63 protein-coding genes and 1 pseudogene (1 of these 64 only partly in view) are annotated in these 53,949 nt (G+C 67.0%); 31 read left to right on the forward strand and 33 right to left on the reverse strand.

Translation table 11 applies throughout. The features are described from left to right. Positions 1-1,593, forward strand: a 1,593-nt coding sequence (selD, locus tag KQ305_RS01285; protein WP_259723648.1) for a selenide, water dikinase SelD, incomplete at its 5' end; no start/stop codon positions are given. On the opposite strand, the gene mnmH is transcribed toward selD, so the two are convergent. Further along, on the reverse strand, positions 1,550-2,590 hold the full coding sequence (gene mnmH / locus KQ305_RS01290; RefSeq protein ID WP_259723649.1) for a tRNA 2-selenouridine(34) synthase MnmH: 1,041 nt from the start codon (positions 2,588-2,590) through the stop codon (positions 1,550-1,552). The two genes, selD and mnmH, sit on opposite strands and share 44 nt — an antisense overlap. A gap of 92 nt (positions 2,591-2,682) precedes the next feature. Between mnmH and KQ305_RS01295 the strand changes: the two genes are divergently transcribed. From KQ305_RS01295 to KQ305_RS15335, 4 genes are all read left to right on the forward strand, one after another. Further along, positions 2,683-3,621, forward strand: coding sequence for a putative selenate ABC transporter substrate-binding protein (locus tag KQ305_RS01295; protein ID WP_259723650.1), 939 nt, complete (start codon positions 2,683-2,685; stop codon positions 3,619-3,621). 38 nt (positions 3,622-3,659) lie between these two features. Beyond that, positions 3,660-4,805, forward strand: a complete 1,146-nt coding sequence (locus KQ305_RS01300; RefSeq protein ID WP_259723651.1) for a ChaN family lipoprotein — start codon at positions 3,660-3,662, stop codon at positions 4,803-4,805. 160 nt (positions 4,806-4,965) lie between these two features. Further along, on the forward strand, positions 4,966-6,132 hold the full coding sequence (locus KQ305_RS01305) for a DUF1611 domain-containing protein (protein WP_259723652.1): 1,167 nt from the start codon (positions 4,966-4,968) through the stop codon (positions 6,130-6,132). Then, complete coding sequence (locus tag KQ305_RS15335; protein WP_311134303.1) at positions 6,129-7,196, forward strand: alanine/ornithine racemase family PLP-dependent enzyme; 1,068 nt, start codon at positions 6,129-6,131, stop codon at positions 7,194-7,196. The genes KQ305_RS01305 and KQ305_RS15335 overlap by 4 nt, the downstream gene beginning before the upstream one ends. A 12-nt stretch (positions 7,197-7,208) precedes the next feature. Here the strand turns inward: KQ305_RS15335 and KQ305_RS01320 are convergent, their stop codons facing one another. The 4 genes from KQ305_RS01320 to KQ305_RS01335 form a co-directional block, all read right to left on the reverse strand. Beyond that, positions 7,209-7,352, reverse strand: a complete 144-nt coding sequence (locus KQ305_RS01320) for a hypothetical protein (RefSeq protein WP_311134304.1) — start codon at positions 7,350-7,352, stop codon at positions 7,209-7,211. Positions 7,353-7,451: 99 nt separating this feature from the next. After that, positions 7,452-8,321, reverse strand: coding sequence for a hypothetical protein (locus KQ305_RS01325; protein WP_259723653.1), 870 nt, complete (start codon positions 8,319-8,321; stop codon positions 7,452-7,454). A gap of 98 nt (positions 8,322-8,419) precedes the next feature. Next, complete coding sequence (locus KQ305_RS01330) at positions 8,420-8,593, reverse strand: 4a-hydroxytetrahydrobiopterin dehydratase (RefSeq protein ID WP_259723654.1); 174 nt, start codon at positions 8,591-8,593, stop codon at positions 8,420-8,422. Positions 8,594-8,603: 10 nt separating this feature from the next. Beyond that, on the reverse strand, positions 8,604-8,783 hold the full coding sequence (locus KQ305_RS01335) for a hypothetical protein (protein WP_259723655.1): 180 nt from the start codon (positions 8,781-8,783) through the stop codon (positions 8,604-8,606). Between the two features lie 544 nt (positions 8,784-9,327). Here KQ305_RS01335 and KQ305_RS01340 point away from each other — a divergent pair. Continuing rightward, positions 9,328-10,257, forward strand: coding sequence for an ion channel (locus KQ305_RS01340; protein WP_259723656.1), 930 nt, complete (start codon positions 9,328-9,330; stop codon positions 10,255-10,257). A gap of 61 nt (positions 10,258-10,318) precedes the next feature. Here the strand turns inward: KQ305_RS01340 and KQ305_RS01345 are convergent, their stop codons facing one another. From KQ305_RS01345 to KQ305_RS01365, 5 genes are all read right to left on the reverse strand, one after another. Beyond that, a complete protein-coding gene (locus KQ305_RS01345) occupies positions 10,319-10,777 on the reverse strand; it encodes a 4a-hydroxytetrahydrobiopterin dehydratase (RefSeq protein ID WP_259723657.1) in 459 nt (152 codons plus the stop codon). 123 nt (positions 10,778-10,900) lie between these two features. Next, the gene (locus tag KQ305_RS01350) at positions 10,901-11,080 is read right to left on the reverse strand and encodes a hypothetical protein (RefSeq protein ID WP_259723658.1); all 180 of its coding nucleotides are present in this window, start codon (positions 11,078-11,080) and stop codon (positions 10,901-10,903) included. Between the two features lie 264 nt (positions 11,081-11,344). Further along, the gene (locus KQ305_RS01355) at positions 11,345-12,010 is read right to left on the reverse strand and encodes an SDR family oxidoreductase (RefSeq protein ID WP_259723659.1); all 666 of its coding nucleotides are present in this window, start codon (positions 12,008-12,010) and stop codon (positions 11,345-11,347) included. A 37-nt stretch (positions 12,011-12,047) separates the two neighbouring features. Continuing rightward, on the reverse strand, positions 12,048-12,956 hold the full coding sequence (locus KQ305_RS01360) for a cation diffusion facilitator family transporter (RefSeq protein WP_259723660.1): 909 nt from the start codon (positions 12,954-12,956) through the stop codon (positions 12,048-12,050). A gap of 73 nt (positions 12,957-13,029) precedes the next feature. Continuing rightward, on the reverse strand, positions 13,030-13,404 hold the full coding sequence (locus tag KQ305_RS01365; RefSeq protein ID WP_259723661.1) for a DoxX family protein: 375 nt from the start codon (positions 13,402-13,404) through the stop codon (positions 13,030-13,032). 114 nt (positions 13,405-13,518) lie between these two features. Here KQ305_RS01365 and KQ305_RS01370 point away from each other — a divergent pair, with 114 nt between their 5' ends. Genes KQ305_RS01370 through KQ305_RS01380 form a run of 3 tightly spaced genes read left to right on the forward strand, consistent with a single transcriptional unit; the run spans position 13,519 to position 16,530 of the window. Next, the gene (locus tag KQ305_RS01370) at positions 13,519-14,289 is read left to right on the forward strand and encodes an ATP-binding cassette domain-containing protein (RefSeq protein WP_259723662.1); all 771 of its coding nucleotides are present in this window, start codon (positions 13,519-13,521) and stop codon (positions 14,287-14,289) included. Then, positions 14,286-15,830, forward strand: coding sequence for an ABC transporter permease (locus KQ305_RS01375; RefSeq protein WP_259723663.1), 1,545 nt, complete (start codon positions 14,286-14,288; stop codon positions 15,828-15,830). Before KQ305_RS01370 ends, KQ305_RS01375 begins: the two co-directional genes overlap by 4 nt. Before the next feature lie 34 nt (positions 15,831-15,864). After that, positions 15,865-16,530: a hypothetical protein gene (locus KQ305_RS01380; protein ID WP_259723664.1), complete on the forward strand. Its 666-nt coding sequence runs from the start codon at positions 15,865-15,867 to the stop codon at positions 16,528-16,530. Between the two features lie 30 nt (positions 16,531-16,560). On the opposite strand, the gene KQ305_RS01385 is transcribed toward KQ305_RS01380, so the two are convergent. After that, a complete protein-coding gene (locus KQ305_RS01385; protein WP_259723665.1) occupies positions 16,561-17,040 on the reverse strand; it encodes a nucleoside deaminase in 480 nt (159 codons plus the stop codon). A 63-nt stretch (positions 17,041-17,103) separates the two neighbouring features. On the opposite strand from KQ305_RS01385, the gene KQ305_RS01390 reads away from it, so the two are divergent. After that, positions 17,104-17,520 carry a DUF6970 domain-containing protein gene (locus KQ305_RS01390; protein ID WP_259723666.1) on the forward strand — a complete coding sequence of 139 codons (417 nt, stop codon included), beginning with the start codon at positions 17,104-17,106 and terminating at the stop codon, positions 17,518-17,520. Here the strand turns inward: KQ305_RS01390 and KQ305_RS01395 are convergent, their stop codons facing one another. Genes KQ305_RS01395 through KQ305_RS01415 form a run of 5 tightly spaced genes read right to left on the reverse strand, consistent with a single transcriptional unit; the run spans position 17,521 to position 23,501 of the window. Continuing rightward, the gene (locus KQ305_RS01395) at positions 17,521-19,254 is read right to left on the reverse strand and encodes a mechanosensitive ion channel family protein (protein WP_259723667.1); all 1,734 of its coding nucleotides are present in this window, start codon (positions 19,252-19,254) and stop codon (positions 17,521-17,523) included. After that, positions 19,251-19,766: a molybdenum cofactor biosynthesis protein B gene (gene moaB, locus KQ305_RS01400; protein WP_259723668.1), complete on the reverse strand. Its 516-nt coding sequence runs from the start codon at positions 19,764-19,766 to the stop codon at positions 19,251-19,253. Before moaB ends, KQ305_RS01395 begins: the two co-directional genes overlap by 4 nt. 31 nt (positions 19,767-19,797) lie before the next feature. Beyond that, positions 19,798-20,583, reverse strand: a complete 786-nt coding sequence (locus KQ305_RS01405; RefSeq protein WP_259723669.1) for an acetylserotonin O-methyltransferase — start codon at positions 20,581-20,583, stop codon at positions 19,798-19,800. A 27-nt stretch (positions 20,584-20,610) separates the two neighbouring features. Then, positions 20,611-22,158 (reverse strand): metallophosphoesterase, encoded by a 1,548-nt coding sequence (locus KQ305_RS01410; protein ID WP_259723670.1) that lies wholly within the window; start codon positions 22,156-22,158, stop codon positions 20,611-20,613. Positions 22,159-22,196: 38 nt separating this feature from the next. Then, entirely contained in the window at positions 22,197-23,501 is a 1,305-nt protein-coding gene (locus tag KQ305_RS01415) for a diacylglycerol kinase family protein (protein WP_259723671.1), read from the reverse strand. Positions 23,502-23,660: 159 nt separating this feature from the next. On the opposite strand from KQ305_RS01415, the gene KQ305_RS01420 reads away from it, so the two are divergent. From KQ305_RS01420 to KQ305_RS01475, 12 genes and pseudogenes are all read left to right on the forward strand, one after another. Further along, positions 23,661-24,533 (forward strand): integron integrase, encoded by an 873-nt coding sequence (locus KQ305_RS01420; RefSeq protein WP_259723672.1) that lies wholly within the window; start codon positions 23,661-23,663, stop codon positions 24,531-24,533. Between the two features lie 355 nt (positions 24,534-24,888). Continuing rightward, a pseudogene (locus KQ305_RS01425) lies at positions 24,889-25,233 on the forward strand (nuclear transport factor 2 family protein); the annotation flags it as partial. Positions 25,234-25,403: 170 nt separating this feature from the next. Continuing rightward, on the forward strand, positions 25,404-25,694 hold the full coding sequence (locus KQ305_RS01430) for a type II toxin-antitoxin system RelE/ParE family toxin (RefSeq protein ID WP_259723673.1): 291 nt from the start codon (positions 25,404-25,406) through the stop codon (positions 25,692-25,694). A gap of 9 nt (positions 25,695-25,703) precedes the next feature. Continuing rightward, a complete protein-coding gene (locus KQ305_RS01435; RefSeq protein WP_259723674.1) occupies positions 25,704-26,012 on the forward strand; it encodes an addiction module antidote protein in 309 nt (102 codons plus the stop codon). A 320-nt stretch (positions 26,013-26,332) separates the two neighbouring features. Then, the gene (locus KQ305_RS01440; RefSeq protein ID WP_259723675.1) at positions 26,333-27,028 is read left to right on the forward strand and encodes a hypothetical protein; all 696 of its coding nucleotides are present in this window, start codon (positions 26,333-26,335) and stop codon (positions 27,026-27,028) included. Between the two features lie 450 nt (positions 27,029-27,478). Next, positions 27,479-28,192 (forward strand): endonuclease/exonuclease/phosphatase family protein, encoded by a 714-nt coding sequence (locus tag KQ305_RS01445; RefSeq protein WP_399230221.1) that lies wholly within the window; start codon positions 27,479-27,481, stop codon positions 28,190-28,192. 661 nt (positions 28,193-28,853) lie between these two features. Continuing rightward, positions 28,854-29,468 carry an ATP-binding protein gene (locus KQ305_RS01450; protein WP_259723677.1) on the forward strand — a complete coding sequence of 205 codons (615 nt, stop codon included), beginning with the start codon at positions 28,854-28,856 and terminating at the stop codon, positions 29,466-29,468. A gap of 297 nt (positions 29,469-29,765) precedes the next feature. Next, entirely contained in the window at positions 29,766-29,966 is a 201-nt protein-coding gene (locus KQ305_RS15380) for an alpha/beta hydrolase fold domain-containing protein (protein ID WP_399230241.1), read from the forward strand. A gap of 494 nt (positions 29,967-30,460) precedes the next feature. Then, complete coding sequence (locus KQ305_RS01460) at positions 30,461-31,042, forward strand: hypothetical protein (RefSeq protein WP_259723679.1); 582 nt, start codon at positions 30,461-30,463, stop codon at positions 31,040-31,042. Positions 31,043-31,473: 431 nt separating this feature from the next. After that, positions 31,474-32,046, forward strand: coding sequence for a dihydrofolate reductase family protein (locus KQ305_RS01465; RefSeq protein WP_259723680.1), 573 nt, complete (start codon positions 31,474-31,476; stop codon positions 32,044-32,046). A gap of 827 nt (positions 32,047-32,873) precedes the next feature. Further along, entirely contained in the window at positions 32,874-33,155 is a 282-nt protein-coding gene (locus KQ305_RS01470) for an antibiotic biosynthesis monooxygenase (protein ID WP_259723681.1), read from the forward strand. Positions 33,156-33,174: 19 nt separating this feature from the next. Beyond that, entirely contained in the window at positions 33,175-33,684 is a 510-nt protein-coding gene (locus KQ305_RS01475; RefSeq protein ID WP_259723682.1) for a DUF4188 domain-containing protein, read from the forward strand. Positions 33,685-33,796: 112 nt separating this feature from the next. Here KQ305_RS01475 and KQ305_RS01480 read toward each other — a convergent pair whose 3' ends face one another. Genes KQ305_RS01480 through KQ305_RS01500 form a run of 5 tightly spaced genes read right to left on the reverse strand, consistent with a single transcriptional unit; the run spans position 33,797 to position 37,222 of the window. Then, positions 33,797-34,282, reverse strand: a complete 486-nt coding sequence (locus tag KQ305_RS01480) for a GNAT family N-acetyltransferase (protein WP_259723683.1) — start codon at positions 34,280-34,282, stop codon at positions 33,797-33,799. Continuing rightward, entirely contained in the window at positions 34,279-34,716 is a 438-nt protein-coding gene (locus KQ305_RS01485) for a hypothetical protein (RefSeq protein ID WP_259723684.1), read from the reverse strand. Before KQ305_RS01485 ends, KQ305_RS01480 begins: the two co-directional genes overlap by 4 nt. Beyond that, a complete protein-coding gene (locus tag KQ305_RS01490) occupies positions 34,713-35,525 on the reverse strand; it encodes a sulfite exporter TauE/SafE family protein (RefSeq protein ID WP_311134305.1) in 813 nt (270 codons plus the stop codon). Before KQ305_RS01490 ends, KQ305_RS01485 begins: the two co-directional genes overlap by 4 nt. Next, the gene (locus KQ305_RS01495) at positions 35,522-36,049 is read right to left on the reverse strand and encodes a rhodanese-like domain-containing protein (RefSeq protein ID WP_259723685.1); all 528 of its coding nucleotides are present in this window, start codon (positions 36,047-36,049) and stop codon (positions 35,522-35,524) included. Before KQ305_RS01495 ends, KQ305_RS01490 begins: the two co-directional genes overlap by 4 nt. Before the next feature lie 45 nt (positions 36,050-36,094). After that, on the reverse strand, positions 36,095-37,222 hold the full coding sequence (locus KQ305_RS01500; protein WP_259723686.1) for an MBL fold metallo-hydrolase: 1,128 nt from the start codon (positions 37,220-37,222) through the stop codon (positions 36,095-36,097). A gap of 170 nt (positions 37,223-37,392) precedes the next feature. Between KQ305_RS01500 and KQ305_RS01505 the strand changes: the two genes are divergently transcribed. From KQ305_RS01505 to KQ305_RS01515, 3 genes are all read left to right on the forward strand, one after another. Further along, a complete protein-coding gene (locus tag KQ305_RS01505) occupies positions 37,393-37,749 on the forward strand; it encodes a metalloregulator ArsR/SmtB family transcription factor (RefSeq protein WP_259723687.1) in 357 nt (118 codons plus the stop codon). 354 nt (positions 37,750-38,103) lie between these two features. After that, entirely contained in the window at positions 38,104-38,721 is a 618-nt protein-coding gene (locus tag KQ305_RS01510) for a cytochrome b/b6 domain-containing protein (RefSeq protein WP_259723688.1), read from the forward strand. Between the two features lie 4 nt (positions 38,722-38,725). After that, positions 38,726-39,436 (forward strand): molybdopterin-dependent oxidoreductase, encoded by a 711-nt coding sequence (locus KQ305_RS01515; protein ID WP_259723689.1) that lies wholly within the window; start codon positions 38,726-38,728, stop codon positions 39,434-39,436. Positions 39,437-39,451: 15 nt separating this feature from the next. Here the strand turns inward: KQ305_RS01515 and KQ305_RS01520 are convergent, their stop codons facing one another. The 4 genes from KQ305_RS01520 to KQ305_RS01535 all read right to left on the reverse strand — a co-directional run bounded on the left by KQ305_RS01520 (position 39,452) and on the right by KQ305_RS01535 (position 42,735). After that, positions 39,452-40,699 carry a cytochrome c biogenesis protein DipZ gene (locus tag KQ305_RS01520; RefSeq protein WP_259723690.1) on the reverse strand — a complete coding sequence of 416 codons (1,248 nt, stop codon included), beginning with the start codon at positions 40,697-40,699 and terminating at the stop codon, positions 39,452-39,454. A 51-nt stretch (positions 40,700-40,750) separates the two neighbouring features. Continuing rightward, positions 40,751-41,011, reverse strand: coding sequence for a DUF4079 domain-containing protein (locus tag KQ305_RS01525; RefSeq protein ID WP_259723691.1), 261 nt, complete (start codon positions 41,009-41,011; stop codon positions 40,751-40,753). A gap of 218 nt (positions 41,012-41,229) precedes the next feature. Further along, positions 41,230-41,748 (reverse strand): DM13 domain-containing protein, encoded by a 519-nt coding sequence (locus KQ305_RS01530; protein ID WP_259723692.1) that lies wholly within the window; start codon positions 41,746-41,748, stop codon positions 41,230-41,232. A gap of 111 nt (positions 41,749-41,859) precedes the next feature. Next, entirely contained in the window at positions 41,860-42,735 is an 876-nt protein-coding gene (locus tag KQ305_RS01535) for a hypothetical protein (RefSeq protein WP_259723693.1), read from the reverse strand. A 289-nt stretch (positions 42,736-43,024) separates the two neighbouring features. Here KQ305_RS01535 and KQ305_RS01540 point away from each other — a divergent pair, with 289 nt between their 5' ends. From KQ305_RS01540 to KQ305_RS01555, 4 genes are read left to right on the forward strand one after another with little or no spacing between them, the layout of a single operon-like run. Then, entirely contained in the window at positions 43,025-43,750 is a 726-nt protein-coding gene (locus KQ305_RS01540) for an anti-sigma factor domain-containing protein (RefSeq protein WP_259723694.1), read from the forward strand. Between the two features lie 11 nt (positions 43,751-43,761). Next, positions 43,762-44,778, forward strand: a complete 1,017-nt coding sequence (locus KQ305_RS01545; protein WP_259723695.1) for a hypothetical protein — start codon at positions 43,762-43,764, stop codon at positions 44,776-44,778. After that, positions 44,775-45,353 carry a sigma-70 family RNA polymerase sigma factor gene (locus tag KQ305_RS01550; protein WP_259723696.1) on the forward strand — a complete coding sequence of 193 codons (579 nt, stop codon included), beginning with the start codon at positions 44,775-44,777 and terminating at the stop codon, positions 45,351-45,353. The genes KQ305_RS01545 and KQ305_RS01550 overlap by 4 nt, the downstream gene beginning before the upstream one ends. Then, positions 45,350-46,033: a cupin domain-containing protein gene (locus KQ305_RS01555; RefSeq protein WP_259723697.1), complete on the forward strand. Its 684-nt coding sequence runs from the start codon at positions 45,350-45,352 to the stop codon at positions 46,031-46,033. Before KQ305_RS01550 ends, KQ305_RS01555 begins: the two co-directional genes overlap by 4 nt. Here KQ305_RS01555 and KQ305_RS01560 read toward each other — a convergent pair. The 6 genes from KQ305_RS01560 to KQ305_RS01585 form a co-directional block, all read right to left on the reverse strand. After that, the gene (locus KQ305_RS01560; protein WP_259723698.1) at positions 46,030-46,866 is read right to left on the reverse strand and encodes a metal ABC transporter permease; all 837 of its coding nucleotides are present in this window, start codon (positions 46,864-46,866) and stop codon (positions 46,030-46,032) included. The two genes, KQ305_RS01555 and KQ305_RS01560, sit on opposite strands and share 4 nt — an antisense overlap. Positions 46,867-47,067: 201 nt before the next feature. Beyond that, positions 47,068-47,280 (reverse strand): hypothetical protein, encoded by a 213-nt coding sequence (locus tag KQ305_RS01565; RefSeq protein WP_259723699.1) that lies wholly within the window; start codon positions 47,278-47,280, stop codon positions 47,068-47,070. Positions 47,281-47,551: 271 nt separating this feature from the next. Continuing rightward, a complete protein-coding gene (locus KQ305_RS01570) occupies positions 47,552-47,920 on the reverse strand; it encodes an AbrB family transcriptional regulator (RefSeq protein ID WP_015110192.1) in 369 nt (122 codons plus the stop codon). Between the two features lie 214 nt (positions 47,921-48,134). After that, positions 48,135-49,367 (reverse strand): mechanosensitive ion channel family protein, encoded by a 1,233-nt coding sequence (locus KQ305_RS01575; protein WP_259723700.1) that lies wholly within the window; start codon positions 49,365-49,367, stop codon positions 48,135-48,137. Continuing rightward, positions 49,364-50,533: an extracellular solute-binding protein gene (locus KQ305_RS01580; protein ID WP_259723701.1), complete on the reverse strand. Its 1,170-nt coding sequence runs from the start codon at positions 50,531-50,533 to the stop codon at positions 49,364-49,366. Before KQ305_RS01580 ends, KQ305_RS01575 begins: the two co-directional genes overlap by 4 nt. 193 nt (positions 50,534-50,726) lie before the next feature. After that, positions 50,727-50,981 (reverse strand): hypothetical protein, encoded by a 255-nt coding sequence (locus KQ305_RS01585; RefSeq protein ID WP_216900756.1) that lies wholly within the window; start codon positions 50,979-50,981, stop codon positions 50,727-50,729. A 62-nt stretch (positions 50,982-51,043) separates the two neighbouring features. On the opposite strand from KQ305_RS01585, the gene KQ305_RS01590 reads away from it, so the two are divergent. After that, complete coding sequence (locus tag KQ305_RS01590; RefSeq protein ID WP_259723702.1) at positions 51,044-51,529, forward strand: protein phosphatase; 486 nt, start codon at positions 51,044-51,046, stop codon at positions 51,527-51,529. A gap of 80 nt (positions 51,530-51,609) precedes the next feature. Further along, complete coding sequence (locus KQ305_RS01595; RefSeq protein ID WP_259723703.1) at positions 51,610-52,263, forward strand: 2OG-Fe(II) oxygenase; 654 nt, start codon at positions 51,610-51,612, stop codon at positions 52,261-52,263. Positions 52,264-52,267: 4 nt separating this feature from the next. Here KQ305_RS01595 and KQ305_RS01600 read toward each other — a convergent pair whose 3' ends face one another. After that, positions 52,268-53,638: a 1-acyl-sn-glycerol-3-phosphate acyltransferase gene (locus KQ305_RS01600; RefSeq protein ID WP_259723704.1), complete on the reverse strand. Its 1,371-nt coding sequence runs from the start codon at positions 53,636-53,638 to the stop codon at positions 52,268-52,270. A 92-nt stretch (positions 53,639-53,730) separates the two neighbouring features. Further along, positions 53,731-53,949 carry the 3' portion of a hypothetical protein gene (locus tag KQ305_RS01605; protein WP_259723705.1) on the reverse strand. Its footprint extends 291 nt past the window's final position, so 219 of the gene's 510 nt are visible here — the last part of the coding sequence; its start codon lies off the right edge, out of view; its stop codon occupies positions 53,731-53,733.

Below are 53,949 nucleotides of genomic sequence, written 5' to 3' on the forward strand. Positions count from 1 at the left end.
CCCCCCCCCCCCCGGGCCGGTGAACGGCTGCTGGCCCAGGCCGCCATCCCCATCCAGCGGCGGGCGCCGGCCGGGGCCCCGGCCGATCTGGCCTGCACCGGCAGCCGCGCCCCCGCCTGGCTGGCGGCCGCCGGGCTGCCGGTGGACACGGAAAGCGGCCGCGTGCTGACCCACCGGAGCCTGGCGGTGGTCGGCCATCCGGCCCTGTTCGCCAGTGGCGACTGCGGCCTGATCGCCACCGATCCCCGGCCCCCCTCGGGGGTGTGGGCCGTGCGGGCGGCGCCGGTGCTGGCGGACAACCTGCGCCGCAGCGTCCTGGAGCCGCCGCGGCCACTGCGGTCCTGGCGGCCCCAGGCGCGGGCCCTGCAGTTGCTCGGCGACGGCGGCTGGCACCCCGACGGCCCCAGGGCCCTGGCCTTCTTCGGATCGGTGGCCCTGGGGCCATCGGGCTGGATCTGGCACTGGAAGCAGCGCATCGATGGGGCCTTCATGGCCCGCTTCGCCACGCTCCAGCCGATGGCTGCCGCCGCCATGGCCTGCCGCGGCTGCGCCGCCAAGCTGGGGGCCGCCCCCCTGACGGCCGCCCTGGCCAGGCTCGACCCTGGCGGCAAGCCGCCGTTGGCGGAAGACGCGGCCGAAGTGGCCACCTGTGCCGACGGCGGCCTGCTGCTGCAGAGCGTCGATGGCTTCCCGGCCCTGGTGGACGACCCCTGGCTGAACGGGCGGCTCACCACCCTGCATGCCTGCAGTGACCTCTGGGCCAGTGGCGCGGCGGTACAGAGCGTGCAGGCCCTGGTCACGGTGCCGGAGGCGGCCGCCTCCGTTCAGGAGGAGCTGCTGCTGCAGACCCTGGCCGGAGTCTGCTCGGTGCTGGAGCCCCTCGGGGCCGCCCTGATCGGCGGCCACACCCTGGAGGGCCGGGATGGGGCGGGCCTGGCCCTGGCCTTGACCGTGAATGGCCGGGTGGCGCCGGCGGCCCACTGGCGCAAGGGGCCGCTGCGCCCCGGAGACGCTCTGCTGCTGAGCCGGCCCCTGGGCAGCGGCGTGCTGTTCGCCGCCGCCATGGCCGGTGCCGCCGCGCCCGCCTGGATGGAGGCGCTGCTGGTGGCGATGCAGCACTGTCAGGCGCCCCTGGTGCCGCTGCTGGCCGCCCACGGCTGCGGCGTCTGCACCGATATCACCGGCTTCGGCCTGCTGGGCCACCTGGGGGAGATGCTGGACGCCAGCGGCGCGGGGGTGGCGGTGGAGCTTGATGGCGCCGCCATCCCCGCCTATCCCGGCGCCCTGGAGCTATTGGAGCGGGGCTTCGCCAGCAGCCTGGCCCCCGCCAATGCCGCCGCCCTCGCCCTTCTGGAGGGGCCGGTGCGGCTGATTTCGGCCGATGGTGGCACCGAGGCACAAGCGGCCTCGGCGGCCCTGGCGGCGCTGCTGATCGATCCCCAGACCTGCGGTCCACTGCTGGCGGCGCTGCCGGCGCAGCGGGCACCGGCGGCCCTGGCCGCCCTCCAGCGGGCCGGCTTCCCGGAGGCCCGCCTGATTGGACGGGTGGTCAGCCGGAGTGAGGCTGCTGCAGCGTCACAAGGCCCCGGTTGACGAGCTGGCGGGCGGCCTCCGGGGCCGCAAGGCCGCCCAGATCCACCGCCGAGCAGGCATGGCCATCCAGGTCGTGGTCGTAGCAACGGTCGTAGTAATCGAGCATCTGGCGGCAGGCGGTGGCCCAGTCGCTCCGCTCGATCGCCTCGAGGGCCAGGGCGGTGCGCTGGGGCCCCAGCCGCTTGGCGATGCGCCCGGTGGCCTCCGCCAGGGCGAGGGGATCCTGGGCGCCGTAGATCTCCACCAGGTGGGCCACCCGCTCCTCCAGGGGCCGCTCCACCGCCAGCACCGGCGCGGCCTTCATCTGGCGCCACAGGCCGGCGGGGATGCGGCAGCGGCCCACCATGGCGCTCTCGGCCTCCAGCCAGATCTGGTCGGCACCGGCCAGGGGCGCCAGGGCGGCGGCGAGGCGGTTCTCATAGTGCTCGCTGCTCGGCTGCTCCGGCAGGCCCAGGCCGCCGAAGCTGCTGCCGCGGTGGTGGGCCAGGCCCTCCAGATCCACCACCGCCGCCCCCAGCCCCTGCAGGGCCAGCAGCAGTTCGGTCTTGCCGCTGCCGGTGCGGCCCCCCAGCAGCTGCAGGGGCCAGGGCCGTTCGAACAGCTCCAGCACCCAGCGCCGATAGCTCTTGTAGCCCCCTTCCAGCAGCAGCACCGGCAGCTCCAGCTGCTGGGCCAGCCAGGCGACGCTGGCCGAACGCATGCCGCCGCGCCAGCAGTGCAGCCGCAGGGGCGCCCCTGACGAGCGTTTGCTCCAGGCCACCAGATCGGCGGCCAGGGCCTCCATCCGCGGACCCACCAGAGCCAGACCCCTCAGCACCGCGGCCTGGCGGCCCTGCTGCTTGTAGAGCGTGCCCACCTCGGCCCGCTCGGCATCACTGAACAGGGGCAGATTGGCGGCACCGGGAATGTGGCCCTGGCGGAATTCGGCCGGCGTGCGCACGTCGATCAGCGCGCCGCCGCCCCCCAGGAAAGTGTCGATGGGGAGGCAGACCGCCATGGAGCTGACCCAGGAAAGGGGGGTGCAGGCCGCCGCCCACCTGCTCGCCATAGTGGATCAAAGGCCGCCTGCGCTTCCCAACCCCGATGTGCATGTTCCGGATCCGCGCCACCGCTGCTCTGATGGGGGTGTCGCTGGCGCTGCTGCCCCTGCTGGCCCCCGCCGCCGCCCCCCTTCCCGGCCTGCTGGCGCCGGCGGGCGCCCAGCAGAGCCAGAAGGTGCTGCGTCTCGGTGCCATCCCCGACCAGAAGCCGGAGAAGCTCAACCGCCTCTATCCGCTGGTGGCCGAGGAACTGGGCCGGCAGCTGGGGGTGAAGGTGGTCTACGTGCCGGTGGTCGACTACGTCGCCGCCGTCAGCGCCTTCCGCACCGGTGCCCTCGACCTGGTCTGGTTCGGCGGGCTCACCGGCGTGCAGGCCCGGCTGCAGAAGCCGGGCGCCCGGGTGCTCGCCCAGCGCGACATCGACGTGTCATTCCGCACCGTCTTCATCGCTAACAGCCGCAGCGGCCTCAAGCCCGTCACCAGCGCCAGGGGGCTGGCGGAACTGAAGGGCAAGCGCTTCACCTTCGGCTCCGAAAGCTCCACCTCCGGTCGGCTCATGCCCCAGTTCTTCCTGGGCAAGGCGGGGGTGAAGCTGTCCGACTTCGCCGGTGGTGCTCCCGGCTTCAGCGGCAGCCATGACGCCACCATTGCCCTGGTGCAGAGCGGCGCCTATGACGCCGGCGCGGTGAACGAGCAGGTGTGGAACGCCAACCTCCACGACGGCAAGGCCAACCCCGCCAAGGTGTTCGTCCTCTGGAGAACCACGGGCTATCCCGACTACCACTGGATCGCCCAGCCGGACCTCGACAAGCGCTTCGGCAAGGGCTTCACCGCCAAGGTGCAGCAGTCGATTCTCAGCTGGCGCGCCAGCAACCCCACCCAGAAGCAGATCCTGGCCCTGTTCGGGGCCCAGCAGTTCACTGCGGCCAACGCCAAGGCTTACACCATGATCGAAGATGTGGGCCGCCAGATCGGCAAGATCCGCTGAGCCGCCTCCGCCGCGGGCATCGGACCGCCGGGCTGGCTTTGACCCTGGCCGCCCTGCTTGGGTCGCCGGGCCCTGCGGCCGCCGCCACCTGCGTGCCCGCCGGCGCCTGGGTGGAGCCCACCGCAGCCGGTCCCCGGACGGTGGCGGCCGACGACCTGCTTGATCGCCTGGCCCGGCGCCCGGTGCTGTTGCTGGGAGAACGCCACGACAGCGCCGCCCACCACCAGTGGCAGCTGGCCACGCTCGCGGCCTTGCTGGCGCGGAGCCCCACTCTCAGCCTTGGCCTGGAGATGGTGCCGCGCCGGCTGCAGCCGGTGCTCGATCGCTGGGTGGCCGGCGGGCTGGGGGAGCGCTCCTTCCTCGCGGCCCTCGACTGGCCGGCCATCTGGGGCTACGACGCCGAGCTTTACCTGCCGATCCTGCGCTTCGCCCACGACCGCCGGGTGCCGCTGCTGGCCCTGAATGTGGAGCGGCGGCTGGTGCGGCGGGTGCGGGCCGAGGGCTTCGCGGCGGTGCCCGCCGCCGAGCGGGAGGGGGTGGGCCGTCCGGCGCCGCCCAGCCAGGCCTATCGCCTCCAGCTGCACCGGCTCTGGCAGCACCATCCTTTTGTGCCCAGCAGCGGCCAGCGGCGGCCCGGGCTGGAGGATCCCTCCTTCCGACGCTTCGTGGAGAGCCAGCAGCTGTGGGACCGGGCCATGGCCGAGGCCATCACCGACCAGCGACGTCGGCGCCCCGGGACCCCGGTGGTGGCCCTCATCGGCAACGGCCATCTGGCCGGTGGCCACGGCGTGCCCCATCAGCTGCGGGCCCTTGGGCTGGGTGAGGCGGCCTGGCTACTGCCCTGGGAGGACACGCTCGACTGCGCCGAACTCCAGCCTGGGCTGGCCACGGCGGTCTTCGGAGTGGCGTCATTGCCGCCGGCGGGCCTGAAGCTTGGGGTGTATCTGGAAACCCATGGCGGCCGGGTGGAGATCCATCAGGTGGCGCCTGGTTCGCTGGCCGAGCGCTCCGGCCTGCGGGTCGGCGATGGGATCACGGCGATCGACGGCCAGCCCGTCAGCAGTGCCCGCCAGGTGATCCAGCGGGTGGCCGCCCACCCGGCGGGCCGGCCCCTCGGCCTGACCGTGCAGCGGGGCAGCCGCATCCTGACCCTGCAGCTGCAGCTGCAGCTGGCCCTGCCTTAGCCCTGCCAGGGCCGTAGGGGCCACGGCCAGCGCTCTGGATCGCTTAGTATCATCCGATACGCTTCCGCTTAGTGGGGGCCAGTGGTTATCCCTGCTCGGTTCGGCGATCGGCAGACCATGCGGCCGCCTCCCCTGAGCCTTCAGAAAGGATCAGAACCACTTGACAGCTTCCTCCCGGGCCATCGGCTCGCCCTTGTCGGGGCGCGTCCTTGCCCAGCCGCAGGCGACGTCCACCCCGCTGACCACACCCATGGCAGCCGTGGTCTATTGCGAAGGGCAGTTCGCCAGCGCCGACGGCAAGACCGCTCACGGGCTGGTGCGTTACAGCGCCCTCTACCGGATCGTGGCCGTGATCGACAGCCAGGCCGCCGGCCGTGACGCCGGGGAGCTGCTCGATGGCCTCCCCAATGGCATCCCGATCGTGGCCGATCTGGCGGCCGCGTTCCGCCTCGGCGGCCCCACCCCGGAAGCGTTCATCTATGGCATGGCCCCGGCCGATGGTCTGTACAGCTCCAGCGACCGGCAGGTTCTTCTGGCCGCCATGGCGGCCGGCTTGTCCCTGGTGAGTGGCATGCGCGAGTTTCTGGCGGATGACCCTGTCTTCGCCGCCAGCGCCGCAGGGCACCGGGTGACGATCCAGGATGTGCGCCGGCCGCCGGCTCTGAAGGATCTGCGGCTGTTCAGTGGCGCGATCAGCAACGTCACCTGCCGGCGCATCGCCGTGCTCGGCACGGATGGCGCCATCGGCAAACGCACCACCGCCACGCTGCTGGCGGCGACCCTCAACGATCACGGCATCCACGCGGCGCTGGTGTCCACGGGGCAGACCGGCATCATCCAGGGCGGCCGTTACGGCCTGCCGCTCGATGCGATTCCCTCCCAGTTCTGCTCCGGTGAGGTGGAGGCCGCCGTGGTGGACGCCTTCAACAACGAGCATCCCGAGGTGATCGTGATCGAGGGTCAAGGAGCGCTCAGCCATCCGGCTTACCTCTCCTCCACCTTCATCCTGCGGGGCGCCCAGCCCCAGGCCGTGATCCTCCAGCACGCGCCCAGACGCCGCCAACGCTGTGATTTCCCCGGCGTGGCGATGCCCACGCCCCACAGCGAGATCACGCTGATCGAGGCCTTTGCACCCACCAGGGTGATCGGCCTCACGCTCAACCACGAGGGTATGAACTCCGCCCAGATCTCCGCCGCCATTGCCCTCTACGAGGCGGAACTCCACATCCCGGTCACCGACCCGCTCACCAGCGCCCCCGAGCGCCTGGTGCAGATGGTGGTGAGGTCCTTCCCCGAACTCGGCGCGGAACTGGCGGCGATGGCGTGAGCGCCCCGCGGCTCGAGATCGATCTCGACCGCCTGCACCACAACGCCGCCACGCTGGTGCGCCGCCTGGCGGGCCAGGGGATCGCGGTCACGGCGGTGGGCAAGGCCTGCCTCGGCAGGCCCGAAATCGTGCGCACCTGGCTGGCGGCCGGCGTGACCTCGATCGGCGACTCACGCATCGAAACGCTGGAAGGCCTGGCCCGCGGCGGCCTCACAACGCCGACGCTGCTGATCCGTACCCCGATGCTCAGCCAGGTGGAGCAGGTGGTGGCCCATGTCACCAGCAGTTGCCACAGCGAACCGCTTGTGATCCAGGCGCTGGCGGCGGCGGCCCAGCGTCAGCGCCGGCGCCATGGCGTGCTGCTGATGGTGGAGCTGGGCGATCGGCGCGAGGGCCTCCTGCCCCGTGATCTCGAAGCCATCGCCAGGCTCACCCTGGGCCTGCCGTCGCTGCGGCTGGTGGGGATCGGCACCAACCTGGGCTGCCAGCACGGGGTGGCCCCTGACGCGGCCAACATGGCGGAGCTCTCGGCCCTGGCGGACGCTCTCGAAGCCCGCCTCGGCATCAGGCTCGAGCTGGTCTCGGGGGGTAATTCGGCCAATCTCCCCTGGCTGGCCCGGGGGGGCGCCCCGGGGCGGATCAACCATCTGCGGCTGGGGGAGGCCCTGCTGCTGGGGCGGGAACCCCTGGCACGCTGCCCCATTCCCGGCCTCCACACCGATGCCTTCTCCCTGGTGGGCGAGCTGATCGAAGTGAAACGCAAACCCAGCCGGCCCTGGGGGGAACAGGGGCTCACCAGCTTCCTGGCCACGGCCGCAGCCCCAGCGCCGGACCGGGGCTGGCGGCAGCGGGGCCTGCTGGCGCTGGGTGTTCAGGATGTGGATCCGGCGGACCTGGTGCCGCCACCGGGGGTGTCGATCGTGGGGGCCAGCAGCGATCACCTGGTGGTGGAGGCGGAGCGGCCGTTGCGGGTGGGTGAGGAGCTGCGCTTCCAGCCTGGCTACAGCGCCCTGCTGCGGGCCATGACCAGCCCCTTCGTGCACAAGCACTGCCTCAAGGGGTGACTGCCTCCGGCCCTACCAAGGCAGGTTCTGGCCGTTGGCATGCCAGAAGCTGCCGCTCGTCTCCAGGCTGCGGGCATCGATGCGCTCCAGCAGGCCGTGCACCGACTCCTCGGTGCTGATCGCCTGGTCGCTGAAGCCTGTCACGCGGGTGCGCACCAGGCCGGGAAGAAACAGGGGCCCGGTAATGCCCCGGGGCCGCCAGGCCCGGGGCCCCCAACGTCGAGAGTTTCCAGGGCAGCAGAACCTGCCGTGGGATCAAGGCGCGATCCCGTACATCTCTCTCACCTCCTCCAGCGGCTTGTCGAAGTCGTCCCAGGGGTCCCAATCGCTGATCAGGTCGCGGTTCACCTTGCTGCCCCGTTCCAGGCCATGGATGACCGCCTCCGGGGTGACCTGGTCCGTTTCGGCGTCGTTGAAGGGTGTGCTGCCGATCCCCAGCTGGAGCTGGGCCAGCGCGAACAGAATCGTGTAGAAGGGATCGCTGCGGCCGAAGCCGGCCTGAAAGCCGATCACCCCGCATTCCCCGGCCCGGCTGGGGTCGTAGCCGCCGAGCACGTGGCAACAATCGTGGCGCACGACCGGCGGCGGTGGGCCACCGCGTTCACCGGGCACACTGAAGCCGTTGTCGTCAATGAAGGCGAGGTAGGCGCGGCCGAGGCTTGCCTCGGGATAATCGGCCAGCTGGCGGTAGTGGGCGGCCAGTTCGCGGTCCTCCCGGTGGAGAAGGTGGCGGGCGATCTGCAGGGCGCCATCCATCCCTTCATCGCGGAGGTAGCTCAGGGTGGCTCCCTTCTGAAAGCCGCGTCGGGCGATGTCGAGTCGCACGAGATTGAACTGGCCATCGAGAACATGACGGAAGCTGGTCACGACGGTGTCGCCGATGTCGAGGGCCGTTGCTGTGGCTTGCAACCATTGCAGCTGAGCGGTGCTGGGCTCTCGCTCCATCAGAGCCAGGACGGTCATGCCACGCAGGATCCGTTCGCGCCACTCGGGCTCCGGCACGGCCTCGGCCAGCTGCTCAGGGTCCAGAGGAATGATCTCCTCCAGTGGAATCGGCAGATGGATCAGGTGATCGCGGATGGCGGTGATCGTGCGGCGGGCGATGGCGCTCGGCTGGCCCTCCACAGATGCGATCGCCAGCAGGCTGCCCAGCCCGGCCCGGCCGATGGCCTCGCCCCGACCAGGCGGTGGTTGGAGCTGGGGGGTGGTGCAAGGAATGTCCGTCAGGCGTGACCGTCTCCGTGAACGATGACATCGAACGTCGCCGCCAGCACCACATCGGAGCGGGTCAGTCCCTCCGGATCGTGGGTGTAGGTGATGGCTTCTGCGTAACCCCATCCCAGCTTGAAACCATCACGGTGCCCCTGCTCCTCACAGATGGCTCCGGCATGACGCACCCAGTGGGGGTCAATGCGGGGCCAACACCTCGGGCAGGGATGCAGAGTTCGTCGCGTATTTCCATGGTTCAATTTCTTCCATTCCTCCTGGGATCAGGTTAACGAAACTGGCGTCAACTGGAGAGGCTTTTTCAAAGGGCAGAGGACGCATCCAAGGCGCAGATCGACGGCGCATCAGATGCTGAGCCATGGCGCACCCAGGCATCTGGGAGAAATAGGCTGCATCGAAGGCGTCGCTACAAAGAATTCCTGGCGGAGGTTGGGGCGATTGCCAGGGCTCAGCCACCGATCAGTGGCTGGTGGATCATGGCATCAAAGCTGGACTATCGGATGAACAGGCCTGGCTCTACACCCAGCCCACGTGGATGTTCACGAGCCGCAAGCTTGCGACTGTGCGGAAGGCAGATCTTCGCTTCGTGCAGGGTGCGGTCACGCCTGTGCACCAGCAGATGGTCGCCGCTGCGGATCGTCTTTCCACCCCTGAGGCTCATCTCGACGCGGGCTTTGGCAGAGGCCTTTGCTGAGCTCCACTACGCGCTGCCGGGGTAACTCCAGGTGTCCAGTCCCGCCTGGAATCTGAGGATGTGGTGATCACTCGAGGAATGGCGAGCGTTGAGTGGCTTTGTGAGTCAGCCCACGTGACCAGGCGCTCGTGTAGGGCGGATTTTAATCAATGAATGGAACTCATTGGCAGGGGTGATGATTAGAGTTGGAAAGAGTTCAGGGCCCGGCTGATGGCTTCAGGCAAGCAACGAGCGATCCGGCGTTTTCCCACTGCTTCGATTCGACTGTTGAAGCACGGCGGCATCGTCTCAGTCGTGAATTCAGCTGACTGGATCCGGCATTGGCGCTACCCCAACGATGTGATGCTGGCCGTGTCTTGGCCCACTTTCTTCGGGCTGGTGGCAGCTGCCTATCTACTCCTCAACCTGACCTTCTCCTGCCTGTATTGGTTGGATCGCCACGGCATCGGCGGTGTGGCGGGTCAGTCCACAAGGTTTGACGACGCTTTCTTTTTCAGTGTGCAGACGCTGGGCTCGATTGGGTATGGCGTCCTCTATCCAAGCAGTCTCTATACGAATGTGATCGTCACTATTGAGTCGCTGATGGGGATTGTGTTCATCGCCTTGATCACGGGACTGGCCTTCAGACGCTTTTCACGGTCCACAGCTCGCATCCTGTTCTCGGAGGTGGCAACGATGCATGACTACGACGGTCAGCACTCCTTGATGTTCAGATTGGCCAACGAACGCAGGCGTACGATTCTGCAGGCCAGAATTCAGGCCTATCTGGCCATCGATGAGCGCACTGTTGAAGGGTACCGAATGCGGCGTCTCTATCCGATGAGATTGCAACGGGAGCATTCACCCCTATTTCTACTCACCTGGACGGCGATGCATTCCATCGACTCGACCAGCCCGTTGCATGGCCTATCGCTCGATGATCTAGCCGCCAATCACGCTGACATCGTGGTGTCGTTCAGTGGGATCGATGAAATCTTAGAACGACCCATCCATGCCCATCACAACTACCCCATCTCCAAGGTGTTGTTTGATCAGGCCTTCGTGGAGATGATGCGTGATGAGGACGACGGAAGCGAAAGCTTGATCGTCGCCAATTTCAACCGAACCCACCATTGCCCCTCCAGCACGAGGGCTGATTGAAAGTCCGTACAAACTGGGGGAACGTGGTTCGGTCCGCTTGGACTGAAGGCAGAAGATCTCCTCAGCTCATATCGACACCTTGGATGGAATCAAGTTCTGTGGCCAGAGCGATATCAGCTCTGGTGAGTCCTTCAGACTTGTGGGTGTAGGTGATCGCTTCCGCATAACCCCAGCCCAGCTTGAAATCGGCATGGTGGCCCTGCTTCTCACAAATGACACCAGCGTGACGCACCCAGTCGAGGGCTGAGCTGAAGTCCTGAAAGGTCCAGGCTTTGTGCAAGTGATGGCCATCGACAAGATCCCAGCCTGTGAGCACGCCAAGGGAATCTGCGATCTCATCTGGTGTCAGGTTGGGAGCACGATCCTCGAGAGGGCTGTCGACGTTGTCGCGTAATACATCGTGTAATACCATAATCTGTTCAATTTTTTCTTGGACTAAGAACAACCTAGCGAGGGAGAGGTCGGCTGAAGGATCTTTCTTGGTTGCCAAAGATGCAGTCAAGGTGCTGATCTGCGGCACATAAGGTACTCAGTTCTTTGCGCTCAGCCCTTCAAAAAACTGCCGCCTGTGATGGAAGGCAACCGATGTAATCAAGCTCGCTTAACCCCTGCTTTGGCCTCGACCTTCAACATCGTCAATCCCTCAGTGAAAACCCAGTCCTATTCCGCCTGCAGCCTGGATGGTTTCATCGCCATCAAGGACAACTCCCTGAACTGGCTGCTTCCGTTCGGTGCAGTAGAAGGACCAGGCTGTATAAACGTCCTGGCTGAGGTTGGGATGATTGGCATGCGCACAGCCACCGATCAGTGGCTGGTGGGTCATGGCATCAAAGCTGGACCATCGGATGAAAAGACCTGGCTCTACACCCAGCCCACGTCGATGTTCACGAGCCGCAAGCTTGCGTCCGTGCGGAAAGCGGATCTGCGCTTTGTGCAGGGTGCGGCTACGCCGGTGCACCGGCAGAGGGTCGCCGCTGCGGTGGGGAAGACCATCTGGATTGCCCCTCCTTGTGCCGCGTCAACCGGACGGGGAGATGGCTGGGACCTGATCAGCCTGCCTTGGTCTGATCCTGTTTCGACTGGTCCCCTACCAGGGCAGGATCTGGCCGTTGGCATGCCAGAAGCGGCCGCTGGTCTCCAGGGTGAGGGCATCGATGCGGGCCAGCAGGCCGTGCACCGACTCCTCGGTGCTGATGCCCTGGTCGCTGAAGCCCGTCATGCGGGTGCGCACCATCCCCGGATGCAGCAGAGCCACGGCGATGCCCTGGGGCCGTAGGTCGATGGCCAGCGACTTGCCGGCCATGTTGAGCGCCACCTTCGACATGCGGTAGCCGTAGGCGCGGCCGGAGCTGTTGTCGTCGATCGAGCCCATGCGGCTGGTCATCAGGATCACCTTGGCGCCGGGCGGCAGATGATTCATCAGGGCCTGGGTGAGCCGCAGGGGGGCGATGGCGTTCACCTCAAACTGGCGCCGCAGGCTGTCGACGTCGAGGTTGTCCAGGCTGGTGCGCTCCAGCAGGCCGGCGTTGAGGATCAACCCGTCGATGGAAAGCGGGCCGAGCCGGCCCACCAGATCGGCGATGGCGGCCCCGTCGGTGAGGTCGACCCCCGCCTCGATGCGCACCCCCATGGCTTCCAGTTCCGGCGACGGCGTACGGCAGACCGCCACCACCGTGTCGCCCCTGGTCTGGAGCTGGCGGCAGTATTCCAGGCCGATGCCTCGGTTGGCGCCGGTGATCAGATAGGTGGCCATCGGGGACGCGCTCGCTGCTGTCTGGATCGTATGGGGCTCAACCCTCCTCCCAGCGGAATCCCTCGTCATCCCAGGCCCTGGGATCCTCGATCGGCTCGAGGTGAGTCAGCACATCGCTGCGGGGCAGGGCGATGGCGATCTCCTGCTCCAGCTGCTCGCAGAGGTCATGGCCGTCCTGGACCGTCCATTGCCCCGGCACCAGCACATGGAAGGCCACGAAGCGGCGTGATCCGGCCACCCGGGTGCGCAGGGCGTGGAAGCGGATGCCCTCAGTTTCATGGGAGGCCAGCAGCGCCTCCAGCTGCTCCTGCTCGTCGATGGGGAGCGAACGGTCGAGCAGGCCGGAGGCGGTTTCCCGCAGCAGATTCCAGCCGGTGAGGGTGATGTTGAGCGCCACCGCGATGGCGATCAGCGGGTCGAGGATCGTCAGGCCGGTGACCTTCACCAGGCCGATGCCCACCAGCACCCCGCAGGAGGTCCAGACGTCGGTGAACAGATGGTGGGCGTCGGCCCGCAGGGTGATCGAGTGGAAGTGGCGGGAGGCCTGCAGCAGCACCCAGGCCACCAGGCCGTTGAGCACCGTGGCCACCAGGGAGAGGGCCATGCCCAACCCCAGTTGCTCCAGCGGCTCAGGAGTCTGCAGGCGGCCCACAGCCGAATAGATGATCGCCAGTGCGGCCAGCACGATCAGCACGCTCTCCAGGCCGCTGGAGAAGTACTCGGCCTTGAAATGGCCGTAGTGGTGGGTGCGGTCGGCGGGCTTGGCGGCGAGGCTGAGGGCCCAGAAGGCCCCCAGGGCCGCCACCAGATTCACCCCGGATTCCATGGCATCCGAGAGCAGGCCCACCGAGCCGGTGAGTCGCCAGGCCGCCGTCTTGAGCACGATCGTGGCCACCGCCGCCGCCACCGACAGCAGGATGTAGGAGCGGGGGGAAGCAAAGGCCATGGGGTGACGGACCTGACCGGGACTGTTGAACCAGCCTGGCTGCGGCGCCCCGGCCCGTCAGCCCGTTGGCTGTTCAGGCCGCGGGACGCTCGGCCACCAGCAGCAGGCCCCCCATGATCGAGAGGTTCTTCAACAGCGCGATCCGCTCCTGGGGGTCGGCCAGATCGTTGTGGAAGATCAAGGTGGTGGGCACCAGGAACAGGAGCAGCAGGATCGCCCCGAGCCGCACCCGGAAGCCGCTGATCACCAGCACCGAACCGACGGCCATCAACGCCATGGCGGCCGCCAGCAGCACCGGCGCGATCGGCAGGCCCCGACCGGCCATCATCCCGGCCACCCCGGCGAACCCCGTCAGCTTGCCGATCACCGCATGGAGGAACACCAGGCACAGCAGCACCCGGGCGATGCCATCAAGGAGAGAGGGTCTGGAACCCGTGGAGGAGGTCATGGGCAAGCGTGCGGATGGGGAGAGTCTGCTGGCCGTCCCCCTGGCCTGACGTGCCAAGGGGCCATGGCCTGACGACTGGCAATCTGGACCGAGCCTTTGCTGTTTCCGTCTGTCATGGCCGCCGGCCCCCCCACCGCCGTGCTCGCGCTGCGGGGCATCCGCGTCAGCGGCCGCGATCGGCCCCGGCTGGAGGACGTCGATCTGAGCCTGGCCCCCGGCGAGCGGGTGGCGTTGCTGGGGGCCAGTGGCGCCGGCAAGAGCACCCTGCTGGCGGTGGCCAACGGCCTGCTGGCGCCGGTGGCGGGCACGGTGCTGTGGGAGGGGCAAGCCCCCGCCCGCTCCCGCCGCGGCCGCCGCCGCCAACAGGCCCGCATCGGCACCCTCTGGCAGGACCTGCGCCTGATCGAGGAGCTCACTGTCCAGCAGAACCTCAACGCCGCCCGGCTGGCCCGCTGGGGCTGGCCCCGGGCCCTGCTCAACCTGCTCCTGCCCCTCGACACCGACGCCTGCGCGGTGGCCCTGCGGGCGATGGATCTGGATCCGGCCCTGTTGGAGCAGCCGGTGACGGCCCTCTCTGGCGGTCAGCGCCAGCGGGTGGCGATGGCCCGCCTGCTGCGCCAGGAGCCCACCCTGCTGCTGGCCGATGAACCCCTGGCCAGCCTCGATCCGCGCCTGGCCAGCGAGCTGCTGGCCCTGCTGCTGGCCCAGGCCGTGGCCCCCCGGGCCCTGCTGCTGAGCCTGCATCGCCCCGACCTGCTGGACGGCTTCGATCGGGCCGTCGGCCTCAAGGACGGCCGGGTGCTGTTCGATGGGCCGGTGGCCCGGGTGAACGCGGCCCTGCTGGCGGACCTCTACGGGGGTACCCCGCACGGCCCGTCGCCTTGAAACCGGCCGCGCCGCTGCTGATGCTGCTGCCGGCCCTGGTGCTCGTGCCGCTTGCTTTCCTGCTGCCGCCCCTGGTGCACGGGGGCGGCTGGGAGCTGATCGGCAGCTTCGCGCTGGCGGCGGTGACCCCCTCGCTGGATCCGGTGGTGCTCGCGTCGCTACTGGGGGGGCTCGGGGTGACGGCCGGCATGGCCCTGCTGGGCTGGGCCGGCAGCCTGGTGCTGGGCCTGCTGCTGGGGGCGGCCAGCTCCCGCACCGTGTGGCGCACCCTGACCGGCAGCGCCCTGCCGGCGGAGCTGATTCGCCGCCTGCTGGCCTTGCCCCGGGCGATCCATGAACTGATCTGGGGCCTGCTGCTGCTCCAGCTGGTGGGGCTGCAGCCGGCGGTGGCGGTGCTGGCGATCGCCCTGCCCTTCGGCGCCTTGGTGGCGCGGGTGCTGTCCGACCTGCTCGATGCCCTGCCCACCGCCAACCTCGAAGCCCTGCGGGCGGCGGGAGCCCCGGCGCCGGTGGCCCTGCTCACGGCCCTGGGGCCGGCCCTGCTGCCGGGGGTGCTCAGCTACGGCGGCTACCGGCTGGAGTGCGCCCTGCGCAGCGCCACCCTGCTGGGGGTGTTCGGCCTTGGGGGCCTGGGCACCGATCTGAAGCTGACGCTGCAATCGCTGGAGTTCCATGAACTCTGGAGCGGCCTGTGGCTTCTGCTGGCGGTGATGCTGGCCCTGGAGGGGTGCATCAGCCTGCTGCGCCGTCGCTGGCTGGTGCCCGGCCGTTTCGTGCTGGCCCGGCGGGGTGTGGGGGAGCGCAGCCGCGAGATGTTGCTGACCCTGGCCGCCCTGGTGCCCCTCTGCCTGCTGGTGGGCCGCGGGCTGGGGGTGGATCCGGCGGCCCTGCTCCACTGGCAGCCCCTGCCGGGGCTGGGCGGCGGCGACTGGGCCGCCACCGCCGCCCTGCCCTGGCCCCGGCTGGTGGGGGGCACCCTGCTGCTCACCGTCCTGGCGGCCAGCCTCGCGGTGGGTTTGGCTCCGCTGCTGCTGCTCGTCGTGGCGCCCCTGGGCTGGGCGCGGCAGGGGCTGCGGCTGCTGTGGGCCCTGGGGCGCCTGTGGCCGCCGCCGCTGAGCGCCCTGCTGCTGCTGTTCGTGCTGGAGCCGGGGGTGATCACCGCCGCCCTGGCCCTGGGCTTCCACAACCTCGGGGTGCTGGGCCGGCTGCTGCTGGAGAGCACAGGCGCCACCGATCCGGCCGCCGAAGAGGCCCTGGCCTGCGGCGGCAGCGGCCCACGGCTGGCCCTGCTCTACGGCCGCTTCAGCGCCCTGGCCCGGCCCTACCTGGCCTACGGCGCCTACCGGGCCGACGTGATCCTGCGGGAATCGGTGGTGGTGGGCCTGGCGGGAGCGACCGGTCTGGGCAGCCAGCTGCTGGAAAGCCTCAGCTCCTTTGCCTGGGACCAGCTGCTGGCGCTGGTGGCGGTGTATGCCCTGCTCACCTTGGTTGGCGAGGACCTCAGCGACCGGGCCCGGCGTCGCTGGCTGGCGGCGGCCTGATGGCCCATGGTGGGGCCGCCGCCGCGATGCCGCGATGCCCGCCTCGCCCGCCGACCCCAGCGGGACGGCGCCACCGTTCACCCACCGTTTCCTGCATCGCGTCGAACCGGCGGGGCTGGCGGCGTTCCTGGCGATGGAGGAGCGGCTGATGGCGGCCGCCCGCCGCCACCCGGGCTTCGTGGCCGAAACCGCCCCCTCCCCCTTAGGCCGTGAACCCCATGACGGCCGGCTGCTGTATGCGTCGGAGCTGAGCTTCACCACCCCCGGCGCCTTCATGGGCTGGATGGACTGCCAGGAACGGCGCGATCTGCTCAGCACCGCCGAGCGCGGCGGCTACCGCTACGAAGGCCGCTCCGACTGGGAGGGCTACGCCCGCTGGTTGGGGGAGGCCGGCCGGGAGTCCGTGCCCATATGGAAGGTGAACCTGCTGGTGCTGGTGGTGCTCTACCCGACCGTGGCGGTGCTGCGGGTGCTGCTGCGGCCCCTGCCACTGGATGGTCCCACCGGTCTGCTGCTGGGCAATGTCTGCACCGTGGCGCTCACCGGTTGGTGGCTGGTGCCCTGGATCAGCCGGCGCTGCCAAGCCTGGCTGGAGGGCACGGGTAGCCGTCGCGGCCACCGGCTGACCCTGGCGGCGATCCTGGCGAGCCTGGCGCTGATGCTGCAGCTGTTCCGGGCTTTGCCGGCCACCAGCGCCTGAGGGCCATCCCGAGCGGACCCTTGGGGGATCTCAGTAGCGAACGCGGTCGGGTCTGGCCTGGTAGTCCTTCCAGACCTCCACCGCCTCCTCCCTCAGGATCTGGTGCAGCCGGATCGAGCGTTTCTCCTTGGGCAGGGCCAGCTGCTCATAGATCGGGCGATCATCGAAATCACCGTATTCGAGGGCATCTTCCACCGTCGCCGCATAATAAACCTCCTCGATTCCTGCCCAGTAACAGGTGGCCATGCACATCGGGCAGGGCTCGGCAGAGGTATAGAGAATGCAGCCGGGCAGCTTGAAGCTCTGCAGGGTGATGCAGGCCAGCCGGATCGCCTCCATCTCCCCGTGCCAGGTGGGATCGTGGCTGGCCACGACGCGGTTCATCCCCTGGGAGATGACCACCCCATCCTTGACGATCACCGCTCCGAAGGCCCCGCCGGTGCCGAACTCCAGGGCGGCTTTTCGGGACAGTGCGATGGCCTGGCGGATGAAGGTTTCGTGGTCCGCCATCAATGAAGCCATGGACCTTCCCCGAGCCGAATCAGCGTACCGTTGATCGACATGACAGTGGCCATGCCGCGATCGATCGAGCGTCCATGGAAGCTGCGGCGCTCGGCCCGGCTCGGGCTGGCCTGGGGGGTGATCCTGGCGGCCACGGCCACCATGGGCCTGGCCGGACCCGCCGCCCTGGCCTCCCCCGCCGGTCCGCCACCCTGGCTGGAGCGGCTGATCAGGGAGTTGAAGGCCCGGCCGCCGGGCAACCCGCCCCAGTCGGTGTGGCGCTACCGCTACCGGGACCAGGTGGTGTACTATCTGCCGCCCCAGTGCTGTGACCAGTACAGCGTCCTCTTCGATGCCGAGGGCAGGGTGATCGGCGCCCCGGATGGGGGCCTCACCGGCGGGGGGGATGGTCGGGCCGGCGATTTCCACCAGCTGCGCCGCCAGGGCCTGCTGCTCTGGCGCGACCCACGGGGCCTGGCGCCACGATGATCAGCCGCGGATGGCCAGCTCAAGGCCATCGGCCAGGGGAAGGCCCTCCCGCTGAAAGCGGGCCACGAGGCGCCGCTGCAGCTCCCGGGAGCAGGCCCATTGCTCGCCGGCCACGGTGGTGAGCAGGGCGCTCAGGGTGATGCCCAACGGGCCGGTGGCGCTGACGCCCCGCAGCAGGGGCGCCGCCAGCAGCCGGGGTCCCCAGGTGGTGTCGGCGTGGAAGAGGGCGAGCTCCTCGGCCACCACCGCCAGGGCCTGGTCGATGTCGGAGCAGCGGTGGGACACCAGCAGCTTCACCTCCTCGCCGGAGCGCAGCTTGGTGTGGTTCACCACCCGGTCGAAGGCGCTGTTCTGGATCACGGCCACCCGGTGGTCGAGGCAGCGCAGCTGGGTGCTCAGCACGCCCACGTCCACCACATCGCCCTCGAGGCCGCCGATCTCCACCCAGTCGCCGATGGCGTAGCGGTCTTCGATCAGGACGGCCAGGCCGGCGGCGAAATCCCGCAGCAGCCCCTGGAACACCAGGGCCAGGCCACCCAGCAGGGCGCCGCCGGCCAGCAGCAGGGAGGAGGAGGCGGCACGGAGGCCGGGAATGTCGATCAGGATCCAGCCGCTCGCCACGATCACGCAGGCCAGATCGATGAGGCGGTGGCTCACCCGCAGCAGGCTGCGGTGCCGCTGCTCCCGCCGGGCCTGCTCCTCCACCGGCACCCTGGCGCTGTCGGCCCACTGGTGCAGCAGAAACGTGGCCAGGGAACGCCCCAGCAGGGCGATCAGCCCCACGATCAGCACCTTGAGGACGGAGTGAACCGGCTGCAGCAGCAGCTGCAGGCCCAGGGGCACCTTGCCCGGGACGGCCATCACCCCCAGGGCCAGCATGACCATCAACTCCAGCAGCACCGCCAGCAGCAGCACCAGCCCGAGGGCCTGGTGGAGCTGCAGGCGGTGGTCGAGGGCCCGATCCGGTGTGGGGCTGCGGCGGCCCTGGAGCCTGGCGCGGCGGTGGCGGTTCAGGCGCCATAGCCACAGGGTGCCGGCGGTGAGCACGGCCAGCGCCAGGACCAGCGCGACGGTGAACTGCCAGCGGCGCCGCAGATCGGCCGGCTGCATCACCCGGCGGGCATGGCGCAGGCGGCTCTGCAGGCGCTGCTGCCAGCGTTCCCCCAGGGCCCAGGCGCTGGTGCCGTTGAGGCTGGCGTCGGCGCGGGTGATCGTGAGCAGCGGCAGAGGTTCGGACCGTTCCGGCACCCTGGCCTCCAGCACCACATCCCCACCCGGCAGCAGCCGGCGCGCCACCACCAACTGCTCGGGGGCACTGCCCGGGACCGCCTGGAGCGGAGGCTGCTCACAGGCCCCCTCGTTCCCCCCCATCACCCGGAGCAGAATCCACTCGGCGATCTGTTCGCTCTCGCTGCACAGATGCGCCGGGTCGTAGAGCAGGCGCAGGTTGCCTTCGATCACCTCGGCGCGGCGCTGGGCGTTGGGGACGTTGCCCAGGTCACCCACCACCGGAGAGGCCACGGTGATGGCGGGAACGCCAAGGATCCTGACCTTGGCCAGCTCGAAACTGCCGGCGGCCACCGTGGCATTGCGGGGATCGCCGGGTGCGGCCGGAGCCTCGCTGCCCCCACCGTTGCCGCCGGATCCGGCACCCGCCAGCGCTGGCGGCAGCAGGGATAAGCCGGCAGCGATCAGCAGGGCGAGGGCACCCTGCCACCAGGAGCGGACCCTCACGGCGCCTGATCGGCAGACTCGGTGAGCCGCGGCAGCAGCTGCACCAGGTTGCAGGGGCGGGTGGTGACGTCGAGCTGGGCGCGGATCAGCCGGTCCCAGGCGGTGGTGACCGCATCGAGGGAGCCGGGCAGCACGAACACCACCGTGCCGTTGGCCACCCCGGCCAGGGCGCGGCTCTGCAGGGTGCTGGTGCCGATCGTCTCAAACGACAGCACCCGGAACAGCTCCCCGAAACCCTCGATGGTCTTGTCGAGCAGGGGCGCCACGGCCTCGGGGGTGCCGTCGCGGCCGGTGAGGCCGGTGCCGCCGGAGCTGATCACCACCTGAACGGCGGGATCGGCGATCCAGCGGCTCAGATCGGCGCGGATGCGGTAACGGTCATCGGGCACCAGGGTGCGCTCCACCAGTCGGTGGCCGGCCGCCTCCAGCCGCTGCTGCAGGGCATCGCCCGAGGGGTCGTCGGCGAGGCTGCGGCTGTCGGAGACCGTGAGCAGGGCAATGGGGAGGCTCAAGTCCGGGGCGCGGCAGTCCCACCCATTTTGATCAGGCCGCCACCGCCTCCACCACCGCGACCGGTGAGGGGGTGGGGTGGATGGCGCTCAGCCGCAGCCCCGCCCGCTCCAGCAGGTGGCCGTACTCCGTGGGGGTGCGCTCCTGGCCCCCCTCGGTCATCACGAGCATGTTGAGGTCGAGCAGCTTGCCAGGGGCCGGAGCGTTGCCCGGGGCGATCACCTGCTCGAGGATCAGCACCCTCCCACCGGGGGCGAGGCCGCCGCGGCCACCACCCACGTCGATGAGATGGTGCAGGCCGCTGAAGTCGTAGGCCGCCAGCAGGCCTTCGGTCTCGACGCGGGAGAAGTCGGTCATCGCCCCGTCGAAGATGGCGCCGCGCTCGGGGTTCTTCCCGTACCACGTGAACACCGGTTCGCCGTAGCGGTGGCGGAAGGCGCTTTCCTGCGTGCGCACGCTGTGAAGCAGGTCGGCCCAGGCGTCGTAGTGCTCACCGCCGAGCATGCGGACGAACTGGCGCTGGGAGCCGGGGTGGTCGCTGCGCAGCAGCTCCGCCAGGGGAGTGAGCACGAACCGGCGCGGCGCCTTCTCGCTCTCAGCGAACAGCCCCAGGCTCGCCAGACCCCGCAGCAGCCGGAACAGGGCCTCGCCATCGGCGCCGCAGCACCCGGCGAGCTCCTCGGCCGTCAGGCCCTCGGGGCCGGCAGCTGCCAGATGGTCGGCGATCGCCAGTTCGGCGGCCACATGCAGCATCTGGGTGACCCAGTTGCCGCAGGCGAGCTGGAGGAACCGGCTGGTGAGATCCGCGTTGGGGTCCATGGGAGCGAGGGGCTTGTGCCGGCCGGTCTACAGCGCGATGCCTGCCCCGCGGTAGGGCCGCCATTCCCCTTCAACCTTCTCCGCCACCAGCGGCGTGAGCGTGAGCTTCAGGGGGATGCCGGCCGCCACCTCCACCCGCAGGGCGGAGTAGGCGCGGCGCAGGGCGGAGCCCCGGCCGCTGCGGCCGAGGAACAGGCGCGAGCGGGCCACCACGCGCTCGCTGCCCGGGGGACCCTCCAGCAGCTCGGGCCCCTCCGGCCGCTGGCGGCGCAGGCTGTAGCCGCTGCCGCCGCAGATGGCCCAGGGGATGCGGGCGTCGCCGTGACCGGTGTCACCGGTGTTGAGCAGCTCCAGGCAGTGGGCGTGGCCGCTGAAGGCCAGATCGAGCAAAGGGCGGCCGGCCGGCAGATCGCCGAGGGCGGCGGCCACCCGATCCAGCACGCGGCGCAGCTGGGCACGCACCGCCAGGGTCTGGCCCTGGTTCCACTTGCTGACCTCGGTGACGTAGGGCGGATGGTGCAGCACCAGCAGGCGGCCCCGCACGGCCGGGTTGCGCCAGGAGGCAATCAGGGAATCGGTGAACCAGTCCAGCTGGGCCTCGTCCACCGCCTGGGTCCGGCCGGCTCGGGCTGAGGCACTGCTGGCGAGCTGCTTATCGATGTCACGGATCTGTTCGTCGATCTGCTCGGCCAGGCTGGCCCGATCGTCGCGGGCGTCCTCGTCACTGGTCAGGGGGCCGAGGGACCGCAGTAGGTCGGCGCGTTTGGCGTCGAGCTGATGGCGGTGCCGGCGCAGCTCCCCATCATCGGCGCCGGCCGGGAGGGGGTGGTTGAAGGTGTTGGAGTCCAGGGCGAACACGTCGACCCCGGCCCAGCGGAAGGTGTAGTAGCGGTGGGGCAGGCGGGTGAAAACGCCGGGGCGGTAGAGCAGGCAGTCAGCTCCATCGACGGACCCACTGCGGGTTCGCGAGAGGTGCTCGCCGAGGCCTGGCTCGGGCACAGCCGAGAGCACGTCGAGGAAGGCGTGCGCCCAGGCCTGGCCCACGAAGGAACCGTGCCAGCCCACATCCAGATCCAGCCAGGAGCGAAGCAACCGCCGTGGCGGCGCCGTCAGGCCGGCGAGCAACCCCAGTGGAAGCGGCAGATCGTAGTAGTCGTGGTTGCCGAGCACCGGCAGGAACGGCACCCGGAAGACGAGCTGGTCGTAGGGCAGCCGGCGCCAGTCCTCGCCGCCCATGATCCATTCGCGGTAGGGACGGATGAAGTTGTCCGGGTACTGCTCGCTGGAGCCCACCTGGTAGACGACGTCGCCGGTGTGGAGCAGGAAGCGGGCGTCGGCGCCATGGGCGAGCAGCTGCTCGGCCACCCGCCGCTGGGGGGTGTCGCGGCGGTGCAGCCCGGTGCCGCTGTCCCCCAGCACGAGGAAGGAGAAGGCCTCGGGTGAATCCGGATCCCCCTCGATCGCCAGGCGGCAGGGATCGATGCCGCGGCGGGCCATCTCGGGATGGCCCCAGCGCACCCGCTCGGCCATGCGGCCGACCTTGGTGGCGATGTCCGCCTCGGAGGCGAGGTTCATGGAGGCCAGTTCACGGTGGCTAGTTCACGGTGGCCAGTTCACGGTGGCGGCAGCGGCGCGAACACGGTGAGGGCGCCGGGCAGGCAGGTGAAGGTCACCGGGTCGGCTTCGAGCATTTCGCCGTCGATCACCAGCCGCTGGGGAGGGTCGGTGGTGATCGTGATGTGGCTGGCGCGCAGACACAGAAGATCGGGGTGGTTGCTGGGAGACTGCACCACGGCGGAGGTGAGCAGGGAGGCCAGGGCGTTGAGGCCCTGCAGGCGGGTGCTGGGCGAGGCGATCGTGACCTCCAGCAGGCCGTCGTCGGGGATCACCCGCCCGAAGCCCTGGGCCAGCACGGAGGTGGCGGGGGCCACGTTGGCCACGGTGATGGCGGCGGCCTGCATTTCGGTGACGGTGCCGTCGATCTCGACGCGGGCCTGGAACGGCTGCTGGCTCACCAGCTGCTGGGCGCCGGCGAGCACGTAGGCGAGCGGGCCCAGCATCGTTTTGAGTTCGCGGGTGGCGCGATCCACCATCCCGGCCTCGAAGCCGACCCCGGCCAGCAGGGTCATCGGCAGGCCGTTGCAGCGGGCGGCGTCCACCACGTGGGTGTGGCCGGCCAGGATCGTCTGGCAGGCGGCCACCAGGTCGGTGGGGATGTCGAGCGCCGCGGCGAAGGCATTGGCGGTGCCACGGGGGATCACGCCAAGGGGAATGCCGGTGCCGGCCACCGCCCCCGCCACCGCCGAGACGGTGCCGTCGCCGCCGCAGGCCACGATCATCACGTTGCCGACCTCGCCGGCTGGCCGGGCCTGGAGCAGCTCGACCAGCTCCCGGCACTGGTCGCCCGGATCGGTGCCGGGCCCGGTGAGCAGAACCGTCACCAGGAGCTGGGGTTCGAGGATGGAACGGATCAGGGCCAGATCGGCGTTGGCCTCCCCCTGGCCGGCCACGGGGTTGAACAGCAGGTAGGCCGAGCGGCCGTGGGCCAGGCCGCGCAGGGCCAGCTCGGCGGTGGCGGCGTTGAGGGCCAGGGGCACGGCGGCAAGATCACAGGCGCGGATCAGCAGCCGGCCGTCGGGCGGCGAACCCGGCGGCGCCTCCGGATCGAGGAAGGCGATCACCGCCGCCACCTCACCGGCCAGCAGACGGGCGGCCACCTGAATGTCGCCCCCCTCGGCGAGGGCCTCGAGCGCCATGACCGGCAGCTGGGCGGTGCGGGGATCGCTGCGGAGCCGCCCGGCCAGTTCGGCGGTGGCGAGCAATGGAAAACCGGAGACGGCCAGGGCCTGGCGGTCGAGCCAGTCGAGCAGCGCCGCTTCCCGCGACGGGCTCGCCAGCAGCACCAGGGAGTGGGCCATCGGCGCCAGGCTAGAGGGGAGTCATCGCCGCTCCTCCAGGCCCTCTGACTGATGGTGGACTGGCCGGGGAACTCTGAAGCAGGCTCCGGTTTGTTCCCATGGCTCCGACTCCCGGCCCGAGGCTGATGGATCGTTACCATCAGTTCCTATGCCCAGTGGGTGAAACGCTTTCTGCGCTTTCACGGGATGCGGCATCCACGGGAAATGGGCGAGGAGGAGATCAATGCCTTCCTGTCGCATCTGGCCACAGTGGGGCAAGTGAGTGCCTCCACGCAGAACCAGGCGTTATCCGCCCTGCTCTTTCTCTACAGGCACGTGCTCGGGGGAGATGTGGGCAACCTGGAAGGGGTGGTGCGCGCCCGTCAGCCCAAGCGGTTGCCGGTGGTGTTCACGGTGGGGGAGACGAGGGAGGTGCTGCAAAGGCTCCAGGGAACCGAACAGCTTGTGGCGCAGATGCTCTATGGCAGCGGACTGCGGCTGATGGAAGCGCTGAGGCTCCGGGTGCAGGATGTGGAGATTGAGGTCAGGCAAGTGACCGTCCGCAGCGGCAAAGGCGACAAGGACCGGGTCACCGTGTTCCCCGCCAGCCTGATGGAGCCCTTGCAGAATCATCTGCTGGTGGTGCGGCAGATGCACCGAACCGACCTGGCGGCAGGCTGGGGGAGGGTGGTGCTGCCGATGGCACTGGGAAGAAAGTACCCGAACGCCGCCTCGGAATGGGGCTGGCAGTGGGTCTTTCCACAGTCTCACCGTTGGCGTGACGCCAGGACCCGAACGGAAGGCCGGCACCACATTGACCCATCCGTGATCCAGAAGGCTGTGAAGCGTGCAATCCTGAGCGCCGGAATCAGCAAGCCGGCAAGCTGCCATACGTTCCGCCACTCGTTTGCGACTCACCTGCTGGAGCGCGGCCAGGACATCCGCACCATCCAGGAATTGCTTGGGCACAGCGACGTGAAGACCACGATGATCTATACCCATGTGCTGAATCGCGGCCCTTGCGGGGTGATGAGTCCGGTGGACCTTCTGTAGCGAACCGAACCTCTGGATCTCGGACCCGCCCATGTCTCCGTCACCCAAGAGCAAGGGTAGAGAAAAGCTTTACGCTGGAGGGGTTCTCAGGGCATGATCATGGTCTCACAGGCTTCTTATGCCGCCGGAGCACCCTGAGCAGGATGGATACCGGACCCGCCGAAATACTGTTGATTTGTCCGCGTTTTTACTGTTGTGTGGGTTGCGTAGGATATTTGTGCGGCAAACCAACTCCGCGCTGGAGCCGACACCGCCTGCTAGCCGAACGGCGTTCGGTAGAACGGCGGTGCGGCTCAGCTCCTAGTTATGCGGCTCGGCAAGAGAACGTGACACAAAACCATCAATGGAGATCGAAATGAAGACCTCGAGCTTGTGCGTCAACCAGTTGAGCGAGGCCAGATACAAGTGGTATTTGGAGTACCTAGACGCGCTCGATGCCAAGAATGTCGAGCGCTACGGTTCGTTTCTCGCCGAAGGTTGCGAGCTGGTCATGAATAACGCAGAGCCGGTCGTTGGCAAGGAGTCGGTCCTGGCGGGCCTGTCCTACTACTGGCGCTCGTTCGGCAATCTTGAGCACGAGCTTCTGAACATCTACGGCACGGACAGTTCGTTCATGCTTGAGGCTTTAAACCACTACCAACGCTTAGATGGCAAGGCAGTGACCCTCCGGGCGGTTGCCCTCACCGATCGAAACGAGTCAGGCGAGGTAACTTCGGTACGGCTCTACACAGACACCGGACCGCTGTTCGCGCAGGATGCCGCATATCAACCGGTTGCAGCGGTCGGCGCTGGGGCGCCGCCGCTGAACCGGAGCGTTAGACAGGCCGAGGACCGGTTGCGTCTCCGTATCCCTGGGGATACAATGGTGGCTTGCTGGAGATTCGGGAGACCCCTGCCTATGCCGCATGGTTCAGTGGGCTGCGCGATCGCGCGGCAAAAGCCCGCATCGATATTCGGATTAGGCGTTTATCCCTGGGAAATCCAGGTGATGTCCGTCCGGTCGGAGAAGGTGTCTCTGAGCTTCGGATTCGTTATGGCCCTGGCTACCGGATCTATTTCATAAGCCAAGGCAACATGGTTATTGTTCTTCTCGCTGGTGGCGACAAGGGCTCTCAAGCGAAAGACATCCAGCATGCCAAAGATCTTGCCCGTAACCTATAAGGAGAGCCAATGACCAAAACCGAAACAACTGTCTGGGACCCAGCCAATCATTTCACAAACAGTGAAGACATGGCAGCCTATCTTGAAGCCGCTCTGGAGGATGGAGATCCAAGGCTGGTGGCTGCTGCCTTGGGGGATATTGCTCGTGCCAAGGGCATGTCGCAGATAGCACGTGAAGCTGGACTGGGTCGGGAAAGTCTCTATAAGGCTCTCTCATCAAGCGGTAATCCTGAACTGGCAACCGTCTTGAAGGTTATCTCTGCACTCGGACTTCAACTACATGCCAGTCCTGCTCTTGAGGCGGAGACGGCTGTCTAACAATGCCATGCACCTGGGCCGCCTCCAAATGACTCTTTTCGTCGCATTGAATCCTTGCGGCCATGTGATGGCGAGCGTTAGGCTGACCAAGAAATGAAATGAGTGCAGAAGGAACAATCGCAGCCGTCGTGGTTTTACCGGCCCCGTGGCCACCCCCTCGGGCCCTGACTCTGTTCGCCAAAGACGAAGGAGGAACCACAGTAACCGTGTTCGCGGATAGTGATGCGCGTTTGATTGCATCTGTACGTTATGGCGGTGATCTAAGAAGATGCTGCTATGGACCGCTTGATCTTCCGGACTCTGCCAGGGTCATCCTCATGATGACATGGACCCCTGATTGCATCTCCCTTTTTCTCAATGGGAATGAACTCTCCGATCGTGCAAGTTCCGCCAGTGAACTCGGCGTCAGTACCTCGGTCTCAGGGGTGTACGCCTCCGGCCTCATCTTTCCGAATCTCCAACTCCGTGCCTGCTTGTCTGAGGAAGAGCACCTCTTCCTTTGCACGGTCATAGATCTTGATCAGAAGGTCACAGCTGGTGACCGCTATAGCGTAATCCGTGCGTCGGGCCTGCTGCGCCAGCTCCTGCTGGACGAGACGCCGCTAGTGCACGCTGTCAATCGGCAATACCGCCTTGAACTCTCCTTCCAGACCGTAGATTTCTCACAGCCACTCCCGGTTGAAGCTCAAGCACACTGGCAAGCCCTCGATCCCGAACCATTCCCAGGTGCCCGTACCCAGAGTTGCAGCCTCAAGCAGTTTCTCAGCGCTCCATGCTTGGCATGGAATGGCCGCAACGCCCGCGTGAGTGATCTCATCCGGGCTTGCGCAAACGCGAAGGGCGGCATCCACTTTGGCCGCACCAAAATTGCAGATGAGCAGATGATGCTCGACTGGGATCAGGCCATTAACCTTCTCGGAGAGGAGCCGAGCATCATGGCAATTGCAGCGGTGTGTCGTGTGACTCTCCGCGGTCTCAGTGGTCTGGTGAGCGCCACTCAAAGAGGGGCTGCCTAACTAGCCCCTCGAGTGGACAGGCCACCATCAACTATCCGCTGCGCCATCCCAGACTCCTTGCCTGCCACTCAGGGGCAGCGTTAGATGTTTTCTGATTCCAATTATAAAGGAGCAAAAATGAAAAAAGTACTTCCATATATCCCGGCCATTCTTGGATTTTCCGCCGCATGGGCATTCGGCTTATCGTCATCGATAATGATTCTTGTAGGTGGTTTGGTTGGGCTTTTATGTGGTCTTCTGCCATATTTCATTTCAAGAGGCAACCGTACTGAATTTGCAAAGACGTCCTTGTGGGTGTGCGGTGTCGCAGGCATGATCGGCGGTGCGCTGTTGTGTTGGCGGTCCCTACCGCTGTGGTAATGGCTATTGTTGGGTATTTCAAATCAAAGTCTGCGCCTCTTGATGCAACCGACATCTAACCAGCCGCCCCTGAGCTAGCACGTTAGGCGTATGCACATTTTGACTTGGAACTGCAACGGTGCCTTGCGCAACAAGCTTGATGCGTTAGCAACCTTACAGTTTGATATCGCAATCATACAAGAGTGCGAAGATCCCGATCTCTCCAATAGTCTTTCGTATAAGACATGGGCGAAGAACCATCTGTGGACTGGAAAGAATAAGAACAAGGGTATTGGAGTGTTCGCCTCACCTGCAGTAAAGCTTGCTCCTGTTGATCTTGAATTAGGTCAACTCGAATCGTTTCTTCCGTGCCGGATTAAGGATAGCTTCTTACTTCTGGCTACCTGGACTCGGCAAGCAAACTCACCTACTTTTCAATACATTGGACAGCTCTGGAAGTTCATTCAAGCTCACCGCGCCGTGCTTTCAACTCAGCCAACAGTGATCGCTGGAGATCTGAACAGCAATGTTCGCTGGGATAAATGGGATCGATGGTGGAACCACTCTGACGTAGTCAGAGAGCTCTCGGCAATGGGACTGGAGAGCGTCTATCACCGTAGCCGCGGAATTCAGCAGGGTTCAGAACCGGAGCCACCATTCTATTTGCAGCGGAATCCGGCCAAGGAGTATCACATCGATTACGCCTTCGCGCCTGTTGCTTGGCTAGATGAATGTTCAGCTTGGGTCGGTGATTCTGACAAGTGGTTGCAATGGAGCGATCACATGCCTCTCGTAGTACGGGTGGATCCTCCTGATGACGCCTAACAGGCCCCTCGAGTGGACAGGCCACCACCAACTCTCTGCATCGCCGCCCCATAATCCTTGCCTGCCACTCAGGGACAGCGTTGGGCGGATCGGCAGCGAACAATGACGACCTGAACAGCAGGAATACAAAGACTCCCGCAGAAGAGGGGACGGCAACAACAAATCAAATAGAGCAGATACGTCCTTGTCCTCCGAGGTCACTTCTGCTCCTTTTGACATGTAAACTCTCTCAAGGAGGTACTCTGAAAACTCATCTTTATGCTTATGACGAGTCCCGGGATCCAGTAGGAGCCCTACGGATTCAGTGAACAGATCCGCAATCTGCAACACATCAAACTGGTGGGAGGGCTTGTATTCAAATTCACCAAGAGCAAGGTTTCAGCCAATGCAAGGCTGCCCATAGTGAGCAATAGATTTTGGGTGTCTCTACCAGCCCCCTCGTCCCACCCATCACCATGTAGTGATAAGACCTCGTCAAGCCCATTGCTGAAGTCTGACATGCCTTCCTTGTGAAGCTTGAATGCTTTATTTGCTCTAGAGGGGATAGGGGAAACGCCACATTTGGTGCTTCTCGGTTTATACCTTCCTGGCGGTCACCGCTCACGCAGTACTTGCCCAAGCTCTCTGGAGGGGAATAGAATGCTGCAGAGCTTCACCTCCAATGCGTATCGCGATTTCTGGATCACACTCTCTTGGCAAATCCACGGTGGTCAACGATTGGGTCGCCGCCCAGCCTGGTTTTCTCAGGGAAGAAGAGCCCTACCGCGCCCTTGGCATCTTCGGACCTTATGAGATTAAGTTCCGCGAAGCCTCAACCAGGCTTCAGAACGGGATTCAGATGTATTACAACATCTCTCGAATCCATCGTTACTCGAGCATGTCTGATGATGTGATCTTCGATCGAGCTCCGGTCGATTATCTTGCCTATTCGCAATACACCGCCAATCAGGCCACCACCGACATCGACGATGCCTTCGTGGCCTCGATGGTGCCCGCCGTGAGGGAGTCGCTGGATCATCTCGATATTCTGGCTTTCGTACCGTTATCTGAGGCCTGGCCAGTGGCCATGGAGGACGATGGTATCCGCCCCGTGGATCATGCCTACCGTGACGAAGTGGACGCGATCTTCAAGGAGATCTATCGCGAGGGTCGCTTCGATGTCATGCCGAGAGAGCAGGCGCCACGGCTGATCGAATTGGTCGGGCCAGCCGAGCAAAGGCTGGAGCAGTTGAAGAGCGCCATCTTTGACTTCCAGCAGCAACGCGAGCCTGGCTGATGGACCCGTCCCTGGACCATGCGATCCACAACGGACCGGCGGCTGCCTTGTACCCAGCACTGGTGCCGGGAACTCTCTTGCGCGACCGCTGGGTGGCGGAGATCCGGTTGCTCTGGGGAGTCCAGGAGCACCCCAGCCTGGGGGCTTTCCCTGAGGTTCAACGCTCGGAAGCGGCTTTCCCCTCTCTGGAGGAGGGGGTCCAGGTGACGGCCACGGTCTTCACACCTCCTGAGCCAACACCTGATCTGCTCCTATCTGCACGGGGGCGGCTGGATCGCTCCGGCCTCAGGCCGGCATCTGGGCTGGGCCAAGCGCATCGCCGGTCTCTCGAGGCAAACCGTGGTGGCTATTCACTACCGCCTCGCGCCTGAGCATCGGTACCCCCGAGCGCTCGACGACGTGATCGGCATGCTCCGAGCCCTGCAGAAGACTAGTGTCGGCCAGATCACGGTGGGTGGTGACGACACCCTTCGCGATGATGGCCTTGACTTTGCCTAGCGGGCGCTGGCCCTCGGTGCCCCACTGCGGATCCGCCAAGGTGAGGCCAGGCCCCATGGCTTTCACATGCAACACCGGCTTGACCCTGCCGCAGCAGCAGAGGCTGAACGGGTGATCCTGGAGTTTCTCGAAGGTAGCCGCCTACCAGAAGCCTGGATCAGCCCTGTCCTGGCTTGAACGGACGTGAGAGGAACTGGGCATGGCAGCTGACACGAGACACCCTCTATTTACAAGCAACGGATCTAAGTCACTGATTTTCTCTGCTGTCTATAAACCATGGGGAGCTATGTAGGGAATAGTGGTTGTCAACTTATTCTTCTTAGCTTTGGCAAAATCTCTAACTCTGCCCCCTTCGGTGAATCATCTGGACGCTTCCGCCCTACATCCAGATTTATCGGACGGGTCTATCAATGCCGCATGACCGCACAGAGCTTTGGCCCGCCGCTGGCCTAGGCGTTAGCATCCTCTTTTCAAGACTTACAGCCGCAGTTGTATTGACCAACGAGACAAACTCGATGTCAGACATCAAGATCAAGCTGGAACGCCCCTTTGTCGATGAGCTGTTTACTCGGTACGAAGCCGTGATTGGCAGCGACTTCCCAGGTTATCGAAACCATGTGTATCGCACGATCACCTATGCCATGCATTTCCTTGGTGATGCAGAGGAACATGAGAAGCTGGTCGAGGCTGCGTTCGTTTACCATGACATCGGCCTCTGGACAGACCATGAGTTAGCCTATCTGGAGCCATCCGAGGCTGTGGCGATAGCCGACAACATGAAGTATGGACTGGGGCTGGATCCTGGCCTGTTGCGTGGAGCCATCCATTGGCACCACAAGATGTTTCCCTATATCGGACCTCACGGAGACATCATTGAGGCCTGCCGCAAGGCCGATTGGATCGATGCTTCAAAAGGACTACTTCGCAAGGGCTTGAGCAATGTCCAAATTCAAAGAGTCGAAGCCGCGTTTCCAAACTCTGGTTTCCACGAGACGCTGCTGCGACTTGCTAAAGATTATGGGGGCTCAACACTTGCTGGGGTTCTTAAGGTGACTTTGGGCATCGTCAAATGGTAATTATCTCCACGGCGCGGGCTGGTCATTGATTCAAGGCGATGCCGCTTCGCGGCACTACTTACTACCAACGTTCGATGGGCTCTGGGCCGGGCCTGCAGGCCGATTGGATGCTGACCGATTGAACCAGACTCCTTTTGAAACCGGTATCAAGATGAGGGTGCTTATGGCTGGGGCCTCTGGCAAGCTCAGCAGGTGCTCGGCGTTTGCCAGGCCATCAGCACGATCGCTATCTGCCATTGATCGTCAGGATCCTCTGGCCGTCGATTGTTCACCAGGCCCGGTGCCGGGTTGGGCAAAAACTTCTCGAATCAGTTCAGGTTTCTGATGCCGCGGTGGTCCGCGACCATCTGATTGTTCTGACCACAGCGGCTGCTGGCCTGTGAGGTCCTAGCGTCACAAGGCCTCTGGCTGCCCAGCGTCTCACGAACCCCATGAAGACGCAGTACTACACCGCGGCCAGTCTTGACGGTTTCGTTGCCACCGAGGACGACTCCCTGGAGTGGCTGTTTCCGCTCGGCGATGTCAAGGAAGCTGGCTATCCGGCCTTCATTGCCCAGGTCGGTGCGATTGCCATGGGAGCCTCGACCTATGAGTGGATGCTGCGCCACTCCGAGAAGGTCCTTGAGGATTCAGGTTCAGCTTGGCCCTTCACCCAACCGACCTGGGTGTTCACCCATCGCGACTTGCCACCCATCGCAGGTGCTGATGTCCGTTTCGTGCAGGGCAGCGTCAAGGCGGCCCACGCCCGGATGATGGAAGTGGCGGGCGGGAAGAACATCTGGATTGCTGGTGGTGGTGAACTGGCCGCCCAGTTTCATGATGCCGGTTTGCTGGATGAAGCCATCATCCAGATCGGTTCGGTCACCCTTGGCCAGGGCAAGCCGCTCTTCCCACGCCGGGTGACCAACCCACCGTGGCGGTTGCTGTCGGTGCGCCAGATCGGCTCGGGTCTGGCCGAGCTGCATTACGCGCTGCCCCGAGCCCCCCTCGGCCAGGAAAGATGACGCCTCTCCATTCGGACCACCAGGGGGCTTGATGGAGCAGTTCGTTGCGTCGTTCCAGCGAGGCCGTCTGGCCGCAGGCTTCTGCGAAGCAGTGGGCTGATGTCAGGAGGCGGATGAGTCCGCCACCCCGGCAGAGCGTGGCCCGGAAGGCGTGCGGTCGGGCTGGTGCCTCAGGTTTGATCGCTGGTTGCACCACCTGGGGTGGGTGCCGTCGCCTCCTGCACCACTGGCGCTTCGTTCAGTGAGCTGTCGAATGGCCCTTGTAGGGATCCGGATCCCAGAACACGACGATCGAATGGTTGGCCAGTCGGTAGATCTGGCCACGTTGGCTTCCTGGATCTCTCGGCGTGCCGGCGTGCCTTGCTGATCGAGGTAGGCGTTGGGGGTGCTCCCGTTGGGCTTGAGCTCGATGCGGGTGCCATTTTTGAGCTGAATGCTCAATAAACCCTGGCGCTGCGAAAAGCTGCACAGGCCCGATGACGTGGCCTTGTCAGCCACCTTGGGAAACACGTCACACCGTTGGCCAGGCAGACCCTGATGGCAGCCAGATCCGTCAACGCCCTTCTGGAAAGCGTTCTTCTGGCGTCAGAAGAGTTCTAGGCCCTCATTGAGGCCGTGCGTCTGTCCGTGCAGCAGAGCTGCAGATCCATCACGGAAGAGGAAAAGTATGATTGCATCCTCTTATGGTCAGACGGCATCCCGTTTGACGGCGTGTTTGTGTACAAACAACATGTCTCCGTTGAATTCAGTTGCGGAGCTTCCATCATTGATCCGTTTGATCGGCTTGAAGGGGAAGACTTGTCAAGTCGATCAACAGGAGTGAACCCTTGGATCACGTTCTGATCATTCACGCCGTGCAGGACTACGAGGCGTGGAAGAAGGTGTTCGACGCGGCGGCCGCCATGCGGAGGGACGCGGGCGAGCGATCGTTCCAGGTGCTCCGGTATGAGAACGACCCGAACAAAGTGGTGCACTTCTCCCGGTGGGATTCGCTGGCCAAGGCGAAGGCCTTCTTTGAGTCCGCCCGGTTGGTGGACATCCGTCGACAGGCTGGCGTCGAAGCGCCTGAGTTCATCTATCTCCACCAACTAGAGGCAGGCACGCTGTGATGGCAGCCGGATTCGCCCCATGAGCCCCATTTTCCCCGGCCGTTACACCGCCCAGATCGAGGGCCCGTTCGTGGTGTTCATCATCGGTCTGCGGGTGAATCGCCTTTGGGCCCTCCACCAATGGCTCCCGGTGGCACGGGCGATGGGCCCCATGATGCGTGAACTGCTGGCCAGTCCCGATCTCGGTCTGCTCAGCGCCGAGACGTTCGTCTATTGGCGCGGTGTGGGGCTGGTTCAGTACTGGCGTTCCTTCGAAGCTCTGGAGAGCTTCTCGAAGAATCCGAAGGCTTCGCACCTGAAGGCCTGGAAGCGTTTCAACCAGGCGGTCGGCGCCAGTGGCAGCGTGGGCATCTGGCGCGAAACCTATCTGGTGGAGGCCGGCCGCTATGAATGCGCCTACGGAAACATGCCGCGCTTTGGCCTGGCCAGGGCAGGAACGCATCAGCCGGCCGTCGGTGCCATGGAAACGGCGAGCCGCCGCCTGGGACGGGACGGAGATCCAGCCGTGCCCAGCTACGACAACCCCTGAGGCCCCCTCTGCCCAAAGGATTGTCGTTTCAGGAAGGGAATTCGGCTGCGAAGCGGTTCCTCCCATGGGCTCGCTCTGGAGGCCCTGCAAGGAACACCCGAGCCCCTGAATCTCAGGCCAGCGTCTTGAACATCACCAGGGCGTCCACATCGCCCAGCCGGGGATGGCGGAAGGCCCCCGGCAGCCGGCCGATGGTGCGGAAACCGTTGCGGCTCCAGGCCGCCACCCCGGCCGTGTTGGTGGCCACCACCAGGTTGAACTGCATCGCCGTGAAGCCCCGCCGCAGGGCCTCTTGCTGGGAGTGGTGACAGAGGGCATGGGCCACCCCCTGGCCCCGGGAGGCCTCGGCCACCACATAGCCGGCATTGGCCACGTGGGCGCCCAGGCACGGTTGGTTGGGGCGCAGGTAGTAGGTGCCCAGGATCGCGCCGCTCGCATCGGTGGCCACGAAGGTGGCGGCGGCGGCCTCCACCCAGGCCTGCCGGGCCGCTTCGCTGCCGATCGCCGGGTCGTGGGGGAAGGTTTCGCCGGCGCGGAACACCGGCTCCAGCACCGCCCACACCCCTGGCCAGTCGGCAGGGTCGTACGCCCGGATCATCCCGCCGCTTGCACCACGATCGACTTGCTCACCGTACCGGGCAGATTCCGCGACACCGGACAGACCTTCATGCGTCGCTCCAGAAAGGCCCGGCTGGGCCCATCCAGCTCCGGCGTCGCCGCCCCATCGGCCGCCTCCAGCCGCACCTGGAACGTGCCGTTCACCGCCTCGATCATCCAGTCGGCGGAGGCGGTCACGCTGAGAACCCCATCGACAGTCGCCAGGGGCAGCTGCCGCTCGACGGCGTTGGCCACCAGGTAGTGGTGCTGGCAGAGCAGCAGCGACAGCAAATAGAGCCGGAAGCCGGGGGTCCGCAGGCTGGGCTCCAACGGCTGCCAGGGCTCCTGGTCGCCGTTGCGGAAGTCGACGCTGAGGGCGTCGCCGGCGGCCCCGTGGCGGCTCTGCAGGCGGAACTGGAACAGGAGGTTGGTCATCGCTGGGGAGAGACGGCGGGGAGGGAGGGGATGGCGGCGCTGAGGTGGCGCTGGCGCTGAAAGGCTTCGGCGCCCGTGAGCAGGGCCGAACCGACCAGCAGGGCGGCGAAGCCCTGGCGCAGGTGACGATCCGACAGGCGGGGGGCCAGGGCCTGTCCGCCGATGGCCCCCACCAGCCCACCCCCCACCAAGGGGGCCAGCAGCGGCAGGCCGGCCGCCGGCCAGTGCCCCAGAGCTTCAAGGGCCACCAGGCTGTTGGTGGCGATCAGCACCAGGCTGGTGCCGCTGGCCAGGGGCATCGGCAGACCGGCCAGCAGCACCAGGGCGGGCACGATGGCGAAGCCACCGCCCACGCCGGCGATGCCGGTCAGCAGGCCCACCAGCACCCCCTGGCCGGCGAGGGCCAGCGGGGCGCTGCGGGAGCCGCTGCCCGTGGTGCTCGGGCGCCGCGAGAGCAGCCAGGCGGCCACCAGGGCGGCGGCGGCGAACACCCCCAGCTGTATGGGCTCGGGGATCAGGCCGTGCTTCACCAGGGTGCCTCCGATCCAGCTGCCCGCGAGGGCCGGCACCCCCAGGATCAGGGCGGGGCGGGGCGCCACCTGGCGTCGCCGCAGGTAGGGGCCGGCATTGGCCACCGCCAGCAGGGTCACCGCCAGGAGTGAGAGCGGTACCGCCTCACGGGTGGGCAGCCCGGCGCCGCTGATCAGCAGGGGCAGCAGCAGGATCGAGCCCCCGGCCCCGAGCACCGCCAGCAGGAAGCCGATCAGGGCACCCCCACCGGCCATCAGCAGCAGGACGGCGGCGCTCAAGGGCGCACCCGGTTCCAGGGCATCACGGCCAGCAGGCGGGCCATGCCGCAGAAGCCGCTGAGGCCGGCGAAGCTGAGGCCGGCCCCCACGAAGCCGCTCAGCCAGATCCAGCCCGGCGCCACGGTCTGGCTGAGCAGCACCCCCACCAGCACCAGACCACCGGCGACGATCTGCACCTGGCGCATCAGTGGCAGTGGCGCCCTGGAGTGCCGTTGCACCGGCAGGCCGGCCTCCTGCCAGGCCCCTAGACCCCCCTCCAGCTCCGCCAGGGGTTGGGGATGGCCGCGGCGCAGCAGATCGGCCAATCCTTGGCTGCTGCGATTGCCGCTCTGGCACAGCAGCACCAGCGGGCCCTCCGGCAAGGGCTCGCTGCCCAGCCGTGACAGGGGGATGTTGTGGCTGCCGGGGATGTGACCGGAGGCGAATTCCATCGGTTCGCGCACGTCGATCAGCGTCAGCGACACCGCGTGGCGGTGGCTGGCGAGGTCGCGGGGGGAGAGGCGCCGGGGGGTGGTGGTGGTCATGCTTCTGGCGGTGGGGGAGTGAATGGGGAAGGGGGTGTTTCGGGCTCAGGTGGGGGTGGGGGTCGGCACCTCCAGCAGCAGGCCCTCGGCCTGCCAGCCCCGCAGGCCGCCGCGCAGGTTGGCTACGGGGCTGCGGCCCTGCTTCAGCAGTTCCTGGGTGGCCAGGGCCGAGCGGCTGCCGGAATGGCACAGCACCACCACGGGCCTGCCTGTGGGGATCTCGGCGGCGCGGGCCGCCAGCTCCGGCAGGGGGATGGCCAGGCAGCCCGGCACCCGGCCATCCGGCCCGAGCACCTCGGCTTCGGAGCGCACATCCACCAGGGTCAGCTGGTCGCGGTGTGCGGCCACCCAGGCGGCCGCCACCTCCGGCAGGCCCGCGTAACTGCGTTCGACCGGTCCCCAGTCGTCCTCTTTGCTGTGGTCAGCGTCGCTGGGCATGCCCGAGCGCAGGTTGGCCGGCAGGGCCTCGGCGATCCGGTGGGGATGGGGCAGGTGCAGGTTCTCCATGGAGCCCACGAAGTCCCGCTCGTCGGCACCACCGCCGAGCCTGGCGTTGTAGGCCTTCTCTTCGGCCACCGAGCTCACTTGGCGACCGCTGTAATCGTGGGCCGGGTAGAGCTGGCACCGGTCCGGCAGCGTGAGGATCTGCGCAGTGATCGAGCGGAAGAGGGTGTGGGCATTGCCCTGCTGGAAATCGCAGCGGCCGCAGCCCCGCACCAGCAGGGCGTCGCCGGTGAAGGCCAGGCTCCGGTCGTCGAGCACGAACGTCAGGCAGCCATCGGTGTGCCCCGGGGTGGCGCGCACCTCCAGATGGCGGCCGCCGAAGCGCACCCGATCGCCGTGGGCCAGGGGCAGGGTCACGTTCCGGGCGCGGGCCGCGGCGGCGAGGCCGATGGCGCAGCTGGTGGCCTGGTGCATCCGCCAGCTGCCGGTCACATGGTCGGCATGGGCGTGGGTGTCGAGACAGGCCACCAGATCGATGCCCAGTTCCCGCACCAGGGAGAGATCGCGGGGGTGGTGGTCGTAGACCGGGTCGATCAGCACCCCTTCGCCGGAGGGCACATCCGCCAGGAGGTAGGTGAAGGTGCCGGTCTCGGCGTCGAAGAGCTGGCGGAACAGCAGGCGTGCCCCGCCTGCGGCGGATTCGAGCAGAAACGGAAGGACCGAGGCCATCGAAGCAACCTGAGTTGGCTGCTATGACCATACACGCATACAACGTCTAAGGAGTGGAAGCGGCGCCGATGCGGCGTCCTGCTGCGGCCATGTCCATTTCAGAGCGGTTCTGGCTTGGGCCAAGGCCTGGGAAAGCCTGCATAATTCCTCTAGCGACATAACCTTCTGCCATGGGCGTTGCCGGCCACGGTTCCATCCCCAGTTCCATCCCCAGTCCCGAGCTGCTGGAGGAGTTCAGCCAGTTCTTCCGCCTGCTGAGTGAACCGGCCCGGCTTCAGCTGCTCTGCCACCTGCGCCAGGGGTCGGCCGATGTCGCCTCCCTGATTGAGGCCACCGGGTTCAGCCAGTCCCACATCAGCCGCCAGCTGTCCCAGTTGCAGCGGGCTGGCCTGGTGACCTGCGACCGGGACGGGGTCCGGCTCATCTACCGAGCCGACACCGAGCTGGTGGAAGAGCTCTGTCACCTGGTGCAGACCCGGATGAAGCAGCGCCTGCAACAGCAGCTGGATCAGCTCCAGGCGGTCTGATCGTCCGCTGCTTCAGCCGATGGCGTCTGGCTATCCAGAAGCGATCTTCGCCACAGGTGGTGAGCCCAAGCGCCTCCTGGGGATTCCGGGCTGATGGCCCTGCGATCCGCCCGATCACGGACGAGCTTGGCCTTGTGCCCGATTTGGGGGCCGATCTCGATCGGGTGGCGGGACGCAACCTTCGGCATCCCCTTCGGCAACCTGATCACCCTGGGGGCCCAGGGACAGTTGGTGCTGAACCGGCCTGCGAAGACCCCAGCCCCTGCGGTGGAACCGCCACCGTGGCGCTATTGGACTGCCGAGGGGGGCAGAATCAACAGGGTGTTGGACCATCGCCTCGCTTCCGCCCCTCTGATGCCCACGTCAACCAGACGCCCCAGGGCGCCTATCCGGTACGCCCCGCTCTGGACCCGGGCCTTCCACTCCTTCAACCTGCTGGTGATCCTGCTGATGGCCGCCAGCGGTCTTCAGATCTACAACGCCAATCCGGTGTTCGGGGGCCGGGGCGGTGCCACCGTGCCCGAGCTGTTCACCCTGGGGGGCTGGTTGGCGGGCGGCCGCGACTGGCATTTCGGCGTCATGGGCCTCTATGCCGCCAATCTCGGTGTCTGGATTGGCCTGCTGATCCGCCAGCGGCACCAGCGCCTGGCAGCGCTGGCGGATGTCGGCACCCTCCGCGCCAGCAACAACACTCCGAAGCGACGGCTGGCTGCCCATCGGTTGGTCTACACCCTGATGCTGATCGTGCTTGGCTTCAGCCTGATCACGGGGATGGCGATGTACAAGCCCGCCCAGTTCTGGTGGCTGGTGGGTCCATTCTCCTTCGCCGAAGCCGCCGGCCACGACAGCTGGCAGGTGCTGCGCGTCTGCCATCTGGCCACCATTCCCGCCATCGCCCTGCTGCTCGGCGCCCATGTGGTGCTGTCTTGGCGGGTGGGTGGGCTGCGGCTGTGGCGTTCGATGGCCGTCTGATCCCATGGCCCACCCTGCTGATCCCCTGAGTCGCCGCCGTTCCCTCGGCCTGCTGCTCGGGGCTGCTCCGACGCTGCTGCTCGGCGGCTGTGCCCTCAATGGTGTCAGTGAGGCGGTTGGCGCCGCCACCCAGCCGCTCAACGAACGCCTCGAGGCCCTGCTGCAGGGCAAGGGGAAACTGCCGGAGTTCCGTCCCAGCCAGGTGGATCCGGCCGCCCTGCTGATCAACAGCTTCAATGGCACTCCCGAATTCACGCCTGGCAGCTACCGACTCGCCGTGAGCGGGCTGGTGAGCCGTCCGCTGAACCTCGATCTGGCTGCCCTGGCGGCCCTGCCCCAGCAGCAGTGCGTCATTCGCCACGTCTGCGTGGAGGGCTGGTCGGCGATTGTGGCCTGGTCGGGGCCGCGGCTGGCGGATGTGGTGGCCCTGGCCGGCCTCTCGCCGCTGGCCGGCTACGTGTTCATCGAATCGGCCGATCAGTACTACGAAAGCTGGGATCTGGCCTCGGCGCTTCACCCCCAGACCCTTCTGGCCACCCACATGAACGGCGCCCCGCTGCCGGCGGCGAACGGGGCGCCGGTGCGGCTCGCCACCCCGATCAAGCTCGGCTACAAGCTCAGCAAGTGGGTCACGAGCCTGAAGCTGATGGCCACGCTCGGGGATCGGCGGGGGTACTGGGAGGACCAGGGCTACGAGTGGTTCGCCGGCCTCTGAACCAAAACCCGGCCCTCAGGGGCGCACCAGCCCCGTGGGCACGTCCTTCTGGCCCGCTTCACGCAGCAGCTCCTGGATCGTGCGTTCGGAACTGTCGTACGCGCCCTCACCGAAATGGGAGTGGCGCAGGCGGCCCTGGCTGTCGATGAAATAGAAGGACGGCCAGTAGGTGTTGCGGAACGACTTCCAGATGGCGAAGTTGTTGTCGATCACCACCGGATAGGTGATCCCCAGCTTGCGGACAGCGGCGCGCACGTTGCCGAGGTCGCGCTCGAAAGCGAACTCAGGGGAATGAACGCCGATCACCACCAGGCCATGGTCCTTGTACTTGCTGGCCCAGGCCCGCACATGGGGCAGGGTGCGCACGCAGTTGATGCAGGAGTAGGTCCAGATGTCCACCAGAACCACCTTCCCCCAGAGCTGATCACGGCTGAGGGGCGGCGAATTGAGCCAGGTCGCCCCCTTCGGGAAGGGCGGCAAGATGCCCAGCACGGGCAGGCGGCTCAACACAGGGGCGCTCTGGCTGGCTGCCTCGGGGGGCGGAACTCTGGCGAGCAGGGCCTGCTCGAGCCGGTTGGTGTCCGCCAGAGCCCAGCCGGCGAAGGAGGCCTGCTCCAGGCCCAGGGCGCTCAGCCCCACCGCCGCCAGCACGGCGGCCCCCAGCCCGCGGCGCATCCAGACACAGGCCCCCTGCGAGCGTTTGAGCGCGTTGGACAGTCGACTGCCGGCCAGCAGTGCCACCGCCAGGGAGGTGGCAGCACCCAGGCCATAGGCCAGCAGCAGCAGGGCGGTGTCGGTGCTGCCACCCCGCAGGGCCGCTCCGGTGAGGATCAGCCCCAGGATCGGCCCCGCGCAAGGGGCCCACAGCAGCCCCACCGCCACCCCCAGCAGGGCCGATGCGCCGATGCTGTGTCCAGCGCCATGGGCCCGATCTGATCGCCGCGACAAGCCTGCGCCCAGACGCACCAGCGACCGGCTGAGGCGATCGGCCAGCGCCGGCCAGAGCAGGGCGACGCCGAACAGGGCCAGCGCGGCCAGGGCCGCCATCCGCCCCCACTGGTGGGCCTGCACCACCCAGCCGCCGCCTAGGGCCGCCAGGCTTGCCAAGGTGGCGAAGGTCACCGCCATGCCGGCCAGCAGGGGCAGGGCGCTGCGCCGGAAGGAGTGCCCCACCCGGCTGAACACGAAAGGCAGCACCGGCAGGATGCAGGGGCTGAGGATGGTCAGCAGACCGGCGAGGTAGGCCAGAAAAGGCAGGGCCATGGGGGGAGGGGATAGGAAGACCCTGGCCCGTTGGGGTCTGGAGCGCCGCCCTCAGGGGGCTGAAGGAGCCATCGCTGGAGTGAGGGCCGGGCAGCGCATCGCCGTGTAGTCGCAGGCGTAGACGGTGGCTTTCTGCCAGCTCAGCGGAATCTCGAGCAGATCCCTGGGCCCGGTGAGGCCTTGGGCGAGGAAGATCAGCGCAGCCAGGGCTTTGGCGCTGATGCGCAGCCGTCGCCAGCGGAAGTGCCGGAGGGTCTTGGGGCGGCAGGCCACCGAGAACAGCATCAGACCGACCAGACTGATCCCCCCCAACAAATGCAACTGCCAGAACACCGCATCGAGGGGGTTGTCGCTGGGCCACCAGAGAGGGCGAAGCTGGCTCGGTAGAGGGGCCGCTTCACCCGCCAAAGCGTGGCCAGCGCCAGCACCATGCCTACCAGCACCAGAAGCAACAGTCCCAGCCTGGGGGCTCCCCCTTCGAAGGCCCCCAGGTGGTGCTTGGCCTGGGTGAGACGGCGTTCATCCGCTGCTCAGGGCTTCAGGGGAGACCAGGCCATCGTGGCGTTGAATTTCTGGCACCAGATGAGCACCGATTTCTGCGCCTTGAGATCGATCGAAGCGGGGATCACGTAGCTCTGGGCCCCCTTGCTGGATTTCAGCGAGGCCAGAACCGTGTAGCTGCCAGGTTTGAGGGGAAATCCGGGGGCCTTGGTCATGGCCAGGGGGGTGGCCGACGGGCTGAAGATCACCTTGAGATCCGGGGCCATGTCGTTGGTCTTGAAGTCGCTGCTGAGGGTGAGCACCCTCTTGCCGCCTTCTTCGCTGATCGTGAAGCCACCGGTCACGGGAGCCTCAGCCTTGCGGAAGCTGCCCTTGGCCATGGCCATCCCCATGCCCATTCCCTTGGAGGGTCCGCTCATCGCGGGAGAAGACTGGGCAAGCCATGGGCTCTGGAACGGTGCGGCGTGGAGGGCAACACCGGAGAGCGCTGCGGCAGCGACCACGGTGAGGGCGCCGGTGCGGAGGAAGGTGCTGGTGGAGCGTGACATCTGGGATGCAGCGAGAGTGGCGAGGTAAGGGGCCGGGCAGCGAAGCAGCACGGCCTCCGTTCACCACGACTTACCCGTGGGCAGCCGGATCGGATTGGATCGGTGGTTCCATCAGCCGATCGGCACGGTGCGGTCGAGGGCCTCGATATCCACCAGGCGCCGGCCGCGGCTGTCGATGGAGACCAGATCCGCGAACGTCCGGCTTTCGCGAATGTCCTCCATCCGGTAGTGATGCACCTGCAGCAGCGCCGATCCCGTCACCTCGTCGGTGCCCTCCACCAGCACCATCAGGGCCCCGCTGGCCCTGGCGATGGCCTCGAGCCCGAGCTGGACCAGGGGACTCTCGGGGGTCAGCGGGTGGCTCAGGACGGCCGTCAGATGCAGCTGGGGCGTGGCGGCGTTCAGCAGCGGCAACGGGTGCACGCGCCGCTGCCACAGCCCCGGCTCGATTTCCTCGTCCAGGAACAGGACCATCGCGTAGGTCACCTTCAGCCAGTAACTGGGGTCGGCGGTGACGAAGCGGCAGCTCAGATGGCCGCCGGGCCAGGAGCTCAGGCACAGCTGGCGGCTGAAGCGCAGCGGCGAATCCACCTGGGTGAAGCGCAGGAAGAACAGGCCGGTGACCATGGCGGTGGTCAGGATGCCAACGATCCGCTGGCCCGCCGCCAGGCCCAGGGTGTAGGGCGAGCTGACCCGGGCGGTCTGGAAGCTGGCGCTGAAGAGGTTCTGCAACGCGAAGATGCCGCTGTCCGGCACCCCCATCACTCCATCGGCTTCCAGGTGGCGTGAATCGAGCTGAAAGGCCAGGGCGAAGAGCAGCACCTCCGCCAGGTAGATCAGGGTCATGGCCAGGAAGAACACCGGCCAGGGCATGCGCATCGCCATCGACACCGGCTGGCGCCAGAGGCTGGTCCAGGGGCTGCGCTGATGGCCCAGGGCCCGTTGAGGACTTCTCCAGTGCGGACGCAGGAAGGTGGGCAGGCGCACAGGGAGCCGATGCCGGAAGAGAAAAACAGTAGTGGCCCCCCCTCCAGGCCCGCCTGGCGTTCGCCGGCAAGATCCGATCGTCCCCATCGCCGGTAGTACCTGTGTCAACACCCCGACGAGGGCTTCAAGGGAGTGAACCCATGCCGATCCCACCGTTTAGCCGGCTGGCAAGCCTTACGCTCACGGCTGAAGTCCAGCGCTGGTCCCATCAGTCGTTGGTTGGCCAGGGTGCCGCCTTTGAACGGTGGCAAGGCGTGCCCCAGCATCCGATCGTGTTCCAGAGGCAGCCGTGATTCCAGGCGATGTCACCCCCGATGACAGCAACGATGCCCTGTTGGCGGGCCATGCCCTGGGGGATCTGGATGAGGCGGAACGGGAGCAGCTGGCCATCCTGCTGAGGGAGCAGCCCCAGCTCGGCCAGCGTCTGAACGAGTTCCGCACCACCCTCGAACTGTTGCCCCTGGCGTTGCCGCAGACCGCTCCGCCTCCCCAGCGACTGCGTCAACGCTTGATCGGCCGCCAGGGGTCCCCAGTGCTGGCGCGACCCGGCCGGGGGCCGATCCCCGGTGGCTGGCTGTGGCCGGCCGTGGTGGGGGTGGCCCTGCTGGGGCTGGGTTACGAGCTGCATCAGACCCGTCAGCAGTTGGCGCAGCTCCAGGGCCATCTCCAGGCCTCGGCCCCCGCGGTGGAGGCGTCCCGCCGCATGGTGCTGGAGGCCGTCGATCCCTCCGTCCCTGCCACAGGCGAAGTGATGGTGACCGGCAACCCCACCCACAACGTGCTGATGCTCAATGGTCTGCCGCCGCCGCCGCCCCATCACGTCTATCGCCTCTGGGCCAATGTGGATGGCCTCAAAGTGGGCTGCGTGGCCTTCGTGCCCACGGCCCAGGGACACGTGGCGATGCTCATCCCCACGATGCCTACCAGTGTGGCCACCAGTGTGAGCGTGACGCTGGAAAACGACCAGGTGGGAGCCAGCCCCAGCGGCCGCATGGTGCTCTCCAGCAGCATCTGAATTCTCTACTGATGACGTCACCGATCGGATCGGCCCCGTTGCCGATGGGGAGCAGGGGCTTTCTGCCGCTGCTGGCGTACGTGCTGTTGCGGGGGCTCGATGCCACCGTGCTCAAGGGCCTGCAGGTCTTCGGGGCGCTGCATCCTGTGCGGGGGGAGAATCCGATCAGCTTCTGCAACCTGTTCTTTCTGGCCCAGCTGGCGGTGGGGCTGGCGGCTCTGCTGCCGGGTCGGCGGACCCTGAGGGCGGATCTGGCCGCTCTGGGACCTGGCGATCGGCGCCTGCTGGCCGGCGATGCCTTTCTGGGGCTGTTTCTGGGCCCTGTCGCCTACTACCTCGCCCTGGAGTCGCTCTCGGTCATCAGCCAGACGCTGCTCTTTGCCCTCGTGTTGCCGGCCTCGGCCCTGCTGGCCCGCTGGGTGCTGGCTGAGGCCCTGCCGCGGAGCTTCTCGATCAGTCTGGTGCTGATTGCCGCCGGTCTGCTGCTGCCGGCGGCCGCCACGGCGATGGCCGCCGGCAGGATGGATCAGTCGGTCGGCCTCGCCTGGGCCCTGGTGGGGATATTGGCCTACGGGGCTGCCTCCGTGAGCGGTCGCCTGATCGCCCTTCGCAGCTGGCCCCTGGCCGTCAGCGTCGGTGTGACCAACCTGGTGTCGGCCCTGATCTTCGGCGTGATCGCCCTGGTGCTGTTCGGTCCCCACCATTTCCTGCTGTTGCAGCTCTGGTGGGTGGTGGGGGTGATCGGGCTCTATGCCCTCAGCCTGCCCCTGGGCCGGGAACTGGCCCTGCGGCTCGCCTATCGACACCTCCCTGTGGCGCAGGTCTCCCTGTGGAGCTCCCTTTCGCTGCTGGTGGCCCTGCTGAGTGCGGCCGTCCTGCTGGGGGAATCCCTCCAGGGGCCCAGCCTGGCCGGGTCGGCCCTGGTGCTGGCTGGAGTTTTCGCCAGTCGCTGGCGCTGGCCGATCCGATCCGGGCCCACGTCGGTACTACTTCCTACCGCCCCCGCCCCCTTGCCACCTTGGCCGTGACCCCCCCCGACGCGGATGCCACGGGCCGCACAGGCTTGGGGACCCACCGGCGGGAACAGCAGGCCAGGTCCCAGGGCCTGGGCGCGCTCTACGACAGCTGCGGTGGCCCCGTCTATCGACTGGCCATGCGGTTGTGCCGCTCGAGCCAGGAGGCGGAGGACCTCACCCACGACGTGTTCCTCCGCTTCTGGCAGCAGGATCGCTACGACCCGTCCAGGGGACCGGTCCTGGCCTACCTGTTGTTGCTGACGCGTTCGATGGCGCTCAACCGCATCAGCCAGCGCAAGAATCGCTGGGAGCTGATGCAACGCTGGTCGGAGCAGTTGTTTCCTGCTGCCGTGCCCACACCCCATGAAAACGCGGAGGCGGATGAACTGGCGCAACGGGTTCGGCAGGCCCTCGACGCCATCCCCGCCAACCAGCGGCAGGTGCTGGAGATGGCCTATTACGAGGGCCTGAGCCAGTCCGCGATCGGAGCCCTGCTTCAGCTGCCCCTCGGCACCGTCAAGACCCGATCCCGCCAGGGCCTGATCCGTCTGCGCGCCCTGCTCCACGATTCGCCCGCCCAGCTGTGAAGCCTGCCCCCACCCGCGTTCATGCCGACCTGGCCCGCCGGGCCGTCGTCAACAGCGCTGCCCTGCCCTGGCAGTCCTCGCCCCTGCCTGGGGTGGAGCGGCGCCTGCTGGATCGCGATGGCGGCGAGGTCGCCCGGGCCACCTCTCTCGTCCGCTACGCCCCCGGGAGCCACTTTTCCCCCCATCAACACGGCGGCGGTGAAGAGTTCCTCGTGCTTGAGGGTGTCTTCTCCGATGAGCACGGCGACTATGGCCCGGGCACCTACGTGCGCAACCCGGTCGGCTCCGCCCATGCCCCCTTCAGTGCGGCGGGCTGCACCATCCTGGTGAAACTGCGGCAGATGGATCCCGCCGACCAGACACGGGTCGTGATCGACACTCGAAGATCCCCCTTCGTGCCTGGCCTGGTCGCTGGACTGAGCGTGCTGCCCCTGCACGGCTTCGGGACTGAACAGGTGGCCCTGGTGCGTTGGCAGCCAGACACCCGCTTCCCTCTCCACGCCCATCCCTGGGGCGAGGAGATCTTCGTTCTCGACGGGGTGTTCGAAGACGAGCAGGCTGCCTATCCAGCGGGAACCTGGCTGCGCAATCCGCCCGGCAGCCGCCATGCGCCATTCAGTGGCCGCGGCTGCCTGATCTGGGTCAAGACCGGCCACCTTGGCCAGGCGATCTCCGCCTAGGAGACCGCTGGACCGCCCCGGAATGGGGCCACCGCCAGGGCGGTGAGGAAGCCCACCAGCTGGGCGATCACCACGCTCGGGCCCGACGGCAGGGCGAAGGCGGCGGAGAGCAGCAGGCCCAGCACGGCGCAGGCCGCCCCCAGGCCAGCGGCCAGGGCCACATAGCTGTCGAAGCGGCGGCTCACCAGCCGCGAGGCGCAGGCGGGGATGACCACGAAGGCGCTGATCAGCAGCACCCCCACCGCCTTGACGGAAATGGCCACCACCACGGCCAGCAGGATCAGGAACAGCAGCCGGTGCAGGGAGACGGCGACCCCCCGGGAGCGGGCAAGGGGTTCGTCGAGGGTGAGCAGCACCTGGTCGCGGCGGGTGAGGGCGAGGTAGCCGGTGGTGACGACAAGCAGGACCCCGATGAGGGTGAGGTCGAGCCAGGTGACCCCCAGGATGTCGCCGAAGAGGAGCTGCTGGATACCGCCCTTGTAGACCCGCAGCAGGCTCAGGGCCACCACGGCCATGGCCAGCGAGGAGGAGTAAACGATGTTCAGCAGGGCATCCGCCGGCAGACGGCTGCGTTGCACCAGCTGGTTCGTCATCAGGGCGAACAGCACCGCAAAGGGGATCAGCACCAGGGTGGGATCGATGCCCAGCAGGATGCCGAGCGTGATGCCGAGCAGGGCGGAATGGCCCAGGGCATCACTGAAGAAGGAGAGCTGGCGCAGCACCGCGAAACTGCCCAGAACGCCGCCGAGGGCGCCACTCAGCAGGCCGCCCAGCAGCGCCCGCTGCATGAAAGGCAGCTGCAGCAGTTCCACCAGGGTCGATCCCTCCGTCATGTCCACCGCCATCGGCCCAGGGTACCCAGCTTGCCTGGGGCCCTCTGGCGTCAGGAGGGTGTGTGGACCAGGGCCTCGCAGACCAGGGCGAGGCAGGCCGCCAGCAGGACCAGGCGGCCAGCCCGGCAGACCAGCCGGGAGGTGACGACGAAACCCATCGGGATCATTGGCGTGCTTCGGTGCAGGGCAAGGGGAAAGGGTTCAGCGGCCTGTCGCCTGGAGGGGGCGGAGGTCCGTCAGGGTCACCGAGAAGGCTGGGGATCCGTGGCGGGTCAGGGGCCAGCGCCGCACCCAGCAGCTGTCGGTGTCTTCGTCGATGCTGATCACCTGGTAGGTACCGCCCTGGCGGCTGTTCAGCTGAACGAAGCCGCCGGGGTGCGGGGCTGCTGCTGAATGGGATGAGGGGTAGGGCATGGGTAGAACCACGCATCAGCCCTCAACGTAACAGAAAGTTGCAGATAGATTGACGAGAAGCCGGTTCATGTGCATTCCAAAGCACATGGCGACCATCCCTTGCCCCAAACATGCGTACCCCCCTCGGGGCGGGCCCAAGGGGGGTACTTTGCGAAAGCTTTGGGGAGTTGATCAATCTCCCGGCCCCGCAAAATCTTTCTAGATCAGCAGCAACGGCTACAGCGCAGGCCTGCACATTTCGTCACAGGCGCTGCAGCGGTTCCGCATCGGCTCACTCGTCGTCGTCGGAGCCGCCCACCGGCACGAGGCGAATCGCCTTGCGACCCAACTTGATCTCGAATTCGTCGCCCGGCTCGAGGCCCAGCATGGCGGTGTAGGCCTTGCCCACCAGCAGGTTGCCGTTGAACTGGACCTTGGCGGTATAGCCGAGCTTGCGGCCGGCCTTGGTGGCCGCCTTGCCCACGCCATCACCGAGGTTGATGCCCTTGGCGTCGAGAAGGGCTTCGTAAAAAGCCGTGAAGTTCAAGCGCTCATTGCCGTCCTTCTTGGTGCTCACGTAGCCGCAGCTGCGGACCAGATCCGATTTCGAAGCGTCCCCCAGCTCTTTCACCTTGGCGAGCAGATCGGCACCTTTGAGCATGATGCAATGGCGGTGGGTATTGAGCGAAATTGTACAACTCGGGCCCGCGATCGCCAGTCGGGCCAGGTTCGGCTCTCCCTGCCTTCTGGCCCTATGCATTGCGGCTGCTCTGTGGTCACCCGCTGTGCTCCGGCGGCCGATGGATGGCCATGGCTGGAGCGAACGCAATCCGGCTCAGCAGGCTAATCGGGAGCTCGGCATTGACCCTCAGGCGTCAGCCCTTCGGTGGTCCCTCCACCTGATACTGGACTTGCTGGGGGAAGGGGATCTCGATGCCTCGGTCCCGGAAGGCGCGCCAGATGCCGGCCTGGACTTCGCTGCAGATGGAGACGTTATCCATGGGATTGGCGATCCAGAAGCGCAGGGCATAGTCGATGGAGGAATCCCCATAGCGGAGCAGCAGGCCTTTCGGTGCCGGGTTTGGAAGAATGCGGCTCTGGCTGCGGGCCGTGGCTTCCAGCAGGTCGATCACTTCGATGGGATCATGGTGATAGGCCGCACCCACCAGCACCTGACTGCGCCGCAGCGTGTCGCTGCCCGTGTAGGTCACGGTGGTGCTGGTGAAGAACGTCTGGTTCGGGATCACCAGTTCGGCATTATCCCGGTCGCGCCAGAGCACGGCGGCCCGCAGGCCGAGGCTGCGTACCTCGCACGGATCACCGTCAATGAACAGCACCTCCCCGGGCCGTACCGATCCTTCGAACAGGAGCCAGAGGCCACTGACGAAATTGGAGAAGACTTCCTTGATGCCGAATCCCAGGCCCACCGAGAGGCCACCGGCCACCGCCAGGATCGCGGTGCGGTTGAAGCCCACATGATCGAGGGCCCAGACGATCCCGAAGGCCACCGCCGCATAACGAATCATCAGGGCCAGGGCGCGGCGGCTGCCGTTGCTGATGCCCACGCTGCGCTGCACCAGCCAGGCCATCCCCTGGGCCGGCGGTCCCGTGCCCATGGCCAGCACGTACAGGATCACCACCGCCAGCAAAAAGCTGCCCACGGTCACTTCCGAGCCGAACCATTCGCCGATGGGGATCAGGGCCAGATCCTGGGGGTTGTCGAACACCCGGATCACCAGCAAGGCGGAGGTCAACAGGTAGGCCGGACGGATCAGGCGCGTTTCGAGCAACTGCACCTGCTGGGGCTGGATGAAGCGGCCCAGCAGCAGGCGCGCCCCGCCCAGTCCCAGCCAGCCCAGGTAGAGGAGCAGCCCCATCAGGAGCAGCCCGTACGGTTGGCCGCCAAACCCCAGGGCCAGCGACAGCAGGCCCAGCAGACTGGGGATCACCAGCTGCGGCCGCCCTGCCGGGGGAAACCGCGGGGCCAGCCGCCGGCCCAATGGCCCCTGGCCGAGGAACACGAGCAGCAGCAGGATCAGCTGGACGCGCACCTCGATGCGTTGCAGGTAGCCGAACCAGCCGAGGATCTCCAGCAGCAGAATGTTCATCGGGACCTCTCGCCACCCAGGAGGTCGATCAGGCCCTTGAGGGTGTCCTGCTGGCTCAGGTCATCAAAGAGGAAGCGGGTGAGCAGCGCCTGCCAGGCGTCCCTCTGGCTCTTGCTGGTCTTCCCCACCAGGCGGATCGTCGAGCGCCGCATCGATTGTTGGCGCCCATCCACCATGGCGGCCACCACGGAGGAACTTCGCACCGGCGGCGCCACCTCCCGGTTCACCGGCAGCACGTACTGGTTGCGCAGGACCATGTCTCGCTGGTGTAGCGGACTGATGGCGAACCGGGCCAGGGCCATGGCCAGCTGGCGCTGGCCCGGACTGGAGTTGACCCCGAAGGCGAGCACCCGCTCCCGGGTGATCGGGCTGGCGGCGCCGAATGGGCCGGAGGGCAGGGGAGACACCCCCAGGTTCCTGCCCAGGCGCGACCGGAGCCGGGTGAGGTTGATGCTGCGGCAGGGAATCCAGTCGAGGGTCCCCACCATCAGCTCCTTCAGCATTTCCGTTTCGGTGGGGTAAACGGTGACGTGCTGTTGCAGGTCCGCCGCACGCAACCATTGCAGCCAGCCATTCAGGCTGGTCCGCATCAGCGGGGTCGCCGGCGCGCCGGCCAGCAGGTTGCCCACGGCGTCGATCGCCCCAAGCGGGCCCAGGGTCCAGGCCAGATTCACCGCATCGAGGGATAGCCCCACCTCCATCCCCTTGGCGCTCAACGCCAGGAGCTCGGTGAGGGTGGCGGGGCTGCGCCTGACGCGGCGCCGATCGAAGCAGGCCACAAGGGGCTGCAGCTCCAGGGGGAGGCCGGTCAGGGTTCCATCCGTGCGTCGCACGCGCACCACGGAGCCCGCATCCAGCTGATTCAGCACCACGGCCGGGAAGGACACGGTGCTGATGAGCCGTTCCCGGGCCAGCTCCTGGGCCGTGGACTCGTTCACCAGCATCAGGTCGGGGCTCAGGCCCGTCCGGTTGCGGACGACGAGTTCATTGCGCAGGCTTTCCTCGGGAAAGGTTTCCACCTGGAGCCGGACCCGCGGCTGCAGGGTGCGGAACGAGGACTGAAGCAGGGCCGTGCGTTCCCGGATTTCCTTCTGCAGTTCGGTGTCCAGGGCCTCCTCGCTGACCCCGACGGCGATGTACAGGGTGCCCTCGAGGGGGCGCAGCATGGGCTGCAGGCGCTGACTTCGGCAGCCCCACACCGAGGTCAACAACGGAATGGCAAGCCCGGCGGCGAACAGCTTGAAGGTCAGGGGCCGTCTGCCCTGAGCGGGTGGGGTGGGGGAGCGGCGGCAGAGGGGAATCACACCGTGAGGCTAGGGGTGTTCGCTGCTGCGGGCACCCCTGACCCCCCGCCGCCCATCAGTCCTCGGGATAGAGCAGCTCGGCGAGTTCGTCGGGGTCCACGTCGTAGACCCGCGCCAGGGTGGTTTCGATCGCGCTGGTCACCACATCCGGCAGGAAGCGCATCGCGTTCAGGGCGTCATCGGTGATGTCGTCGGTGAGGAGTTTGTCCCCCCCCAGCTTTTCATCGTTGATCACGGCCATCACCCAGCTCTGATAGGCGGTGACGAGATCGGCGAACTCGAGCTCAGGATCGTTCAGATCGAGGGCCATCGGGCGTCTCCAGGGACGGACGTTGCTTCTGCAGTTTGCCGCCTGGTCGTCAGGATGGAGGGATGGATCAGGAACCCCTGCCATCGGCGGCCTCCCTGCAGGGCACCCTGTTCGACTTCGCCATCGGCGAGCTGGTGCGCGGCCATCGGGAGAGCTTCCCGCCCCTGTGGACGACGGAGAGCTGGGCCAAACTGCTGATCTGGCTGGCCCTCAGCTGTGGTTGCTCCGGCGAGCCCCGGGCCCTGGAGGCCTTCGCGGCGGCCCTGGGTCCTGCGCTCACCGCCCGGATGCGGCGGCTGTTCTTCGAGCGGGAGCTGGCCGGGCTGAACCTGCGGGTCATGGCCGATCCAGCTGAGCAGCAGGTGCTGCTGCTTCCCCTCGATGCGGGCCTCGAGGCCGACGGAGGCCCAGCTGGGTCGCTTGATCCTGAGCGGGTGGCGGCGGCCCTGCAGGCTGTTGGCCTCAGCGCCCTGGCGACGGCCGATCGCAGTCGCTGGCAGCCGCTGGAGGCCCTGATGGCGGTGCCTTGGCAGTCCGAAAGCGGCTGAGGCGGGCTCCTGCCGCAGTCCCAGCGGAGGCTTGCTGTGTCGGGGTTCTAGGTTGCCTTCCAGCAAGATCCCGGGCGAGGATGCGGCTGATCGGCAGCTTCGAGGATCCCGGCTACGTGGCCCTGGCCGATGCGGCGATGGCCTTTTTCGATCGTCGCAGCGACCTGCAGCGCCGCGGTGTCGCCTTCTCCTTCGGCAGCGAAGGCGATCCCGGCGCGGCAGGGGGGGCAGGCGATCCCGGCAAGATCTCCACCGACATCAGCCTGGTGTGGCTCGATCGCACCGACCCCGAGGCCCAGGGCCTGGCGGACGTGATCATGCGCGGGGTTTCCGCTGGTCTGAAGCGCTACCTGGCCGAGCGCCCCCTGTTCCTCTCCTGCTGTCCGGAGCGTTCCCTGTTCGTCAACCCGATCTTCAACCTGCAGCGCTATGCGCCCGGGGAGGGGTTCTACAGCTGGCACTGCGACTGGAACACCGGCGATGAGGCCACCGAGCCCATCCGCCGGGTGCTGGCCTGGATTCTCTACCTCAACACGGTGCCGGACGGCGGCACCGAATTCCACTGGCAGGACCACCACGTGGAGGCCGTCAAGGGGAAGCTGGCGATCTTCCCCGCCGGCCTGTCCCACGTTCACAGGGGCCGCATCAGCCAGAGCCACACCAAGACCATCGCCACCGGCTGGATCAACGTCGGCTCGCTGGATGCTTACGTGGCGCGCCTCGCCGCCAGCTGAGGCCTCATCCCAGGGCCGAGGGCACGATCAGCCGCTGCAGCCGGAGGGCCAGCTCCTCGGTGAGCGCCTGCACGGCCTGGCGGCGATCACGGCGATAGTCCGCCATCCGTTCGTCCACCACGATCGGCGCGTCGATGCTGATCCGTGCCCGCAGCCGGCCCAGCCGTGGGCGCTGGTTGGCGGTCTGGCCCTGGATCCGGCACTGGGTGTCCCAGAGCAGCAGCAGCGTGTCGGCGAAGCGCTCCTGGCTGGGCCGCTCCCGCACATAACTGCCGCTGACGGCAACGAAGGACTCCACCACGCGCATGTGCCACAGCTGGGCCTCGGTTTCGGCCGCCAGCCGGTCGGCCAGCCCCTGGGCCAGGGGGCTCAGGGGCGCGGCGTTGGCGGGCTGGGCGGGGTAAAGCCGATCCCAGCCGGCCTGCTCCAGGCGCCGGCAGCGGTGGGTGAGGCTACCGCTGGGTTGCAGCCCGAAGGACAGCTCCACCCTCCGCAGGGCCAGATCCATCAATCGTTGCAGCCGGGGTCCGAAGGGGGTGCTGGCGGCCTCCGCCACTGGGGCGTCCCCGTCCGGCAAGCAGAGGTGCACCTTGTCGCGGTAGAAGGCCTCCATCTGCTCAAGCATGCGTTCCCCGAGGCGGACCAGCCGCTCCAGCAGCCGGGAGGAGGCCAGGTCGTGGCTGGGATCGGGGCCCAGTCCCGCCCCCTCCTCCAGTCGGCAGAGCAGGGCCTCGATCGCCCCCCAGATCGGGGATATGTAGCTGTACTGCAGGCCGATCGGCAGCAGGTCCATGCGCTCGTGGCGACCGGCGTCGGCCAGGTCGGCCGCCGTCCAGAAGGCGAGCTGGGCGGTGCCGGGCTCCAGGGGGCTGAGCAACTCGTTGTGGCCATTGGTGGCCCCTTCCGGCGCTAGGGCGAAGGGGTGGGGGCCGTCCAGCAGCAGGCGCCGGGCCGTGCGCAAGGCCGGCAGATCGAGCTTGCTCCGCTGGATCGAGCCGCCCCCCAGGTGGGTGAACAGCCAGCCCATCCCCGCCCCGGCCCAGAGGGGGATGCCGCGGTCGAACAGGAACTGGCCGGTGGGCGCCGGATCGAAAGGCAGGCCTTGCCGTCGACCGGCCCTGGCCAGTTCCACCCACAGCAACTGAGCCATGCTCAGGGGGTCGTCGAGGCTGGGGTGGCGGAAGGCGAGCAGCAGCCGGCTCTCCCTGGCCTGGAAGGAGCGCATCGCTTCCAAGAGCGACGCCATGCCATCCACCTCGACCGTGTCGATCCGACAGCGCCAGCGCAGCCAGAGCGGCAGCACGATCCTGCCCACCGCCAGCACCCGGCCATCGAGGCGGGGGGGCAGGAACTCCAGGGGCGGGGCGGTGGCCATGGGCGGAGGCTAGGCGGGCAGAAATGGGGACAATGACTCCACGTCCAGCTGTTGCCCCGACCGCGCCATCGCGGCCGGCGCCCTGGGTCGCTTCATCGAGTCTCCAGGGGGGTGATCGGCCCTGCGCCCCGCTTCACCCCCAGCCGGATCGGCCGCGGCGGACCCTGCGCCGGCAGGGTCACCTCCACCCACAGTTGCTCGCCCGGCGGGCGGCGGGAGGGATCTGCCACCCGGGGCGGGATGAAGAAGGCCACCGATGGCTCCAGGCGCCAGAGTTCGCCTTGCGGAGTCGCCGCAAGGCTCTGGGAGCG

It is taken from the genome of Synechococcus sp. CS-1332 (genome assembly GCF_025127995.1).
Classification (GTDB): Bacteria; Cyanobacteriota; Cyanobacteriia; order PCC-6307; family Cyanobiaceae; genus Cyanobium.

Bases quoted from the DNA above. Each gene is read 5' to 3' on its own strand.
- KQ305_RS01560 (WP_259723698.1), bottom strand. From the start codon at position 46,866: ATGACGGAGGGATCGACCCTGGTGGAACTGCTGCAGCTGCCTTTCATG.
- KQ305_RS01500 (WP_259723686.1), bottom strand. From the start codon at position 37,222: ATGGCCTCGGTCCTTCCGTTTCTGCTCGAATCCGCCGCAGGCGGGGCA.
- KQ305_RS01410 (WP_259723670.1), bottom strand. From the start codon at position 22,158: ATGAACCTCGCCTCCGAGGCGGACATCGCCACCAAGGTCGGCCGCATG.
- KQ305_RS01590 (WP_259723702.1), top strand. From the start codon at position 51,044: ATGGATCAGGAACCCCTGCCATCGGCGGCCTCCCTGCAGGGCACCCTG.
- KQ305_RS01405 (WP_259723669.1), bottom strand. From the start codon at position 20,583: ATGGACCCCAACGCGGATCTCACCAGCCGGTTCCTCCAGCTCGCCTGC.
- KQ305_RS01585 (WP_216900756.1), bottom strand. From the start codon at position 50,981: ATGGCCCTCGATCTGAACGATCCTGAGCTCGAGTTCGCCGATCTCGTC.
- KQ305_RS01545 (WP_259723695.1), top strand. From the start codon at position 43,762: ATGACGTCACCGATCGGATCGGCCCCGTTGCCGATGGGGAGCAGGGGC.
- KQ305_RS01350 (WP_259723658.1), bottom strand. From the start codon at position 11,080: ATGACCCACCAGCCACTGATCGGTGGCTGTGCGCATGCCAATCATCCC.
- KQ305_RS01450 (WP_259723677.1), top strand. From the start codon at position 28,854: ATGCGTATCGCGATTTCTGGATCACACTCTCTTGGCAAATCCACGGTG.
- KQ305_RS01335 (WP_259723655.1), bottom strand. From the start codon at position 8,783: ATGGCTCAGCATCTGATGCGCCGTCGATCTGCGCCTTGGATGCGTCCT.
- mnmH (WP_259723649.1), bottom strand. From the start codon at position 2,590: ATGGCGGTCTGCCTCCCCATCGACACTTTCCTGGGGGGCGGCGGCGCG.
- KQ305_RS01385 (WP_259723665.1), bottom strand. From the start codon at position 17,040: ATGGCGGACCACGAAACCTTCATCCGCCAGGCCATCGCACTGTCCCGA.
- KQ305_RS01570 (WP_015110192.1), bottom strand. From the start codon at position 47,920: ATGCTCAAAGGTGCCGATCTGCTCGCCAAGGTGAAAGAGCTGGGGGAC.
- KQ305_RS01440 (WP_259723675.1), top strand. From the start codon at position 26,333: ATGACATGGACCCCTGATTGCATCTCCCTTTTTCTCAATGGGAATGAA.
- KQ305_RS01295 (WP_259723650.1), top strand. From the start codon at position 2,683: ATGTTCCGGATCCGCGCCACCGCTGCTCTGATGGGGGTGTCGCTGGCG.
- KQ305_RS01510 (WP_259723688.1), top strand. From the start codon at position 38,104: ATGCCCACGTCAACCAGACGCCCCAGGGCGCCTATCCGGTACGCCCCG.
- KQ305_RS01520 (WP_259723690.1), bottom strand. From the start codon at position 40,699: ATGGCCCTGCCTTTTCTGGCCTACCTCGCCGGTCTGCTGACCATCCTC.
- KQ305_RS01415 (WP_259723671.1), bottom strand. From the start codon at position 23,501: ATGGCCCACTCCCTGGTGCTGCTGGCGAGCCCGTCGCGGGAAGCGGCG.
- KQ305_RS01600 (WP_259723704.1), bottom strand. From the start codon at position 53,638: ATGGCCACCGCCCCGCCCCTGGAGTTCCTGCCCCCCCGCCTCGATGGC.
- KQ305_RS01575 (WP_259723700.1), bottom strand. From the start codon at position 49,367: ATGAACATTCTGCTGCTGGAGATCCTCGGCTGGTTCGGCTACCTGCAA.
- KQ305_RS01495 (WP_259723685.1), bottom strand. From the start codon at position 36,049: ATGACCACCACCACCCCCCGGCGCCTCTCCCCCCGCGACCTCGCCAGC.
- KQ305_RS01565 (WP_259723699.1), bottom strand. From the start codon at position 47,280: ATGCCCTACCCCTCATCCCATTCAGCAGCAGCCCCGCACCCCGGCGGC.
- KQ305_RS01530 (WP_259723692.1), bottom strand. From the start codon at position 41,748: ATGTCACGCTCCACCAGCACCTTCCTCCGCACCGGCGCCCTCACCGTG.
- KQ305_RS01595 (WP_259723703.1), top strand. From the start codon at position 51,610: ATGCGGCTGATCGGCAGCTTCGAGGATCCCGGCTACGTGGCCCTGGCC.
- KQ305_RS01475 (WP_259723682.1), top strand. From the start codon at position 33,175: ATGAGCCCCATTTTCCCCGGCCGTTACACCGCCCAGATCGAGGGCCCG.
- KQ305_RS01505 (WP_259723687.1), top strand. From the start codon at position 37,393: ATGGGCGTTGCCGGCCACGGTTCCATCCCCAGTTCCATCCCCAGTCCC.
- KQ305_RS01370 (WP_259723662.1), top strand. From the start codon at position 13,519: ATGGCCGCCGGCCCCCCCACCGCCGTGCTCGCGCTGCGGGGCATCCGC.
- KQ305_RS01340 (WP_259723656.1), top strand. From the start codon at position 9,328: ATGGCTTCAGGCAAGCAACGAGCGATCCGGCGTTTTCCCACTGCTTCG.
- KQ305_RS01365 (WP_259723661.1), bottom strand. From the start codon at position 13,404: ATGACCTCCTCCACGGGTTCCAGACCCTCTCTCCTTGATGGCATCGCC.
- KQ305_RS01355 (WP_259723659.1), bottom strand. From the start codon at position 12,010: ATGGCCACCTATCTGATCACCGGCGCCAACCGAGGCATCGGCCTGGAA.
- KQ305_RS01485 (WP_259723684.1), bottom strand. From the start codon at position 34,716: ATGACCAACCTCCTGTTCCAGTTCCGCCTGCAGAGCCGCCACGGGGCC.
- KQ305_RS01380 (WP_259723664.1), top strand. From the start codon at position 15,865: ATGCCCGCCTCGCCCGCCGACCCCAGCGGGACGGCGCCACCGTTCACC.
- KQ305_RS01360 (WP_259723660.1), bottom strand. From the start codon at position 12,956: ATGGCCTTTGCTTCCCCCCGCTCCTACATCCTGCTGTCGGTGGCGGCG.
- KQ305_RS01390 (WP_259723666.1), top strand. From the start codon at position 17,104: ATGCCGCGATCGATCGAGCGTCCATGGAAGCTGCGGCGCTCGGCCCGG.
- KQ305_RS01435 (WP_259723674.1), top strand. From the start codon at position 25,704: ATGACCAAAACCGAAACAACTGTCTGGGACCCAGCCAATCATTTCACA.
- KQ305_RS01515 (WP_259723689.1), top strand. From the start codon at position 38,726: ATGGCCCACCCTGCTGATCCCCTGAGTCGCCGCCGTTCCCTCGGCCTG.
- KQ305_RS01445 (WP_399230221.1), top strand. From the start codon at position 27,479: ATGCACATTTTGACTTGGAACTGCAACGGTGCCTTGCGCAACAAGCTT.
- KQ305_RS01465 (WP_259723680.1), top strand. From the start codon at position 31,474: ATGAAGACGCAGTACTACACCGCGGCCAGTCTTGACGGTTTCGTTGCC.
- KQ305_RS01580 (WP_259723701.1), bottom strand. From the start codon at position 50,533: ATGCTGCGCCCCCTCGAGGGCACCCTGTACATCGCCGTCGGGGTCAGC.
- KQ305_RS01480 (WP_259723683.1), bottom strand. From the start codon at position 34,282: ATGATCCGGGCGTACGACCCTGCCGACTGGCCAGGGGTGTGGGCGGTG.